Consider the following 57671-nt stretch of genomic DNA (forward strand, 5'->3'; position numbering starts at 1 on the left):
CGGCACGGCTGCCCCCCGTCCGAACGCCCGCCCCGCGTCCAGGCCGGGTTCCGCGTCGGCCGCTACGGCCCCGGCTGCGGCTGCTTCAGCTGCCTGCCCCTGGCGGGCGCCGCCCTCGTGACCGGGTGGGCGGTCGCCGCCCGCCGCGCCGCACGGGGTGCGCGGCGCCGTCGCTGAGCACCGTGCCCCGTGCGCCCCGGGACGCTCCGGCACCGCCCCCGCACCCCCGCCCGGAGCACCCGGGTCAGCGGTGGGGCGCCGTCCGGGCCCCGTACGATGGGCACATGACCGCTACGACTTCCCGCCGCGTCCTGCTCGCCGCCCCGCGAGGCTACTGCGCGGGTGTGGACCGTGCCGTGATCGCCGTCGAGAAGGCCCTGGAGCAGTACGGGGCCCCCGTGTACGTCCGCCACGAGATCGTCCACAACAAGTACGTCGTGCAGACCCTGGAACGGAAGGGCGCGATCTTCGTCGAGCGGACGGAGGAGGTGCCGCCGGGGTCGATCGTGATGTTCTCCGCCCACGGCGTCGCCCCGGTCGTCCACGAGGAGGCCGCCAGGGGCCGGCTCGCCACGATCGACGCGACCTGCCCGCTGGTCACCAAGGTCCACAAGGAGGCCGTGCGGTTCGCCAATGAGGACTACGACATCCTCCTGATCGGCCACGAGGGCCACGAGGAGGTCATCGGCACCTCCGGCGAGGCCCCCGACCACATCACCCTGGTCGACGGCCCCGGCGACGTCGAGAAGGTCGAGGTCCGCGACCCCTCCAAGGTCGTCTGGCTCTCCCAGACCACCCTCTCCGTGGACGAGACCATGGAGACGGTCGACGCGCTCAAGGAGAAGTTCCCGCTGCTGGTCTCGCCGCCGAGCGACGACATCTGCTACGCCACGCAGAACCGCCAGCTCGCCGTGAAGCAGATGGGCGCCGAGGCCGAACTGGTCATCGTCGTCGGCTCGCGCAACTCCTCCAACTCCGTGCGCCTGGTCGAGGTCGCCAAGCTGGCCGGGGCCCGCGCGTCCTACCTGGTGGACTTCGCCGACGAGATCGACGAGGCGTGGCTGGAGGGCGTCTCCACGGTGGGTGTCACCTCCGGCGCCTCCGTGCCCGAGGTGCTCGTCGAACAGGTACTGGAGTGGCTGGCCGCCCGCGGCTTCGAGGACGTGGAGATCGTCAAGGCCGCCGAGGAGTCGATCACCTTCTCGCTGCCCAAGGAGCTCCGCCGGGACCTGCGCGCCGAGGCCGCCGAACTGATGCGGGGCGGCACCTCCGAGGGGTGACCGACCATGCCACGTCGTAGCGTTGGGGCATGAGCGTTTTCGGTGTGGACATCGGCGGATCGGGCATCAAGGGTGCCCCGGTCGACCTCGGGCGTGGTGACCTGGCGGAGGAGCGCTTCAAAGTGCTCACCCCCCACCCCGCGACCCCCGACGCCGTCGCGGCAAGCGTGAAACAGGTCGTCGACCACTTCGGGTGGACGGGCCCCGTCGGGGCCACGTTCCCCGGAGTGGTCACGCACGGCATGACACGCACGGCGGCCAACGTCGACAAGGGCTGGATCGACATGGACGCCGCCGGGCTCCTGTCCCAGAAGGTCGGCTGCGCGGTGACCCTGCTCAATGACGCGGACGCTGCGGGCATGGCCGAGATGGAGTACGGGGCGGGCCGCGGCCGCAAGGGCACGGTCATCGTGCTCACCCTCGGCACCGGCATCGGCAGCGCCGTCTTCATCGACGGCAACCTGCTGCCCAACACGGAGCTGGGCCACCTCGAACTGCACGGCCACGACGCCGAGACGAAGGCCTCCACCAAGGCCAAGGAGGACGAGGGCCTCACCTGGGAGCACTGGGCGAAGCGCCTGCACAAGTACCTCGCCCACGTCGAGATGCTGTTCTCGCCCGAGCTGTTCATCCTCGGCGGCGGCGTCAGCCGCAAGGCCGACAAGTTCCTCCCGCTCCTGACCGGCATCAGGGCCGAGATCGTGCCGGCCGCGCTGCAGAACAACGCGGGCATCGTCGGCGCGGGCATGGCGGCGGCCGCGGTCCGCTCCTGACCGCGGCGGCCGGCGGGACGTGGCCGGGGGACGGCGGGCGCTCAGCGGCGCCGTTCACGCATCACATAGGCCACCTTCCGCGCGGCCGCGATCACCGCGGCGCCGACCGTGCCCCCGTACAGCCAGCCCGTCTGGGTGGCGAGCCCGGTCAGCAGGCCCATCAGATGGCCCGTGAAGCCCCCGCCCTCGCCGTCGGCCGTCACGGCCAGCGCGAGGGTGAAGGCGATGGGCGCGCTGACCGGCGCCGCCGACAGGTCGTACGGCCGTACGAACCCCGCGGCAGCGAGGCAGGCCAGCAGGAAGACGACCCCGAAGAGGGTGCCGGGCTCGCCCGTGATCAGCGAGTCCGCGGCCCCGCCGGCGAGCGCGGTGAGCGTGATGAAGACGAAGGTGCCCAGTCCGGTCAGCCGGGGCTCCGTCCGCCGCAGCCGGGCCGCCCGCAGCAGCAGCGGCCCCCGGGGCAGACCGCCCCGGACGGCCGTCGCGCCCTGCGGGCGGCGCTGCGGGCGTACCGGCCGCGGCAGCGGGGAGGCGGCGGTGGGTGCACCGCTCTTCTTGTGGGGTGTGCGCGCACTGTGTTGCTCCACGCACCCAACGTAGGGGCCGAGGAGGGGGAAAACAGGGGCAGGACACGACTTTTCAGTGCCTCAGGGGGCCGCTCGGGGCGCGGGCCCTCCGGGGGCCGGTGCGTTCCGTAGACTGGTGGATCGGTCCGCCGGTCGCCCCGCCCGGGCGGGGCGGCCCATTTCACCCACATCTCGCTACGGGAAGTCGTCACGTGTCGCTCACGATCGGAATCGTCGGCCTGCCGAATGTCGGCAAGTCGACCCTGTTCAACGCCCTGACCAAGAACGACGTGCTGGCGGCCAACTACCCGTTCGCCACGATCGAGCCCAACGTCGGCGTGGTCGGCGTCCCCGACCCGCGCCTGGACAAGCTCGCCGAGATCTTCGGCTCGCAGCGCAAGCTCCCGGCGACGGTGGACTTCGTGGACATCGCCGGCATCGTCCGCGGCGCCAGCGAGGGTGCGGGCCTGGGCAACAAGTTCCTCGCGAACATCCGCGAGTCCGACGCGATCTGCCAGGTCATCCGGGCCTTCGTCGACCCGGACGTGGTCCACGTCGACGGCAAGGTGTCCCCCAAGGAGGACATCGAGACGATCAACACCGAGCTGATCCTCGCCGACCTGCAGACCATCGAGAAGGTCGTGCCGCGGCTGACCAAGGAGGCCCGCCTCCAGAAGGACAAGGCGCCGGTGCTCGCCGCCGTCCAGGAGGCGCAGCAGATCCTCGAGGAAGGCCGCACCCTGTTCTCCGCCGGCATCACCGCCGGCACGGAGAAGGGCCGGCTGCTGCACGAGCTGCACCTGCTGACCACCAAGCCCTTCCTGTACGTCTTCAACGTCGACGAGGACGAGCTGACCGACGAGGCCTTCAAGACCGAGCAGCGCGCCCTGGTCGCCCCGGCCGAGGCGATCTTCCTCAACGCCAAGATCGAGTCCGAGCTGATCGAGCTCGAGGACGACGAGGCCCTGGAACTGCTGCAGTCCATGGGCCAGGACGAGCCGGGCCTGGCCACCCTCGCCCGGGTCGGCTTCGACACCCTCGGCCTGCAGACGTACCTGACCGCGGGCCCCAAGGAGGCCCGCGCCTGGACGATCAAGAAGGGCGCCACCGCCCCCGAGGCCGCCGGTGTCATCCACACCGACTTCCAGAAGGGCTTCATCAAGGCGGAGATCGTCTCCTTCGGCGACCTGGTCGAGGCCGGCTCCATCCCCGAGGCCCGGGCGAAGGGCAAGGCCCGCATGGAGGGCAAGGACTACGTCATGCAGGACGGCGACGTGGTGGAGTTCCGCTTCAACGTGTGACGGCTGATCCTTCGACAGGTCAGAGGGAAGAAGCCCCAGGTCAGGGGCCAGATCGCAAGGTCTGGCCCCTTCTTGTTTTCTCTGCCTGATTCCGGCCTTTTCTGGGGAGCGTGCTGACTTGGTGCTGACTCTCTGGCGGTGCCCGTACCGTCACTGACCTGGTGTTCTTCCGGTTTCCGTAGGCGGCTACGGAAACGGGAGCCCCAGGGGTGCCAGGGCGTCCCTGCACGGGTCTCTTGCGACCTCTCTTTATGCAAGAACGCGCATAGTCGCGAGACCGCATAGACGGTCGTGCATGACGCCCCTACGGTCGTTGTGGGCGGCTCCGCTGGGGCCGGAGACCAGGGGGTTGCGCATGTCCGAACGTGCCGGGCTGACCCGACTGACAGGCAACGGGAACGGAGAGTGCGGGCAGGGCGACTGCCCGAACGTATACCGCACCGAGAAGGGGACGTTCGTCGTGCAGGGCGACCTGTTCGACGGCTTCGCGCCCCCGCAGGGCGAGGGCCTGGTGGAGATTCCGGAGAGCGTGTTGAGGGAGGCCGTCCGTGCTCTTGGCTGGTGAGGCGTGGCAGGCGCAGTTCCGCGACTTCCGAAAGGAGGCGTGGCGGCTGGAGACACGGCCCGTCTACCGGGTGCCACAGGAAGCCGACGAGCTCGCCCGGTTCCTCGCGGGGGAGCGGTTCCCCGGCCCGTACGAGGACGACTGGACGGCCCTGATCCGCAAGCACAAGGAGACGGGCGGCACGATCGGCCGCGTGCACATCGTGACGCGCCCGCTCTCGGACTACCTCCGCTTCGAGTTCGAGCGGTACTACCGCCATCAGGCACCTGTCGGCGAGGACATCCGCATCCTCGATGTGACGGAGCGCGAGAACCCGCTCGCCGACATCGACGACTTCTGGATGTTCGACCGCTCCACGATCGTCCTCATGAAGTACGAGGCAGACGGCACGCAAACCGAACGTGAGCTGTACAAGGGCGATCCTGCCCCATTCCTCGAATACCAGCGCATCGCCCTCGCGGAGTCGGTCCCGTTCCTGGAGTACGTAGCCGAGTGACGGTCGAGCCCGGGCAGCTGGGGCAGTCTTCCCGAGAACTCGCCGCGATGCTGCGCAACCTGCGGAAACAGGCTGGTCTCTCCGGGAACCGGCTTGCCGCGCGTTGCAACATGTCGCAGTCCAAGGTGAGCCGCATCGAGAACGGGAAGGTGCGCCCGTCCCTGGTGGACGTAGAGCGCATCCTCAGGGCCTTGGAGGCTCCGCCGGTCCTGGTGGCAGAGGTCTCCGCGCTGGCCCGCATCGCAGCCACCGAGTGGCAGGACGCACGCTCGATGCGCCGGAAGGGCCTGGACAAGAAGCAACTGGAGTTGGCCGGACTCGAAGCGGCCTCGACCGACTTCCGGTTCTTCCTGCTCTCGATGCTCACCGCCCTGCTCTCCACTCCGGAGTACATCCGGGCCAGCCTCGCCCACATCCCCGGCGACCACAGCAAGACCGTGGCGAAGAAGCTGGAGCGGCAGGAAGTCCTGTACGACCGTCGGAAGCGGTTCACCTTCCTGGTCACCGAGCAGGCCGCACGCTCCCCGTTCGTCTCCGCCGACGCCATGGCCGTACAGCTCGACCGGCTGGCTTCCCTCGCTCGACTGCCCCACGTGCGCCTCGGCGTTCTGCCCATGGGCACCCGTCTGCCGGGGTGCCCGTTGAACACCTTTACCGTCTACGACGAAGCGCTCGCGACGGTCGAGACGACAACGGGAGTGATGGTCTTCCGCGACCCGAGGGACGTCCGGATGTACCTCGACGAATTCTCCGGCTACGACGACCGCGCGCTGTTCGGGCAAGCAGCGCAAGACAGGCTGGCCGAGTGGGCGGCCGCCTTCCGCCCGTGAGCTTTAGTCCACATCGCGACTGAAGCGTGATTCCACCGCTGCCCCCGGCAAGGATTCCGTGCCACGGAAGAACGCGTGGGAAGGCGGACAGCATGCGCAGAGAGCAGACCACCATGTCCGGGCCGGTTCACCTGCCGTTGCCGACGGTCCGACCGGAACCTGTCTCCGGGTGCCGGGACTGTCTCGACCTCGCGGTGCGGCGAGTCAACGCCGTCTCGACGGGAGACCACTCGAAGGCGTCGGACGTGAACGTGTCCCTGCGGGCGCACCTGCACTCGGTGCACGGAGGTCGGTGATGACGCGGGCTGTGCTGCGGTTCGCGGAGCACCGGATCACCCAGCACCCGGGCACAGACGTGACGTTCGAGGCGGAGTGTCTGACCTACCCGTGCGGATGGTCGGCGCAGCCGTCAACGGACGGTGCGGCCGTGGACGTCGAGTGCATGAGCCACACAGGCCGTACGGGACACGTGAGCTTCCGACGCGTGTGCACGTCGTTCGCGTTGGTGGTGCGGACCGAGTGAGCCATCACGGATCCCCTGTGGTCGAACTGCTGCCCCTATTCCGAGATCCACGGAGATGAAGGTGAACCGGTCGGGTCCAGCCCGTACTGCCACCTTCCGTGGCCCAACAGTGAGCGGATGTGGCCAGCGTCGGCGGCGTGTCCGTAGAGGGCTTCGGCGCCTTCTTGGTCCCAGCCTGCTCCAGCGTCCGTGCCAAGTGGGCATGGGTGGGGCCGCTGTTGGCCTCAGCGGCCTGTCGGAACACAGATTCGGCGCCCTCAAGGTCCCCGGCGTCGAGCCGCTCCCGCCACAGATCCAACAGAGGGGACAGCTTGATCATGCGCGGATCGTAGAGGCGACGGCGAAGAGCAGGAAGAGAGCGGAGGGGGTGGGGTATGACCCCTGAAGTCCCCCCTCCCCGACCGCCTCGTCTTAGCAGCGCAGATTCCGCCACGGTTCCAGACCCGCTCTGGCCCTCAGCCGATGACTTGATAGGGGTTTTGTATCCGCAGGCCAGAGCAGTGTCGGGGCTGTATCCGTCGGCGGCCCGAGTGTATGGGAATGGAGAGTCTGCCCTTCGCTCGACGCTAGGGCTAGGTGCTAGGGTCCCTGGTGGTGATGCATGAGAACGAGGTACGGACCGACGCCGCGCTGGTGCGGCGGCTGCTGGTCCGGCAGTTCCCGCGATGGGCGGACCTGCATATCGAGGCCGTACTCTCGGCGGGCACCAGCAACGCCATCTACCGGGTCGGCAACGAGCTGGTGGTCCGCCTGCCCCGGATCAAGGACGCCGTCGAGCAGGTCGCGTTCGAGCACGACTGGCTGCCACGGCTCGCCCCCGGCCTGCCCACCGCCGTACCCGAACCGATCGCCCAGGGACAGCCGGGAGAGGGATACCCCTTTCCCTGGGCGGTCGGCCGCTGGATCGACGGGGCGCACCCTACGGAAGAGACCCGCGACGAACCCGGATTCGCCGTGGACCTCGGCGAGTTCGTCGCGGCGCTGAACACGGCCGACACCACCGGTGCGCCGAGGGGCTACCGTGGCGGGCCGCTGCATGACTGGGACCCGTTCGTCCGGGAGACGACCGCGAAGGCGGCGGACGTCATCGACTCTGATGCCGTCCTCGCCGCCTGGGAGGAGGCCCTCGCCCAGCCGGAGTGGGAGGGCCCGCCCCGCTGGGCGCACGGCGACCTCATCCCCGGCAACGTCCTGGTCGACGCGGGACGGCTCCGCGCCGTGATCGACTTCGGCACCGCTGGTACGGGCGACCCGGCGTGCGACGCCATGCCGGCGTGGACCCTGCTCTCCGCGCGGACACGGCCGGCCTTCCGTGAGACGGTCGGCTTCGACGACGCGACCTGGGCCCGCGGCCGGGGCTGGGCACTCACCTTCGTGGGCGCCATCGACTACTACCGCGTCACCAACCCCGCCATGGCGGAACTGGGACGCCGCGCCGTCGCGGAGGTCCTCGCGGAGCTGTGAGCCCCGGCCGGCCCGGCCGGTTGCTGATGCTGCTCGGGGTCCCTTTTCGGCGACGTGCGAAGTGCGGAGCTAGGTCGATGAGTCCTGCCGGAGGCGTTCATGGATGCGGAGTCGTCCCCGGCAGCTTCGGGACGGTTGAATGCTCAGGTGGTGGACTGGGCGCAGATGTACGACTGTCACGGGGATGTTGATCGCGTCCCCGAGCTCTTGGCGCGGGTCGAGCGCGAGGACGACGCAGAGGCATGGGACGAGCTGGGTTACCGGCTGGTCCTCGAGCACGACCTGGTGTTCCCCGCGAGTTTCGCCGCACTGCCGCATCTGGTGCGTCTCGCGTCGCGGAGCGCGCGGGCGCGCGGGCTGGCCGGGGCGATCGTGCGGTGCGCCGCAGGGGGCCACGGGTGCGACGATCTGCTGGCGGGCTGCGCCGACGCGATCGCGGAGTTCCGTGAGCTGCTGGATCGGCACCTGCGGTCGCGGCCGGACGACTACTTCGCGACCTTCCGTGACTTGCTCGCGGTCGAAGAGCAGTACCACTGGAGTGCGGCCTTGGGTGACTTCTCGGATGACTTCTACCAGGTCGCCTGCCCTCACTGCGCTGTCGAGGTGACGATCGCCATCGGCGGTTACGGTCGCTACTCAGCGATCCGGGACTGGAACCTGGGCGACGTGGACCGACGGGGACTACGGCCGGCGTCCCCTGAGGGCCTCTCCGGCATCGGTCGATGGATGTATGAGACTGCCGTCGGCGATGGCGAAGCCGTGCTCGCCGACGGTATCGCCCATCTCTTCGGCCATGCAGAATGCCCCCGCTGTGCCAGCGTCTTCAACATTGCGGATGAGTACGCGTCTTCCAATCGTCCCGTTATGTGAGTGGCATGTCGTGAGCGAGCGGCTCTGTTCCTGCAGCAGAGCCGCAGCCCACCCGAGGCGACAGACAGCGATCGTGTCGGGGAACTGAGGCCCGTTCGTTGAAGCGGGTAGCGACCCCGTGGGGAGAGGGCGGGGCTCCCTCTCTATGCGGCGTTGGGCGGAGTGATCAGCTCACGGCGTGCTCCCGGCTGGTTATGCAGGAACAGCCACATGCGGGCCAGCTTCTGCGACTCCTTGGCCGTGTCGGCGACGGGTGAAAACTGACCGCTGATCGGCGGATGAAACGGGACCCGCTTCGCGATCTTCTGATCATCCTGATCTTCATCGAGGGTCAGGAGGAGAGGGTGATCCGCGTGGAGGACTGGGCTGAGATCCGTCGGTTGCACCGGGCCGAGCAGATGCCGATCCGGGCGATCGCCCGGTATCTGGGGATTTCGAAGAACACGGTGAAGCGGGCGCTGGCGACCGACCGGCCGCCGGTCTACCAGCGGCCGTTGAAGGGATCGGCGGTCGACGCGGTCGAGCCGGCCATCCGCGAGCTGCGGCGCAGCGTCTGGCGGTGGGATTCGACTTGAATCCGGCCACTGTGAAGGGGTACCTGCGCGCCGCGCGGCAGCGGGGCTTCCTGACCAAGGTCGAAGGCAAGGCGGGCGGGCAGCTCACGGACAAGGCAGAGCAGACACTCAGGGGGATGAAGCGTGGCGCAGGTACTGAAGAAGTGTGACTGCCGGAACAAGGCCCGCTGCGCGCACCTGTGGACGGTCCGCTACCGGGAGCCCGGCGGGCGGAGTGGGCGCCAGCGGGAGCGCTCGTTCCCCACGAAGAAGGAGGCCGAGAACTTCGGCATCAAGGCGGAGAACGACAAGCGCGAGGGCGTCTACATCGATCACCAGCTAGGCCAGGTCTCGCTCCGCAGGTGGGCCGAGGAGTGGCTGAAGCAGCACCCCGCGAACGAGTCCACCCGGCGTAACTACCAGGGCTTTCTCTCCAACCACCTGATACCCGAGTTGGGCTCCCGGACCTCGCCGGCCTCACCGTCGCTGACGTGAAGAAGCTCCAGGCCGCCATGGCGGCCCGCGGACTGACCGCCGCCACGATCAACGACCGCATGAACATCCTGCGCAGCATGATGATGGCGGCCGTGAAGCAGCGCCGCATACCGGACAACCCCTGCGACGATGTACCGCCACTCAAGGCGGCGGGCGCCGCGCTCGACCCGGATAAGATCCCGACGCTCGCCGAGGTGTATGCCATCGCGGCTGCCATGTCCGACCAGTACCGGCTGACCGTCTGGCTCCAGGCTGGCGCTGGGCTGCGGATCAGCGAAGCGCTGGGTTTTTCGGTGGACTGCCAGCGAGACGGCTTCCTCCGGCTGCGCCGGCAGATCAGCGCCAAGGCGAACCAGGGCGACTGTGTCACCCGCTTCGTCCCGCTCAAGCACCGGACGCCCGAGGAGTTTCGAGACGTCCCCACGCCGCTCTTCCTCGACCAAGAGATCGGCTTGCACCTGAAACGCTGGGGGACTGTGCAGCTCGACGGCCTGGAGGTGCTTTTCGCCCCTCGCGAGCGGGGCAAGGGCAAGATGCCCACGGCCTCGACGTACGGCCATCACTGGGGTAAGGCGCTGAAGGCGGCTGGCGTGCTGACGCCGGACGGGAAGTCGAAGTACACGCCTCACTCCCTGCGGCACTTCTTCGCCTCCACGGCGCTCGCGAACGGCGTGCCGATCCACGAGGTGAGCCGCTGGCTCGGGCACCGCAACATCAAGACGACTGTCGACACCTATGGGCACCTCGTACCGGAGGCGTGGGACCGCTGCCGGGATGTGATGCAGCAGGCGCTGCGCCCCGGGCTTCCCCGCCAGGCGTCGGCGACCGAGCTGGCGGCGTGACGTGCTGACCGGCCGACACGGTGCTGACTTGGTGCTGACCCAGCACCCTCGTGGACGGCAGGAACCCTTGCAAATACTGGGGAGTGTGCGACTTCTTGAACGTTCCGCTTCAACGTCTGACGCTATGTCAATATCTGTGCCCGATCCGCCTGTTGGAGGGTCGGGCACAGCTGTCGCGTCCGCAGTGAGTCCTCGATCCCGCGATGCGGTGACAGCGTTTGGCTGGCGGCCGTGGCGGCGACGCGGTCTCAGACCTTGACGACCTCCACGGAAGGGCCGCACAGGAGTGTCAGATCCTCGGGGTCGGACGTGAGGACGGTGGCCGGCCGGGGTGCGTTGCGGGCGATGACGGCGAAGGCGGCATCGATGGCGTACTCGTGGCCATGGAGGTGATGAGCGCGCAGGAGCGCGGCGGCCTGGTCGGCGATCTCCTTGGTGACGTCTTGAACGTCGACGCGGGAGAGGACCCACTTGATGCGGGCCGGGTGGATGCGCTCGTAGTCGGCCTCAAGCGTGGTCATGGCGCTGGTGGCGACGCGGACGCCCTCCTCCGACGCCGCCTGGACCAGAGCCACGACGGTGCGGTCCTTGCGGTAGAGCCTCGAGAGTCCTTCGCTGTCGAGCAGGAGGGTGCCGGGCATCAGGCGGCGGCCCCGCCGGCCTGCCGGTGGTCGTGGCGCAGCAGCGCCCGGGCGGCCTCGACCTCCTCGCGGGTGAGGGCTTCGTTGTCGGTCTCGAAGTCGACGACGATCTCCCGGAGCTTGTCCATGGCGACCCGCTGTTCGAGTGCCTCGGCGACGTAGGCGGAGAAACCGCCCGGGCCGACGTGGGCGCGTACGGCCTCGGCGAGGTCTTCGGGGAGACTGATGGAGTACTTCCTGCTACCGCTCATGCTGCCGATCCTACCGGTGGTCGTAAGTTTTCGGCGGTGAAAAGCGCCGCAGGTCTTCCGCATCCCCGAGATCGCGAGAGGGTGGTCTCTGGCCTGCGGCAACGCAGGCCGGGAGCCCCCGTCCGATGGGACACCGGCATCTTGCCCGGACTGGACGGGCACCCCGTCCAGGGCCGGGGTGGGTGGTGGGAGGATGCGGGGACTGCGAGAGAGGGGCGGGACGCGTGGGGCGCGGTGAGCGGGACGCGGTCGCGAGGGGAGCGCGACTGTACGAGGCAGCGCAGGCAGTGGCCGGTGACCACGGTAGGGCGGTCGAGGCGGTGCAGGCGGCGCTGAAGCCGATTCACGAGGCTGCAGTCACGCGGGAGCTCGACGCCATCCCCGTCGCCCGGCTGCAGGACGTTACCGAAGGACGCCTGCGGCTGGGGAACGTCGAGAAGAACGGCCTTGGCACGGTGGGCCGTGTTCTCGAAGCGGGCCCGTATCGGTTGCGGCAGATTCCCGGTGTCGGGCGGCGCACTGTCGACCAGATCCTTGCCGCTGCTCGCCGCCTTTCCGAAGCGGTGCACGAGACGGTGGCGGTGCACATGGACGTGGACCGGCCGGAGCCGAGCACCACCGCGCTCGTCATGGCGCTGCACGTACTGGTGGAAGCCGGCCCGGACGCCCGGCGCGCGGTGGACCGAGCAGCGGCCCTGTCGCAACGGCTCGGCCCGTTGCTGGTCGACGCGAGGCCCGCCGCCGGGCGTTTCAGGATGCTGCTGGCCGGCCGGGAGAAGAAGGCACGTGCTCTGGCGTCGGTTGCCGAGATCCGCTCACTGGTGGACGAAGCAGAGCAGGCCGGCCTGCCTGAGCTGCTTGCCCAAGCCTCGGTGGACCTGCTGCGTGGATCTTCGTCCGAGATCGCGGCATGGGCGGACTTCGAACTCCGCTCCGCGGAGTACTACAGCCTGCTCGCCGAGATCTCCGGGCGGCTGCCGGACGCGGCAGCCGCCGAGGGGTTCCTGCCGGAGGAGATCGCCGAGCGGGTACGGACGCAACGGCTCGACGACTCGCACCGGCGGGTCTCCCTTCGCGGTTACCAGGCGTTCGGCGCGGGATTCGTCCTTGCACAGCGCAAGGTGATACTCGGCGACGAGATGGGTCTCGGGAAGACCATCCAAGCGATTGCCGTGCTGGCACACCTGGCCGCCGAGGGGCAGAGCCATTTCATGGTCGTCTGCCCGGCGAGCGTTCTCGTGAACTGGACTCGGGAGATCGAGGCCCGCAGCGCCCTTCGTGTCATGGTGCTGCACGGCCCCGACCGGCACTACGCGTTCGCCGACTGGAAGGGACGGGGCGGGGTGGGGGTGACCACGTTCGACGCACTGCGCGGATTTCCGGCGCCGCGCCGCGGGGAGGTCGGACTGCTCGTCGTCGACGAAGCGCACTCCGTGAAGAACCCGAAGACCAAACGGTCGCAGTCGGTCGCCCTGTGGACGGAGCGTTGTGAGCGCAGCCTCTTCATGACCGGAACCCCGATGGAGAACCGGGTGGTGGAGTTCCGCAACTTGGTCCAGATGCTCAATGGTGGGGTGGCGGACTCCCTCGGCGAGCGGAACGCCTTGGCAGGATCCGTCGCCTTCCGCAAGGCCGTCGCCCCGGTCTACCTGAGGCGCAACCAGGAAGACGTGCTGACGGAACTCCCGAGTCTTCAGCAGACCGATGAGTGGGGGGAGCTGAGCGCGACGGACGAGGAGGCGTACCGTGAGGCCGTGCGCGCAGGCAATTTCATGGCGATGCGCAGGGCCGCGTACATGCGCCCCGAGAAGTCGGCCAAGCTGGAGCGGCTGCGCGAGATCGTCCAGGAGGCCTGCGAGAACGGGCAGAAGACCGTGGTCTTCTCCAATTTCAAGGACGTGCTGGGCGTGGTGAAGGCGGCGCTCGCTGCGGGTCCTACTGCCGGTACCCCTATCCTTGGTCCGCTCACCGGCAGCGTCCCGGCCGGGCGACGGCAGCAGATTGTCGACGACTTCGCCGGGGTTTCGGGACCAGCGGTACTCCTGGCACAGATCCAGGCGGCCGGAGTCGGCCTCAATATGCAGGCTGCCTCCGTCGTCATCATCTGCGAACCGCAGATCAAGCCGACCATCGAACACCAGGCCGCGGCCCGGGCCCACCGCATGGGCCAGATCAGGTCGGTTCACGTGCATCGTCTTCTCGCCGTCGGGGGAGTGGACGAACGCATGGTGAAGATGCTGGAGGAGAAGACCCGCCTGTTCGATGCTTACGCCCGCCGCAGCGCCGTGGCCGAAGCCACCCCGGACGCGGTCGACGTGTCGGACACCGAACTGGCCCGCCGGATTGTCGAGGAGGAGCAGGCGCGTCTCGGTATGACGGACGGGAGGCCCACGGCATACGAGTGAGGGAGTCCTCCGGTCCGCAACCAGTCCGCAGGACACCCGTAAGCGACCGTCGGGAGCCAACGCATGAACGCGTACATGCCAGGCAGTAGTCGGTGGGTGTACGCGGGGCCGCCGCGCCGATCCGCTCCACCGCCTTCGAGCTCGTCCGGCCGATCCTGGCCGGGCTGCTGGAACGCATGACCAAGCTTCAAGCGGCTCGTAGGTCACAGCACGGCGACGGAAACCGCGCACCGGCGAGTGCCGGGGGCGTCACGGGCCACCATGACGGGCATGCGTACACGCCTCAGCACCGGAGTGCTCCTCGCGGCCGTGCTCCTCGCCGTCCCCGCCTGCGGCTCCGGCACCGACGACACCGGCGGCAAGCCCGAAGGCGGCGCCACGCCGTCCGTCGAGGCGTCCGGGTCGAAGGTGCCGGACATCAGCGAGGGCATCCCCGAGGAGCCGACCGGGGCCAGGCGCGCGGCGCTCCTGGCCGCGCTCAAGGCCGTCGACCCGGCCCTGGCCGCCGACGCGGACAAGGCCGTCGCCAACGCCCGTCAGCAGTGCGCCACCATCACCGGCGGCGGCAACGCCGTGGCCGCCGCGCAGTCACGCTTCGGCAGCGCCGACCACCAGGTCACCGAGGCGCGGGCCAAGGCCATCAACGAGGTGCTGGAGCGGACCCTCTGCACGTCCTGACCCGCCCCGTCCCGGCCTATGGGGACGGGGCGGCGGCCACCGGGTTGACGCTGTCGAAGCAGACCAGCCCCCGGGCCTTCGACAGGAAGAAGGAGCCGCTGTAGAGGTCCGCGGTGATCTCGGCGTCGAAGGAGTCGCTCCGCACCCATCGCGCGTCCGCCGGGAGGAGGGCGGCGAGCCGGTCCGGGAACACCGGCAGGCGCGCCGGGCGGAAGTCGCGGTGGGCGGTGAGCCCGGCGACCCCGCCCGCGGCGAGGGCGGCGACGCCGACCACCCGGATGTCCGAGGGACCGGGGACCGACCTCCCGTCGTTCCCGGCGACCAGGTCGTAGCCCAGCCAGTGGGCGTCGCTGAGCGGCCCCAGCAGCGGGAAACGCCGCTCCAGCGGGGCCGTGTCCGTCCGCACCGGGCCCTCGGGCACCTTGGACGGGCCGGCCTGCGGCCGGGTGGACGTGCAGGCGGTCGCCAGCGCAGCGGCTCCCGCGGCCAGTGCTGCCCGCCGTGACATCACGCGCATGTCCCTGCCCCAATGGCCCCCGCCTGTCCCGTGGTTGTCCATCATGGCGCAGATACCGCCGTCCGGTCCCGGCGGGGGTGAGCCGCGGCCGATCCGTCCTCCGGCCGCACCACGGACGCCGGCGCGTCGAGCCGGGGACCAGAGGGCAGCCGCTGACGGCGCGCGGCCCGGCCCGGGATATATTCGCGCGGCCGTTCGCCACCCCATCCGTCCCCCGAGGAGCCGTTCCGTGCAGCCTCCGCCGTATCCGTCGTACCCCCTCCAGCCGGCGCTGCCGCCCGCGCCGCAGCGGGCACCGCTGAACGGGCTCGCCGTCGCCGCGCTGGTGACCGGATTGCTGTGTGTGCTGCCGGTGGTCGGCGTCGTGCTGGGGACGATCGCGCTGATGCAGATCAAGCGGACCGGCGCGCGCGGCAAGGGCATGGCCGTGACCGGGCTGGTGCTGTCCGCCGTCGGCACGCTGCTGTGCGCGCTCGTGCTCGCCGGCGGCGCCGCCGCCTTCGTCGAGGGCTTCAAGGAGGGCGTGAGGGAAGGGGCGCGGGACGACGGCGCCTTCTCGCTGCGCCGGGGCGAGTGCTTCGACACCCCCGGCGGCGACCTGGAGGCCCCGACCGCCGACATGGACACCGTGCCCTGCGCGCGGCGCCACGCCGGAGAGGTCGTCGGGGTCTTCAGGCTGCCCGGGGCCCGGGCCTACCCGGGCGACGCGGAGCTCAAGGACCGCGTGGAGGACCGCTGCCAACGGCTGGCCGACACCTACGCCATGGACAGCTGGGCGGTGCCGGGGGACGTCAAGGTGTACTACTACGCCCCGGACCGGAAGACCTGGAAGCACGGCGACCGCGAGGTGACCTGCGTGTTCGGCAAGGAGAAGGGCACGCTCAAGGGCACGCTGCGGCAGGACGCGAGCACGCTCGACGCGCACCAGGCCGCCTACCTTGAGGCGGCCAACGCCCTCAACGAGGCGATGGCCGAGGGGCCCGAGGAGGAGTACGTCGAGGACGACCTCGAGGGATACCGGAAGTGGGCCGGCGAGGTGACGGTCGCCCTCGCCACCGAGGCCCGTGCGCTCCAGGCCCACGACTGGCCGGCCGGCGCCGAGGAACCGGTCGCCGCGCTCGTGGCGGAGGCCGGCAAGGCGCGCGCGCACTGGGCCAAGGCCGCCGCGGCGAAGGACGCGGACGCCTACTACGAGCACTACGAGGCCGCGGACGCCCACAGCGGCCACCAGGAGGCCGTCAGGGCCCGGGAGGCGCTGGGGCTGGCCACGACGGTCGCGGCGGCGAACCCTTCGGTGTGATCAGCCCGGACTCGTAGGCGTAGACGACCAGTTGGGCACGGTCTCGGGCGCCCAGTTTGGTCATCGCCCGGCTGACGTGGGTCTTGACGGTCAGCGGGCTGATGACCATCCGCCCGGCGACCTCGTCGTTGCTGAGCCCGCGCGCGACGAGCGCGAGCACCTCCCGCTCCCGGTTGGTCAGCGCCTCCAGGCCCGCGGCGTGCGTGGCGTCGGGCGGCCGCGAGACGAACTCGCTGATCAGCCTGCGGGTGATGGCGGGGGAGAGCAGGGCGTCGCCGCGCTCGGCGACATGGATGGCCTGGACGAGGTCGGCGGGTTCGGTGTCCTTCAGCAGGAAGCCGCTGGCGCCGGCGCGCAGCGCGTCGAAGACGTACTCGTCCAGGCCGTAGTTGGTGAGGATGACCACGTGCACCCCGGCAAGCCGCGGATCGGCGGCGATCAGCCGGGTCGCGCCGATCCCGTCGAGCACCGGCATCTGGACGTCGAGGAGCACCACGTCGGGCACGTGCCGCCGGGCGAGTTCGACGGCCTGCTGCCCGTCGCCCGCCTCGGCCACCACCTCGATGCCCTCCTCGGCGTCGAGGAGCGCGCGGAAACCGGCCCGCATCAGCGCCTGGTCGTCGGCGATCAGCACGCGGATCACCGCACCTCCTCCAGCGGCGCCCCGGCCGGCCCGGCGGCCGTCCTGCCGTCGGCCGCCTGCAGGGCGTCCAGGGGGAGTTCGGCCCGTACGGAGAAGCCGCCCTGGGGCCGCGGCCCGGCGCGCAGCCGTCCGCCGAGCGCGGTCACCCGTTCCCGCATCCCGGTCAGCCCGACCCCGGGCACCGGGCCCTCCCCGGGGGACGCCGTGCCGTCGTCGTCGACCTGGACGACCAGCTCCCGGTCGCCGTACTCGATGCGGACGGTGGCCCGGGACTCCGGCCCGGCGTGCCGGGTGACGTTGGTCAGCGCCTCCTGCACGATGCGGTACGCGGCCCGGTCGACCCCGTCGCCCAGCGGCCGTTCCCGCCCGGTGACCGTGACGCTGGTCGGCAGCCCGGCCGTGCGCGAGCGCACCACCAGATCCTCGATCCGGTCCAGGCCGTGGCCGCCGCCGGTGCCGCGCAGCACCTCCAGGGTCGAGCGCAGCTCCCGCATCGCCTCTCCGCTCGCCTCCTGGATCGCCAGCAGCGCGTCGGGCACCTCATCGCCGCGCTTGCGGGCCAGGTGGACGGCGACCCCGGCCTGCAGCTTGATGATCGAGATGCTGTGGGTGAGCGAGTCGTGCAACTCCCGTGCGATACGGAGCCGCTCCTCGCCGGCCCGGCGCAACGCCGCCTCCTCGCGGGTGCGTTCGGCGTCCAGCGCCCGGCGCTCCAGCTGCTCCAGGTAGGCCCGTCGGTGCCTGCCCACCACGGCCATGGCGACCGAGGCCAGGAACCAGCCGAGCAACAGCGCGGTGGACTGCGCCAACGTCGGCGCGGGCTGCCCGGAGGCGAGGTAGCCGGTGAGGAACGCCAGGGCCGACAGCTGCACCGGCAGCCGCTTCCCGCCCGCCCTGACCGCCATGTGGATCGCGACCAGCACCGGGAACGCCGCCGAAGGACCGGGGTGCACCCGCAGCGCGTACGCCAGCATGCAGCCGGTGCACAGCAGCAGCGCCGTCGCCGGCCGGCGACGGCTCCCGGCCACCGCCAGCGCGCCCACCAGGCCCAGTGCCAGGTCGAGGGCGCCGGAGGGGCGCGGCACCCCCGGCAGCAGCAGGACGTCGACGGCCAGGACGGCGCCGATCACCACGTCGAAGGCGACACCCCGCCACCCCCGCAGCCCGGCCCACTCCTGACGCCCGATCAGCGTGCCACCCATGCCCGCACCCTACGCCGCCGCGCCGGGCGGCACCTCCTCCCCGAAGACGGCTCCGCGGCTACTCCCGGCGGAGTAGTCCGGCCCGCGGCCAAGGCCCCGGCAGCAGTGGCGGCCCCCTTCCCCCGGACGACGACCGCAGGGCCCCCGGTCGGCCACGATCGACCCGTCGAGACACCACCGTCCACGAGCCGTCAGCGAGGAGGCCAGGCCATGGCCACGCCCTTCCGTCTCACCACTCCCGCGCCGCCCGGCGAGGCCACCGGCCGGACCGCCGAGGTCTACGCCCAGCTCGCGGGCGACTTCGGCATCGGCCACGCGCCCACCTTCGTCGCGCTGTCGGCCGCCCCCGACCTGCTGGCGGCGACCTGGGCGGTGCTGCGCGAGTCGCTGCTCGCCGGGCGCGTGCCGCGTACCGACAAGGAGCTCGTCGCCCTGGGGGTGTCGGCGGCGAACCGCTGCCCCTTCTGCGTGGACGCGCACACCGTCCTGCTGCACGCCACCGGTGACCACCGCCTCGCCGAGACGGTCGCCCGCGGGGGCACGCCGGGCGACCCCGCCCAGGCCGCCCTGCTCGCCTGGGGCGGGGCGACCGCGACCCCCGGCGCGCCGGCGGCCGCGGCACACCCCTTCGGCCCGCGGGACGCGCCGGAGTTCGTCGGCACCGCGCTCGCTTTCCACTTCGTCAACCGGATGGTGTCCGCCCTGCTGACCGAGGACCTGCTCCCCGGCGGGCTGCAACGGCTGCGCCTGGTACGCAGCGTCGGCGGCCGGGCCCTGGCCCGTACCGTCCGCAGGCCGCTGCCGCCCGGGGCCAGCCTGCCACTGCTGCGCGGCCCGGCGGGGCCCGCGCCCAAGTGGGCCGCGAACGCCCCGGTGGGCACCGCCTTCGCCGCGCTGCGGCGGGCCGCCGCCATGGGCGGACGGCGGCTCGGTGACACGGCCCGGGAGGCGGTCGTGGCCGCCGTCGACGCCTGGGACGGCACGCCCGCGCCACTCGGTGGCGACCCCACCGCCGCGCCACTCGCCGCGGTGCCTTCCGCCGAACGCCCCGGCGCCCGGCTGGCGCTGCTCGCCGCCCTCGCCCCGTACCGGATCACCGAGGCGGACGCGGAGGCCTGGCGGATCGCCGATCCCGACCCGTACGACGCCGATCTGGTGCGGGTGCTGGCCTTCGGCGCCATGACCGCGGTGAGCCGGATCGAGACCTCGCTCCACGAGCCTTCGCCTCGCCCCAGGTTGACAGCCCATTGACAGAGCCACGACGATGCGTGGTGCCGCTGGGGCCGATGAGCCCCGTGTGCACTTCGACCACTCGCCCGGTGACGCCTCGGCCTGCTCACGAACGGGGAGAGCTGCCGTCAGCCGCGCCCGCCGGGCCACGCAACGCCAAGATTGGGTTCTGCATGTCCATATCGCGACGTGTCACCGTCGGACGGCTGCTGGGCGTGAGCGCCGCGGCCGTCGCCCTCACCGCCGTGGGGGCCACCTCCGCCTGGGCCGGCGACTGCCCGGGCGGCAAGGGCTGGGACCGCGGCGGCCACCACGGCTACGAGCCCGGCCAGGGCGGCGGCACCAAGACCTCCACCGACCGCTGCGAGTTCTCGCTCGACGGCACGGCCTGGTACCCGTCGGTCAAGGTCGACGACGTCAACCTCAAGCCGGGCGAGGACGGCAAGGTCCACGTCAAGGTCCGGGTCGCGGACGGCTCCTCGTCCTGCACCGTGTCCCTCGCCTCGTACCGCACCCACGGCGCCACTTTCCAGACCTCCGGCAAGCAGGTGTTCCACGACTGGGACACCGTGAAGATCACCACCGGCACGGGCACCGACACGCTCGACGTCGCCGTGCCGGACGTCACCTGCTTCGCGCAGGTCGACCTGTACTACGGCAACAAGAAGTACGACGGCGTCCTGGACGCCAACGACGGCTACGAGCACGGCGACCTGCCCGAGGGCCCGAACCACGCGGTCATCGGCGACAAGAAGATCGCCTGGTGGAACGGCGGCACGAAGGACTGCACCACGCAGACCGTCCCGAACACCCCCGCCGACTCCACCCCGACCACCCCCGCCGGTGACGAGACCACCCCGGCCGGCGGCGAGGAGACCACCCCCGCCGCGACCGAGACCCCGTCGGCCACCGCCTCGGCGTCGGCCTCGGCGTCGGCTTCGGCGTCCGCCTCGGCCTCCGAGTCCGTCGAGGCCGCGACTTCCGAGTCCCCCAACGGCGGCTCGGGCGACCTCGCCGAGACCGGCAGCGGCAACGTGGGCATGCTCTCGGCCGCCGCGGCCGTGCTGCTGGCCGCCGGTGGCGGTGTGGTCCTCGCGACCCGTCGCCGTCAGGCCGCCCGCCGGCACTGACACCCGCCGAGCGGAGGAGGGGTACGACTGCGTCAGCAGTCGTACCCCTCCGTCATGCCGGGTCCGACAGCCGCCTGACGCGCTTGATGCCCTGCCGTAACACGGCACTCCCCGGCCTTCGCGGGAGGAGTTGCCGAATCGTCCGAGCAGCCCACCACGAGGACGACCCTCCGTCTTGCGACGCACCGCACCTGGGGCCGCCTCCCAGCGGAGCCGGGGGAACCGCCGGGCCCGCCCTTCGGTCGGCCGGAGCTACTTTGACGACAGGGCCTAGCCCCCGCTCCGTACGGATTGGAACAATCCGAACCTGACCGTAGGGACGGATGCGGGGGGCTGCATGACATCTCCGGGGGACACCGCCGTCGGCGAGCGCTATCCGACCGTGGACGAGGTCGCCGCGGCGGCCAGGGCACTGGCGCTGCGCCGGCCCGACGTCTGCCGGCTGCGGACGGTGGGTCTGTCCCGGGCCGGGGAGCCGCTGCTGCTGCTCTCGGTCGGGCACGGGTCGCGCAACGTCCTGGTGGTGGCCGGCCCGCACGCCAACGAGATGGTCGGCGGCGCCACCGTGCTGCTGCTGGCCGGGCGGGTCGCCGCCGACCCCGTGCTGCGCGACGGCGCCGACGCCGCCTGGCACTTCCTGCTCTGCGCGGACCCGGACGGCGCGCGGCTCAACGAGGCCGTTCCCGACGGCCGGTTCACCATGCTCGGCCACTACCGGCACTTCTTCCGGCCGCGCGCCGCCGAGCAGCCCGAGTGGCTGCCGGACGACGGCACGCTGGACGGGGCGCTGCCCGAGACCCGCGCGCTGATCGGGGTCATCGACGAACTGCGACCGGTGCTGCAGTGCTCGTTGCACGGCATCGACGTGGGGGGCACCTTCATCCAGGTGACCCGGGACATCCCGCGGCTCGCGGAGCGGATCGCCAAGTCCGCCGCCGAGTTCGACATCCCCCTGGAGGCGGGTTCCTCCGACGCCTTCCACTGGCCGAGCCCCGGACCGGGGGTGTACGTGCTGCCGCCGCCCGGCGGCCCGCGCGAGGACGCCTCCAACTCCACGTGGACGTACGCCCACCGGTACGGCGGCGTCACCGCGATCGCCGAGGTGCCCATGTGGGCGTGCGACCGCGCCGCCGACACCTCGCCGCATCCGGGCGCCGACGGCGCGCTGCGCACGGCGGGGGAGGCGCTGCGCCGGTCCAGCCTGCTGGTCGGCGGCCTCGTCGGGCAGGTGCGGCCGCACCTGCCCGGGGACGGCGGGCCGTTGCTGCGCGCGGCGCGGGAGATCGTCGCGGTCGGCCCGGCGCTCGCCGCGGACTGGGACCCGGCCCTGCGCACCGCGGCCGCGCCGCCGCTGCCCGCGATGACCCGGGCCCGGGTCAGCAGCGTCGAGATCTACGCGCAGCGACTGCCGCTGCGCGCCGCCGCGATGCTGCTGCGGGTGGTCCGTACCGTGGAACAGGCACCCGCTCCGCTGGTGGCGGTGCGGCAGCTGCTGGAGGGGCTGGTGGCGGACTGGTGCGAGGCGTACGAGACGGCGCACCGGGCCCGCTGGATCCCGGTGCGCCACCAGGCGGAGCAGCACGCCCGGGTGGTGCTCGCGGCCTTCGATCTGCTGCCCGGGTGACACGACACGGGTAAAGCCTTGCGGAAGGCTTGCGGGTGGCAACCCTGAGTTGTCAAGCTGTTGCGCACAGTCAACCCGAGGGAGGGGCACGTGCCTTTCGGTGAGCAGCCCGCGTACCTGCGCGTCGCCGAGGATCTCCGCCGGAAGATCCTCGACGGCAGCCTCCCTCCGCACACCCGCCTGCCCTCGCAGGCCCGCATCCGGGCGGAGTACGGGGTGTCGGACACCGTCGCCCTGGAAGCCCGCAAGGTGCTGATGGCCGAGGGCTTCGTCGAGGGCCGCTCCGGCTCGGGGACGTACGTGCGCGAACGCCCCGACCCGCGGCTGGTCGTGCGCACGGGCTACCGGCCGGGCAGCGGCCAGGCGACGCCGTTCCGGCAGGAGCAGGCCGACGAGGGCTTCAAGGGCACCTGGGAGGCCGGCAGCTTCCAGGACTCGGCGAACGCGCGTATCGCCGAGCGGCTGGGCATCAAGCCCGGCGACCGGGTCATGCGCACGCGCTACCTCTACCGGACGGAGGGCGAGCCGATGATGCTCGCCACCTCCTGGGAGCCGCTGTCGGTGACCGGGCGCTCGCCCGTCCTGCTGCCGGAGGAGGGCCCGTTGGCCGGCCAGGGCGTGGTGGAGCGGATGGCCGCGCTCGAGATCGTGGTCGACAACGTGGCCGAGGACGTCGGCGCGCGGCCGGGCCTGGCGGAGGAGACCGCGGTGCTGGGCGGGGTGCCCGGGCACGTGGTCATCGAGATCCGCAGGACGTACTACGCCTCCGGGCTGCCCGTCGAGACCGCGGACATCGTCATCCCGGCCGACCGCTACCGGGTGTCGTACCGGATGCCCGTGAAGTGACCCCGCCCGCGCGCCGGGGGCCCGCGAGCGCGCTGGTGGGCGGCGTGGTCATGCGGCGCGGGAGGTGCGCGGTCCACGGCGGGCGGCGCCGGGGCGCACGCCGATGCGCGGAGAGCGCGGACAAGCGCCCTTTCTGAGTCAACTCCCAATCGAACATGGCCCGATCGTGTCGAATGCTGCCCGAACGTGTCCGGCGCGTCACGTTCGGGCGTAGGCTCCGGCATATGCGCATCGCCGTTTCCTCGGACATGGACGAGCCGGTCGCGCGGCTGGTCGTCGACGAACTGCGCCGCCGCGGGCACACCGTGAGCACCCACGGTGCCCTGCGCGCCGGCGACCGCAAGGACTGGGCCTGGAGCGCGGAGAGCGCCGCGCGGGACCTCGCGGAGGGCCGCGCCGATCAGGCCGTCGTGTGCTGCTGGACGGGCACGGGGGCCTCCATCGCCGCCAACAAGGTGCCCGGCGTCCGCGCCGCGCTCTGCGTCGACGCGTACTCCGCGGACGGCGCCCGCAAGTGGAACGACGCCAACGCCCTCGCCCTGAGCCTGCGTCTGACCAGTGAGCCCCTGCTCCGGGAGATCCTCGACGCCTGGTTCGCCGGCGCCCCGAGCGGTGAGGACGACGACCGGGCCAACGTGGCGCACCTGGAGGAGATCCGATGAGTGAGCTGGTCTGGGTCGTCATACGCCAGGACGACAACGGCAACCGCTACCGGGTCGGCCGCTACGCCACCCGGCGGGAGGCCGAACGCGTCGCCGACACCCTCGACGCGCGCGGCCACAAGCAGCTCTACCTCGTCGAGCGGATCGACCGGCGCGCGTCCTAGGCGTGTCGTCGCATGAGCGCCGGCCGCCCGGAGGGCGGGCCCCGCGGTGTCTGGTGCGGTGCATCGCAAGGCGGAGAGTCGTCCTCGTAGTGGGCTACTCGGACGATTCGACAACGCAGCCAGGTGCCGTGCCAGGCGCCGCGGGGCAGGCGGGCATGTGACGACACGCCCTGGCCGGTCCGCCACGGATAGGGTGCCGCCCATGACGACGCGTGACGTGACGGTGGTGGTCGGCGCCGCTGTGCTCGACCAGGGCAGGCTGCTCGCGGCGCGGCGCAGCGCGCCGCCGGAGCTGGCGGGGCGGTGGGAACTGCCCGGCGGGAAGCTCGAACCCGGGGAGACGGCGCCGCAGGCGCTGATCCGGGAGCTCCGCGAGGAACTGGGCGTGGAGGCCGAGGCGCTGGAGAGGGTTCCCGGCGAATGGCCGCTGAAGCCCGGCTACGTCCTGCAGGTGTGGACCGCCCGCATCCTGTCCGGGGAGCCCCGGCCCCTGGAGGACCACGACGAGCTGCGCTGGCTCACCCCCGACCGCCTGGGCGAGGTCGACTGGCTCGACCAGGACCGCCCCGCGGCCGCCTGGGCGGCAGCCCGGGCCGCCACCCAGGGCCCCACTTCGGGCTGACCGCCCCGCACCACCCGGGACCACCCCCGCGGCGCACCAGGACGGATATGCGGCGAGGAATATCGGGTATGTGGGGATTGATCCGAAGGTGGTCGGCCGGCTGGAGCCGGTGACCCTGCAATGGTCTGGGGTCCCCACGCGTGAGCGGGAGCGAGGACGGTACAGGGAAGGGCGAGGGACCGGGACACCCCGAGTCCGCGGCCGCGCGCGAGCGCGCCCACGCCGGGCTCCGGCCCGGGCCCACGGGACCGGTACCGGGCGGGCCCACCGCCTCCGGGACGCTGCTGGACACCCTGCGGCTGGCCGTCGTCATGCTCGACACCTCGGGCCGCGTCCTGCTCTGGAGCCCCCTCGCCGAGGAGATGCTCGGCTGGGCGGGGGAGCACATCGTGGGCCGCCGGGTCTCCGCCCTGATCGACCTCGGCGAGGAAGGACGGCCGCGCCAGGCACCGCCCGCCACCCGCCGGACGGCCTCCGTGCCCCGCCCCGGCCCCTCCGAACGCATCCTCGCCGAGCTGCTGCGCACCGGCGGCTGGGACGGCATCCTCTCCGTCCGGCACCGCGACGGCCACCAGGTGCAGGTCGAGGCGCGGGCCTCGCTCCTCGTGGACGGCGACGGCCGGCCCTTCGTCCTGGTGTCGATCGCCGAGACCAGCCGGGTCCGCAGCATGGAGCACGACCTGGCGGCACTCGACTCGCTCTTCGACTCCTCGCCCCTCGGGGTCGCGATCTTCGACACCGAGCTGCGCTACGTCCGCGTCAACGAGGCCCTGACCCGGATGAACGCGGTCCCCGCCGAGGACACCCTCGGCCACCGCGTCGAGGAGATCGTGACCGCCGGGGCCGCCGACGAGCTCACCACCCTCCAGCGGCACGTGCTGGCCACCGGGCGCCCGGTCATCGACGTCGTCGTGCCGGGTCCGTCCGGCGGCTGGCGCTCGGTGTCGTACCACCGGCTGGAGGACCGCGCTGGCCGGGTGCTGGGCATCAGCTGCAGCGTGATGGATGTGACGGAGCGTCAGCAGAGCGCCGAGAAGATCGAGCGCACCCGGCGCAGGCTGGCGCTGCTCAACGACGTCGGCTCGCGCCTGGCGGACCTGCTGGACGTACGGCGGATCGCCGAGCAACTGGCCACGACCGTCGTACCGCGGTTCTGCGACTACAGCGGAGTGATCCTGCACCCGGCCGTGCCGGACGGCGGGGAACTGCCCGGGGCCCCGTACGGGGAGCGCACCGAGATGCGCCAGCTCGGCATCGGCGCGGTCAAGGAGGGCCCCCTGGTCGACAGGATGCTCGGCATCGGCAAGGTGATCCAGGTCGACCGGGCGTCCGTCTTCGGCTCCGTGCTGCACAGCGCGCGGCCCGCCCTGGTGAGCAGCGCGGACGAATTGCGCGACTCCGTCGCCACCTTCCCCGGCGACCCCAAGGTGCAGGCCGCCCTGGACCTCGGCGTCCGCTCGCTGCTGGTCGCCCCGCTGCGGGCCCGCGGCATCGTCCTCGGGCTGCTGGTCGTCAGCCGCGCCGGCGGGCGCGAACCCTTCGACCAGGACGACGTCGACCTCGCCATGGAACTGTGCGACCGCTCCGCCGCCGCCCTGGACAACGCCCGCCTCTACATCCGCGAACGCGAGGGCGCCCTGATGCTGCAGCGCAGCCTGCTGCCGCGCAGCGTGCCCGAGCCGCCCGGCGTCGGCCTCGCCTTCCGCTACGTGCCCGCCAGCACCGGGGCGGCGGCGGGCGGCGACTGGTTCGACGTCATCCCGCTCGCCGGCGGCCGGGTCGCCCTCGTCGTCGGGGACGTCATCGGCCACGGGCTGCGCGCCGCCGCCACGATGGGCCGGCTGCGCACCGCCGTACGGACCCTGGCCGCGTTGGAGATGGCGCCGGAGGAACTGCTGCGCCGTGTCGACGACCTCGGCGACGACCTCGCCGCGGGCACCGCCGAGGGCTGGACGGCGACCTGCGTCTACGCCGTCTACGACCCCTCCACGCTGCGACTGGCCGTGGCCCGCGCCGGGCACCCGCCGCCGGTGCTGGTGGAGCCGGGCGCCCACGGGGGTGGCCGGGCCCGGCTGCTGGAGTCCCCGGCCGGGGTGCCGCTCGGCGTCGGCGGCGTGGACTTCGAGTCGGTCGAACTCGAGGTGCCCGACGGCTCCGTCCTCGTGCTCTACACCGACGGCCTGGTCGAGGCGCGCGGCGAGGACATCGGAGTCGGCATGGACCGGCTGCGGTCGGTGCTCGCCCGCCGTCCGCTGCGCTCCCTGGAGGAGGCCTGCGACGACCTGCTGGCCACCCTCGCCCAGGGCCGTGAACCCGACGACGTGGCCCTGCTCATGGCCCGTCTCGGCGGCCTCCCGGAGGGCAGCACCGTCCACTGGACGTTCAGGGCCGAGCCGAGCGCCGTCCGCCGTGCCCGGCGGCACGTACGGCAGACCCTCGCGGAGTGGGGGCTGCGCGACCTCACCGACGTCACCGTGCTGCTCGTCAGCGAACTCGTCACCAACTCCCTGCGGTACGCGCGCGGTCCGATCGGCGTGCGCATGGTGCGCGGCACCTCGCTGCTCGTCGAGGTCTCCGACCCGCTGCCCGACCCGCCCCGCCGCCGCGCCACGGGCGAGGAGGACGAGGGCGGCCGCGGGCTGCAACTGGTGGCCCACGCTTCCCGGCGCTGGGGCACCCGGCACGGCCCGCTGGGAAAGACCGTCTGGTTCGAGCTTGCCTTCCCCGCCCCGGCGACCGTCGCGGGCGGCCCCCTCGGATGACCGGTCACGCACGGTTCGGCGGGCCGGAGCAGGGTAGTTGAAGTGGGGCGTCAGCGGAATTCATACGCCTCGAGATGATGCTGTGATCGACAAGTGCATGTGCGGAACGGGGGTAATGCTGAATACTCGGCACCAGCCGGTCCGTATGTGTGAGCTGGAGGGGTCGGGCGTGAACGATGAGCCGTCGGGGGTTGTTGGGCCCCGGAACCCTGAGGCCGTGACACAGAGCGCCTGGCAGTCCAGTCCGCCCGGCTCCCTCTACGACTACATCCGGGTGGCCTCGTTCTCCCTCGGCCCGGACGGGCGGATCGAGCAATGGAGCGAGCGCGCCGAGGACTTCTTCGGCGTTCCCGCGTCCGAGGCGCTCGGCCAGGACCCGATCGCCGCCTTCGTCCCCGAGGACCGGCGTACCCGGGCGCACGAGCGGATCGCGGAGATCCTCGACGGCCGCGAGTGGATCGGCACCGTGCCCTACCGCGACAAGGCGGGCCAGGAGGGGCTGGCCGAGGTCTACGTGATGCCCTCGCGCAGCGAGACGGGCCGGCGCGGGGCACTCTGCATCGCCGTGGACGTCCGCGTGCTGCGCCAGATCGAGACCGATATCGCCTCCTCGCAGGCTGTCTTCGGCCAGTCGCCGATGGGCTTCATCCTCTTCGACACCAACCTCAAGCTGCTCCGCGTCAACCAGCGCTTCGCCACCGTCTTCGGACGCAGCCCCGGCGACCACCGCGGCCGCACCCCGCACGACTTCCTCTCCCGCGTCGAGGCCGACCGGCTCACCGCCGCGCTCAAGCAGGTGCTGGACAGCGGCGACCCGGTCCTGGACATGACGATCGTCGGCACCGTCCCTTCGGGGTCCGGCGCCAACAACCGCAGGCGCTGGGCGATCTCGCTGTACCGGCTGCACAGCGGCAGCGGCCGCCCCATCGGTGTCGCCGGTCTCGCCCAGGACGTCACCGGGCGCCAGCGCGCCGAGCGGGAGGCCGCGCACACCCGCCGCAACCTGGCCCTGCTCAACGAGGCCAGCAGGCGGATCGGCAGCTCCCTGGATCTGGAGACCACCGCCCGCGAACTGCTCGACGTCGCCGTTCCGCACTTTTGCGACCTGGCCTCCGTCGACCTCTACCAGGCGCTCCTGGTCGGCGAGGAAGGCCCCGTCGGCACCGCCGACGGGAGCGGCGAGGTCCGGCGGGTCGCCTTCGCCAGCGCTGTCTCCGACGCGCCCGTGGCCCCCCTGGACGGCGGCCACGCCGGCGGCCCGGTCTCGGTGGGCGCGGTCCACCGCTACCCCTTCAACTCGCCCTGGGCGGGGGCCCTGCGCACCGCCCAGACCCAGGTCATGGGCGCCGACGGCGGCGACCCGGAGGTGGAGCTCGGCGAACTCGGCGGGGGCCTGGTGCAGTCCACCCTCGCCGTGCCCGTCGTCGCCCGCGACACCGTCCTGGGGCTGGTCCAGTTCGCCCGCGCCAAGGGCAGCGAACCGTTCTCCGAGCGCGACCGGATGCTCGCCGAGGAACTCGCCGCCCGCGCCGCCGTCTTCATCGACAACGCCCGGCTCTACCGGCGCGAGCACGAACGCGCCCTCATCCTGCAGCGCAGCCTGCTCCCGCCCGGCAACCCCGAGGCCGCCGGACTCGACATCGCCTGCCGCTACCTGCCCGGCAACATGGAGACCGAGGTCGGCGGCGACTGGTTCGACGTCATCGAACTCCCCGGCCACCGCACCGCGCTGGTCGTCGGCGACGTCATGGGCCGCGGACTGCGCGCCGCCGTCGCCATGGGTGAGCTGCGCACCGCCGTACGTACCCTGGCGCTGCTGGACATCGAACCCGCCGACGTGCTCTCCGCCCTCGACGAGGTCGCCCGCGGCCTCGGCGGCAGCGGCGACGGCCGCAGCGGTCGGCGCGGCAAGGAGGCCGACGGCTCGGACCTGTCCGAGGTGTACCTCGCCACCTGCGTCTACGCCGTCTACGACGCCATAACGCGACGGGTCACCATCGCCAACGCCGGCCATCTGCCGCCGGTCCTGGTCGAACCCGGCGAGCAGGCCATGATGCTGGAGGTGCCCACCGGCATGCCGCTGGGCGTCGGCGGCGAGCCCTTCGAGGAGGTCGAGGTCGACCTGCCGGACGGCGCGCTCCTCGCCCTCTACACCGACGGCCTCGTCGAGTCCCGCAACCACCCCCTCGACGAGGGCCTGCGCGCCTTCCGCGCCGCGCTCGACGAACCCCAGCGCCCGCTGGAGGACGTCTGCGACCACATACTCGCCCGGCTCGACACCGCCCACGGCGAGGACGACATCGCCCTGCTCATGGCCCGCGTCCACGGCCTGCCCGACGACTCCGTCGGCGACTGGACGCTGGAGCCCAACCCCCGCTCCGTGGCCCGCGCCCGCGAGTTGGCCCGCGACTGCCTGCTCGCCTGGGACCTGGCCGCGCTGGTCGACACCACCGAACTGCTCGTCAGCGAACTGGTCACCAACGCCCTGCGGCACGGCCAGGGCGACATCCGGCTGCGCCTGCTGCGCGACCGCACCCTGGTCTGCGAGGTCTGGGACGACGCGCTCGTCCAGCCGCGCCGCCGGCGTGCCCGCGCCACCGACGAGGGCGGCCGCGGACTGCAACTGGTCTCCCTGCTCAGCAGCCGCTGGGGCTCCCGCCGCACCCACCGCGGCAAGACCGTCTGGTTCGAGCTGGACCTGCCCTCGGACGGCGGCGGCAGCACGGGCGAGGACACGATAGAGGCGCTGCTCAGCCTCTTTTGAGCAGCGCCTCCACCGCGGGAGCGGACCGGGCGGTTCAGGTCCTGCGCCGGATCCTGTTGCCGAGCCAGACCAGCGGGTCGTACTTGCGGTCCACCGCGCGCTCCTTGAGCGGGATGAGCGCATTGTCGGTGATCTTGATGTGCTCGGGGCAGACCTCGGTGCAGCACTTGGTGATGTTGCAGTACCCGAGCCCGTGCTCGTCCTGGGCCGACCGCTTGCGGTCCAGGCCCTGCTCCTGCGCCGCGTCCAGCGGGTGCATGTCCAGCTCCGCCACCCGCATCAGGAAGCGCGGACCGGCGAACACCTTCTTGTTCTCCTCGTGGTCACGGACCACGTGGCAGATGTCCTGGCACAGGAAGCACTCGATGCACTTGCGGAACTCCTGCGAGCGCTCCACGTCCTCCTGGAGCATCCGGTACTCGCCCGGCGCCACGCCCTCGGGCGGGACGAAGGAGGGCACCTCCCGCGCCTTCTCGTAGTTGAAGGACACGTCGGTCACCAGGTCCCGCACCACGGGGAAGGTCCGCATCGGCGTGACGGTGATGGTCTCGTCCCGGTCGAACACCGACATGCGGGTCATGCACATCAGCCGCGGTCTGCCGTTGACCTCCGCGCTGCACGAGCCGCACTTGCCGGCCTTGCAGTTCCACCGTACCGCCAGGTCGCCCGCCTGGGTGGCCTGCAGCCGGTGGATGATGTCGAGGACCACCTCGCCGTCGTTGACCTCGACCCGGTAGTCCTGCAGCCCGCCGCCGTCCGCGTCGCCGCGCCAGACCCTGAAGTGCGCCGTGTACGTGCTCACCGGTCCAGCTCCTCGTCCGTCAGGTACTTCAGCAGCTCGTCGTTCTCGAACAGCGCGAGCAGATCGGGCCGGATCGGGTCCATCTCGCGCCGCCTGACCGACACCTCGCCGAACGCGTCCGCCGGGTCGGCCAGTGCACAGACCAGGTTGAGCTTGCGCCAGCGGCGATCCATCTCCGGGTAGTCGTCCCGGGTGTGACCGCCCCGGGACTCGGTGCGCTCCAGCGCCGCCCGGGCCACGCACTCGCTCACCAGCAGCATGTTCCGCAGGTCGATGGCGAGGTGCCAGCCCGGGTTGAACTGCCGGTGCCCCTCGACGCCGGCCCGCCGGGCCCGCACCCGCAGGGCCTCCAGCCGGATCAGCGCCTCCTCCATCTCGCTCTGCCGGCGGATGATGCCGACCAGGTCGTTCATCGTCTGCTGCAGCTCCTGGTGGAGCGTGTACGGATTCTCCGGGACCCCGTCCGGCACGGCTCCGGCCTCCGCGCTGAACGGCCGCAGCGCCTCCGCCGCGGCGGTGTCGACCTGCCACTCCGCGACGGCCGGCCGCGTGCCGCCGAGCCCGGCCGCGTACTCGGCCGCGTGCAGGCCCGCCCGGCGCCCGAAGACCAGCAGGTCGGAGAGCGAGTTGCCGCCCAGCCGGTTGGAGCCGTGCATGCCGCCGGCCACCTCGCCCGCCGCGAACAGCCCGGGCACCCCGGTCGCCGCCGCCGTGTCCGGGTCGACGTCCACGCCGCCCATCACGTAGTGGCAGGTGGGGCCGACCTCCATGGCCTCGGCGGTGATGTCGACGTCCGCCAGTTCCTTGAACTGGTGGTGCATCGAGGGCAGTTTGCGCCGGATGACCTCGGCGGGCAACCGGGTCGAGACGTCCAGGAACACCCCGTCGTGCGGGGAACCACGACCGGCCTTGACCTCGGAGTTGATCGCCCGGGCCACCTCGTCGCGGGGGAGCAGCTCCGGCGGCCGGCGGTTGTTGTCCGGGTCCTCGTACCAGCGGTCGCCCTCGTCCTCGCTCTGCGCGTACTTCTCCTTGAAGACGTCCGGGACGTAGTCGAACATGAACCGCTTGCCCTCGGAGTTGCGCAGCACCCCGCCGTCGCCGCGGACCGACTCGGTGACGAGGATGCCCTTCACCGACGGCGGCCAGACCATCCCCGTCGGGTGGAACTGCACGAACTCCATGTTGATCAGCGGTGCCCCGGCCAGCAGCGCCAGGGCGTGCCCGTCGCCGGTGTACTCCCAGGAGTTCGACGTCACCTTGAAGGACTTGCCGATGCCGCCGGTCGCCAGCACCACGGCGGGCGCCTCGATGACGAAGAAGCGCCCCGACTCGCGGACGTAGCCGAAGACGCCGGAGACCCTCCCCCCGGGACTCCGGCCGGGGGGTACCCCCATCTCGCTCCGCTCGTCCTCCTTGAGCACCCGGGTGACCGTGCACTCCTGGAAGACCTTCAGCCGGGCCTCGTAGTCCCCGTACTCGCGGTGGTCCTCCTGCTGCAGCGAGACGATCTTCTGCTGCAGGGTGCGGATCAGCTCCAGGCCCGTGCGGTCGCCGACGTGCGCCAGGCGCGGGTACTCGTGGCCGCCGAAGTTGCGCTGGGAGATCCTCCCGTCCTTCGTGCGGTCGAAGAGCGCGCCCCAGGTCTCCAGCTCCCACACCCGGTCCGGCGCCTCCCGGGCGTGCAGTTCCGCCATCCGCCACTGGTTGAGGAACTTCCCGCCGCGCATGGTGTCGCGGAAGTGGACCTGCCAGTTGTCGTGCGGATTGACGTTGGCCATGCTCGCGGCGATGCCGCCCTCGGCCATCACCGTGTGGGCCTTACCGAAGAGCGACTTGCAGATCACGGCGGTACGCATGCCCTGCTCGCGCGCCTCGATGGCGGCGCGCAGCCCCGCCCCGCCCGCGCCGACCACGACGACGTCGTACGCGTGCCGTTCGACTTGTGCCATCAGAAGAACCTCGGATCGTCGAACGCCCCACTGGCGACCAGGTAGACATAGAGATCGGCGAGCGCCACGCTCGCCAGCGACAGCCAGGCCAGCAGCATGTGGCGGGAGTTGAGCTTCCCCACCCAGGTCCACATGCGGTACCGCACCGGGTGCTTGGAGAAGTGCCGCAGGCGGCCGCCGACGATGTGCCGGCAGGAGTGGCACGAGACGGTGTACGCCCAGATCAGGGCGATGTTCACCAGCAGCACCAGGGTGCCCAGGCCCATGTGGCCCCACGCCCCGTGCTCGTCCCGGAAGGCGAGCACGACGTCGTAGGTCAGGATCGCGGCGACCGGGATGGCGAAGTAGAAGAAGTACCGGTGGATGTTCTGCAGGATCAGCGGGAACCGCGTCTCACCGGTGTACTTCTCGTGCGGCTCGGCGACCGCGCAGGCGGGCGGCGAGGCCCAGAAGCCGCGGTAGTACGCCTTCCGGTAGTAGTAGCAGGTGAGGCGGAAGCCCAGCGGGAAGATCAGCACCAGCAGGGCAGGGGACAGCCCCCACCAGTCGCCGAAGAGTGGCCAGCGGGCGCCGAGCGGCATGTCCACGCAAGTGGAGCCCAGGCAGGGCGAGTAGAACGGCGAGACGTACGGCTCGGCGTAGTAGTGCGCGTTCGCGAAGGCCCGCCACGTCGAGTAGACGACGAAGGCGCTCAGCCCGAGCGCGGTCAGCAGGGGCTGCAGCCACCAGCGGTCGGTGCGCAGATGCCGTGCCGGAATGGCCGCGCGCCCGGCGGAAAGGACGCCGTGGCGCGCGGGTGGAGCGGGCGGAGTCGGTGGAGCGGGGGGTTGTGTGTCGGTGGCCAAGGACTACTCCCTAGGGCGCTCGGCGGTCCGGCGCCCCCAGCCCTTCGTCTTCCGCGCCGGACCAGAGACTGGGGTCGTACGGCGTATCCGGGATCGTCACCATCTCCTGGCGCGGCTTCTGACCGGCCGGGGTGGTGGTGCCGACGCTGTCGCGCAGCAGCGCGAGATCGTCGCTGAGGTGCTTGGTGTCGGCACGCACGCGTCTCATGTCCAGGCTGTCGCCGACGTGCTGCTCCAGCTTGGACACGGCCCGGCCCAGTTCATCGAGCCGGCGTTGTACCGATGCAAGTTCGTCCTGCAGGGACATGGCTGTCCTCACCTCCGCCACGTTGCGGGTGCACGACGCTAGCGCCAAGCGAGTGTCGCGCGTCACAGTCGCGCTTGGGAAGAGATCTGCAGGGATTCTCCCACCTATGGGTGGCGCGCGCCCGGTGCGAACGCGCCGTGGCGCGCGATTCCCCCTAAGGCCGCGCACCCGTGCGGGGGTGGCGACCGGCGCACCGGGGCGGGGGTCGCGGGGGCGTTGCGCCGGGTGGGTGGGAGGAGGGGGCGCGCGACGTGTCGAAGGCGTCCGGGGCCGCGGAATGGCTTTCAGTAGGTGCGATAAGCGGCAAATAGACCGTCCCGTGATCACGGCCCCCTCGCGGAGGTACGCACGCATGGCCCGCAGCGCCACCTTGATCCGCTCCGCGACCGCCGTGGCACTGGCCGCCGCGGTCGCCGCCTCCGCCGGGTGCTCCGCCGGCAAGGACGACCCCCTCGCAGGGACCGACCTCGCCTCGGCGCCCCGGGACGGGGTACGCGACGGGGGCACCCTGCGCTGGGCCGTGGACGCGGCCCCCGGCACCCTGAACGCGTTCCAGGCCGGGGCGAACGAGGCCACCGCCCTGGTCGCCGGGGCCGTGCTGCCGGCTGCCTTCCGGCTGGACGGCAAGGGCCGCCCGCAGATGGACACCGATCTGCTGCGGTCGGCGAAGGTGGTGCGGAGCGAGCCGCAGCAGGTCGTGTCGTACCGGCTCAACCCGAAGGCGGTCTGGAGCGACGGCCGCCCGATCGGCGCCGCCGACTTCGCCGCCCAGTGGAAGGCGCTGCGCGGCACCGACGACGCGTACTGGACCGCGCGCAACGCCGGGTACGACCGGATCTCCTCCGTCACGGCCGGCAAGGGCGCGCACGAGGTGAAGGTCACCTTCGGCAAGCGGTACGCGGACTGGCAGTCGCTGTTCACCCCTCTCTACCCCAAGGGCGTCACCGGCACATCCAAGGCCTTCAACGAGGGGGCGCGCCGGACCCTGCCGGTGGCCGGCGGGCCCTTCGCGCTGGGCAGCGTGAGCGGGAAGTCCGTCACGCTGGTCCGCAACACCAAGTGGTGGGGCGACCGCGCCAAGCTGTCCCAGCTGGTCCTCGCCGCCACGCCCGCCCACCAGAGGGCCGCCGACCTGGCCTCCGGCAAGCTGGACGTGGCGGAGGTCGACCGCGACGTGACCGGCAAGCACGTGGCCGTCTACCGGACGCGCGCCGCCTCCTACACCCAGCTCGCCCTCAACGGTTCCACCGGGCCGCTCGCCGACGAGCAGGTGCGGCACGCCGTGGCCCGCGCGGTGGACCGCCGGGCCATCGCCAAGTCGGTGCTGGGACCGCTCGGCCTGCCCGACGAACCGCTCGGCAACCATCTGCTGCTGCTCACCCAGGCCGGGTACGCCGACCACAGCTCCGCCCTGGGCACGTCCGACACGAAGGCCGCCCGCGCCCTCCTGGCCGACGCGGGCTGGCAGCGCACCGCCCTGGATCCCGGGGCCGGGACAGGCGCCCGCCCCGGTGCCGGGGCGGCGGAGCGCAACCAGGCGGCGCCCGTGCACAAGGTCGAGGTCAGCGTCGTCGAACCGGCCAAGACGGTGCTGCGCAAGAACGGCAAGGCGCTGACGCTGCGCTTCGTGCTGCCCAAGTCCTCGACGACCCTGAACGCGGTCGGCGACCGCATCGCCACCATGCTCTCCGGCATCGGCGTGCGCACCGAGCTGCAGCGGGTCGCCGACGACAGCTTCTTCCGCGACCACATCGCGGCCGGAGACTTCGACCTCACCCTCTACGGCTGGCCCGGCACCGCCTTCCCGGCGACCGACACCCGCCCCATCTTCGCCAAGCCCGAGCCCGCGCCGGACGGCTCGCTGGTGGTCGCGCAGAACTATCCCCGGGTGGGCACCGACCTCATCGACCAGCTCTTCGACCAGGCCGCCGGCGAACTCGACCCGGTCAAGGCCCGCGACTTCGCCGCCCGCGCCGACGCCCGCATCTGGGCGGCCGCCGGGTCCATCCCCCTCTACCAGCGCCCCGAGCTGGTCGCGCTGCGCAAGGACGTCCTCAACGCGGGCGCCTTCGGCTTCGCGACGCCGCGCTTCCAGGACATCGGCTTCAGGAAGTGACCTCTTCTTCCGGGTGAGCGACTGCTCGGCCTCCTCCAGAGGGCCACCCCCGGCAACGCTCGCCGAGGCGCGAAGGGGCCGCGAGGTCACCCCTGAGATCGAGGAGGAGTACGCGGCGGCCCGGCTGCCGCACGAGCTCGGGCCGCAGTGCGTCACCGTCGCCTTGAGCTGTCCATGCCCGGTCGGATCTCCGCCGCCGGGCACGGCTGGCCCAGTCCGCCGTGGCCCGCTCCGAGGCGGGAGGCACCGAACCGGCGCTGCCCGTGCTCGAGCGCCTGGCGCAGGCGCTCGGCCTCGGCCCACGGGCGGAACCGGTCCCGCACACGGCCACCGCGTGAGCCCGTGACGACAGCGGCGATCATGCCCGGGCGGTCTCCGCCGCCCGAGCCCCGTACCATGGAGTGAGGCCGTGGCTCGACTCGCCCGGCGGCAGGTGTGCCGACGAGGGTATGCCGCCACACCCACCAACCCGGGAGAAGCGCCGCAGTATGCCCACGCGCAACGACATTCGTAATGTCGCCATCGTCGCCCACGTCGACCACGGGAAGACGACACTGGTCGACGCCATGCTCAAGCAGGCGGGAGCCTTCGCAGCGCACCAGCACGTGGACGACCGCGTGATGGACTCCAACGACCTGGAGCGCGAGAAGGGCATCACCATTCTCGCCAAGAACACCGCGGTGAAGTACCACCCCAAGGACGGTGGCGAGCCGATCACGATCAACATCATCGACACCCCCGGCCACGCCGACTTCGGTGGTGAGGTCGAGCGCGGTCTGTCGATGGTCGACGCGGTCGTGCTGCTCGTGGACGCCTCCGAGGGCCCGCTGCCGCAGACCCGCTTCGTGCTGCGCAAGGCGCTGGCCGCGAAGCTGCCGGTCATCCTCTGCATCAACAAGACCGACCGCCCGGACTCCCGGATCGACGAGGTCGTCAACGAGGCGTACGACCTGTTCCTGGACCTGGACGCGACCGAGGAGCAGATCGAGTTCCCGATCGTCTACGCCTGCGCGCGTGACGGTGTGGCCTCTCTCACCAAGCCGGAGGACGGCACCGTCCCGGCCGACAGCGACAGCCTGGAGCCCTTCTTCTCCACCCTGCTGGAGCACGTCCCGGCCCCGTCCTACGACGAGAGCGCCCCGCTGCAGGCGCACGTCACCAACCTGGACGCCGACAACTTCCTGGGCCGTATCGCGCTGCTCCGCGTCGAGCAGGGCGAGCTCAAGAAGGGCCAGACGGTCGCGTGGATGAAGCGCGACGGCTCGATCCAGAACGTCCGCATCACCGAGCTGATGATGACCGAGGCGCTCACCCGCAAGCCCGCCGAGAAGGCCGGCCCCGGCGACATCTGCGCCGTCGCGGGCATCCCCGAGATCACCATCGGCGAGACGCTGGCCGACCCGGAGAACCCGGTCGCGCTCCCGCTGATCACGGTGGACGAGCCGGCGATCTCCATGACGATCGGCACCAACACCTCCCCGCTGGTCGGCCGCGGCCCCGGCGGCAAGGGCGCCGACAAGTCGGCGGTCAAGGACCGCAAGGTCACCGCTCGTCTGGTCAAGGACCGGCTGGACCGCGAGCTGATCGGCAACGTCAGTCTCCGTGTGCTGCCGACCGAGCGCCCCGACGCCTGGGAGGTGCAGGGGCGCGGTGAGCTGGCGCTGGCCATCCTGGTCGAGACGATGCGCCGGGAGGGCTTCGAGCTGACCGTCGGCAAGCCGCAGGTGGTCACCCGCGAGATCGACGGCAAGGTCCACGAGCCGGTGGAGCGGATCACCATCGACGTGCCCGAGGAGCACATGGGCGCGGTGACGCAGCTCATGGGCACCCGCAAGGGCCGGATGGACAACATGTCGAACCACGGCTCCGGCTGGGTCCGCATGGAGTTCATCGTGCCGTCCCGCGGTCTGATCGGCTTCCGGACCGAGTTCCTGACCAACACCCGCGGCACGGGCATCGCCCACTCCATCCACGAGGGCCACGAGCCCTGGTTCGGCACGCTGGTGACCCGCAACAACGGCTCCCTGGTCGCCGACCGTGCCGGTGCCGTCACGGCCTTCGCGATGACCAACCTGCAGGAGCGCGGCGTGCTCTTCGTGGAGCCGGGCACCGAGGTGTACGAGGGCATGATCGTCGGCGAGAACTCCCGCGCCGACGACATGGACGTCAACATCACCAAGGAGAAGAAGCTCACGAACATGCGGTCCTCGACCGCGGACGTGGCCGAGTCCATCGTGCCGCCGCGCAAGCTCTCCCTGGAGCAGTCCCTGGAGTTCTGCCGCGACGACGAGTGCGTCGAGGTGACCCCGGAGACCGTCCGCATCCGCAAGGTCGTCCTGGACCAGAAGGAGCGCGGCCGCGCCGCGTCCCGCGCCAAGCGCTGAGGCCCCGCGGTCCGCGCCGGCGGCGCGGACGGGTTCCTCGGCGGTGTGCGACACCGGCCCGGCCGTCCCCGGTCACACGGGGGCGGCCGGGCCGCTTCGCAGCCGGTTCCGGACGGCCGTGGCGTAGCTACGACATCGCCGGACATCCACGTCGATCCCGTGCGAGCGGAGCGCAGTCTCCCGTGAGGCCGGTCACATCACGGGGCCTTTGCGGGGCCTGATGTGACCGAACTCACCGCGGCGGCGCCCACTGTGCGCGGTTCGGCCCCTGGAGTGGCGATGTGTCGCGGTTGCGCCAGTGGCGTGGGCGCGACACCTCGTTCCCTGTCGGCCCGTCAGGCACGTACATTCGCGAGGAATCTACGCGCTTTGAGGGCAACCGGATTTCAGTCCGGCGACGTCCGGATACCGGACGGCGTTCACCGGTACTTGTGTTACAAGTCCGTTTCGTCGGTGTCTGTCTACAATCCAAATGTCCGAATTGCGGGATTGTTTTGGGCCGGTTGTGACCAAAACGAGATCGTAAGTGTGTGGTTCGTAGGCCCAACGTGACCGATAGTTGGAGCCGTTGAGCTCGGGTCAATGGGTCCAAGCGCTTATGGGGAGCGCCGACTCACGAGCACAGGTGACCGGTATCACTGTCAGGGGTGTCAGTGAGGCCGGCCCTTTCACGTAAGAACAGTGACTCCTGAGGAGGCAAACCCATGCGCGGTGCCAAGAGCGCCACTTGGGTCGCAGGCGCGATCATCGTTGCCATGGCTGCTACCGCTTGCGGTGGCGGCGGTGGTGACAAGGGCAGCAAGAACGACGCTGGCGGCGTCAACCCCAACGGCAAGTTCTCCGTCGAGGTCGGCGAGCCGCAGAACCCCCTGCAGCCTGCCAACACCATGGAGTCCAACGGCAGCATCGTCGTCCGCTCGCTGTTCGCGCAGCTCGTGGACTACGACCCCAAGGGCAACATCGTCATGGTGAACGCCAAGTCGGTGGACACCAAGGACAACAAGACCTTCACGGTCACCCTGAAGGACGGCTGGACCTTCCACGACGGCACTCCGGTGACCGCCGAGTCCTACGTCAAGGCGTGGAACTGGGCCGCCAACATCAACAACGCCCAGACCAACGCGTCGTGGTTCGCCGACATCAAGGGCTTCGCCGACGTCCACCCGGACAAGGAGGGTGCGAAGCCGAAGGCCGACACCATGTCCGGCCTGAAGGTCGTCGACGACAAGACCTTCACCATCGAGCTCACCACCCCGATCCCGTACTTCGTGTACAAGCTCGGCTACGAGGTGTTCTCGCCGCTGCCGGAGTCCTTCTACAAGGACCCGAAGGCCGCCGGTGAGAACCCGGTCGGCAACGGCCCGTACCAGTTCGTCAAGTGGGACCACAAGAAGCAGATCGAGGTCAAGCGCTTCGACGGCTACAAGGGCCCGGACAAGGCGAAGAACGGCGGTGTGATCTTCAAGAACTACACCGGCCTCGAGGCTGCGTACGAGGACCTGAAGTCCGGCAACGTCGACGTCCTGCGTCAGATCGGCCCGAAGGACCTCCCGGTCTACCGTGACGACCTCGGCGACCGCGCCGTGGACCAGGCGTACTCCGCCATCCAGTCCATCGTCCCGGCCTTCTACTCCAAGCAGTGGAAGAACGTCGACCCCAAGGTCATCCAGGGTCTGTCGATGGCGATCGACCGCGACACCATCACCAAGACCGTTCTCCAGGGCACCCGTGAGCCCGCCACCGGCTTCGTCGCCAAGGGCGTGCTCGGCTACCAGGACAACGTGGGCGGCGACGTCTTCAAGTACGACCCCGCGAAGGCCAAGGAGCTCATCAAGGCCGGCGGCGGCGTCCCCGGCAACAAGATCTCCATCCAGTACAACGCCGACGGCGGCCACAAGGAGTGGGTGGAGGCCGTCTGCAACAGCATCACCAACGCGACCGGCGTCAAGTGCTCCGGCGACTCCAAGGCCGACTTCCAGAGCGACCTGGACGCCCGCGACGCCCAGGAGGTCAAGTCGATCTACCGCAGTGGCTGGGTGCTCGACTACCCCGTGAACGCCAACTTCATCCGCGACCTGTACGCCACCACCTCGGCGGGCAACCAGTCCGGCTTCTCCAACAAGGAGCTGGACGCGATGATCAAGAAGGCCGACACCGCGGCCACGCTCGACGAGTCGGTCAAGGAGTACCAGGCGGTCGAGAAGAAGATGGTCGAGCTCATGCCCGCCATCCCGCTCTGGTACTACAAGGTCAACGCCGGCTACTCGGAGAACGTCTCGAACGTCCAGTACGCCCAGAACGGTGACCCGATCCTCACCGGCGTCGAGGTCAAGAAGTAACCATCGCGTAGTGAGCACGCCGGTGCGGGGCTGACGGAGACGTCAGACGCGCGGGGTGCAGGCAACGGCTGGGGGGCCCTTCTCCCGTCTTCCCGAAGGGGAGGACGGGGGAAGGGCCCGTCTCTGCTGCCACAGCGACTGACATGGAGGCACGATGGGGCGTTACGTCGCGCGGCGACTGCTCCAGATGATCCCGGTTTTCATCGGGACGACTCTGCTGATCTTTCTCATGGTCTATGCCCTCCCCGGCGACCCCGTACGGGCGCTCGGCGGTGACAAGGGCATCGATCCGGCGACCGTGGCGCGGATCCGTCACGAGCTCGGTCTCGACCAGCCGATCCTGAAGCAGTACTGGGATTACATGACGGGCATCATCCTGCACTTCGACTTCGGCAATCAGATTGCCAGCGGTCGGCCGGTGCGGGACGTGCTCGGCGACGCGTTCCCGGTGACGTTCCGGCTCGCGGGGCTCTCCTTCGTGATCGAGCTGGTCGTGGGCATCGCCCTCGGTGTCTGGGCCGGCATGCGGGCGGGCAAGCTCGCCGACTCGCTGGTGCTGATCTTCACCCTGCTGCTGATCTCGGTCCCGGTCTTCGTCCTCGGCTTCATCTTCAAGCTGGTCTTCGCCTTCCAGCTCGGATGGATGACGCCGAACGTCCAGGACGACACGAACTACAGCCAGTTGCTGATGCCGGCCATCGTGCTGGCCAGCCTCTCGCTGGCCTACGTGGCGCGCCTCACCCGTACCTCCATAGCCGAGAACCTGCGCGCCGACTACATGCGGACCGCCGTCGCCAAGGGCCTGCCCCGGCGCCGGGTGGTCGGTGTGCACCTGATGCGCAACTCGATGATCCCGGTGGTCACCTTCCTCGGCACGGACATCGGCGCCCTGATGGGCGGTGCGGTCGTCACCGAGGGTCTGTTCAACATCCACGGTGTCGGCGGCACGATCTACGAGTCCATCCTGCGCCGCGAGGGGACCACGCTGGTCGGCCTCGTCACCGTCCTCGTGCTGGTCTTCCTCTTCACCAGCCTGATCGTCGACCTGCTCTACGCGGTCCTGGACCCGAGGATCCGTTATGCCTGACGTCACCAAGACCGCCGTCGAGAACGCGGACCCGGCGGCCACCACGGCCGCGGACGCCGCTGCCGTCACCGGGGCCGTGTCCCAGGCGGAGAAGGCGCGCAGCCTGTGGGGCGACGCCTGGCGGGACCTGCGCCGCAACCCCTACTTCGTGGTCTCCGGCATCCTGATCCTGCTCCTCCTGATCATCGCGATCTTCCCGGGCCTGTTCACCAGCGCCTCGCCGACCTACGCCGACCTGCGGAACCACTACCTGGGCAAGCCCGAGTACGGGAAGGTGTTCTCGGCGGAGTGGCTCGGTTACGACGGGCAGGGCCGCAGCGTCTACGCCCGAGTGATCTACGGGACCCGGGCCTCGATCACGGTCGGCATCAGCGTGACCGTCCTGGTCACCGTGCTGGGCGGCCTGGTCGGCATGATCGCCGGCTACTTTGGCGGCTGGGTCGACACGATCCTCTCCCGGATCACCGACATCTTCTTCGCGGTCCCCTTCCTGCTCGGCACGCTGGTCGTCCTGAACTCCTTCACCAACCGCACCGTCTGGGTGGTCTCCGGCGCCCTGGCCTTCCTCGGCTGGACGCAGATCGCCCGTGTCATGCGCGGTTCGGTGATCACGATCAAGCAGGCCGACTACGTGCACGCTGCCCAGGCCCTGGGCGCGAGCACCACCCGGATCCTGATGAAGCACATCCTTCCGAACGCCGTCGCCCCGGTGATCGTGGTCGCCACCATCGCGCTCGGCGGCTACATCTCGGCCGAGGCGACCCTGTCCTACCTCGGCCTCGGTCTGCCCACGTCCGTGGTCTCCTGGGGCCAGGACATCTCCGGCGGTGCCCAGCAGATCCGTACGGCGCAGCACATCATGCTGTACCCGTCGATCATGCTGAGCATCACGGTCCTGGCGTTCATCATGCTCGGCGATGCGGTCCGCAACGCCCTCGACCCCAAGCTGCGCTGAGGGAGGCGTACGTGACCATCATCGACAAGAACGCGGACGTGCCCGCGCCCCGTACCGGGGACGCCGCCGCTCCGCTGCTGGAAGTGCGCGACCTGCACGTGGAGTTCCACACCCGGGACGGCGTCGCCAAGGCCGTCAACGGTGTGAACTACACGGTGTCGGCCGGTGAGACGCTGGCAGTGCTGGGCGAGTCCGGCTCCGGCAAGTCCGTCACCGCGCAGGCGATCATGGGCATCCTCGACATGCCGCCGGGGAGGATCCCGCAGGGCGAGATCCTCTTCCAGGGCCGCGACATGCTCAAGATGTCGGGCGAGGAGCGCCGGAAGATCCGCGGCCGCAAGATCGCGATGATCTTCCAGGACGCGCTGTCCTCGCTGAACCCGGTGCTCACCGTCGGCTACCAGCTGGGCGAGATGTTCCGGGTCCACCAGGGCCTGTCCAAGAAGGAAGCCAAGGCCAAGGCCATCGAGATGATGGACCGGGTCCGCATCCCGGCGGCGAAGGAGCGGGTCAACGACTACCCGCACCAGTTCTCCGGCGGTATGCGCCAGCGCATCATGATCGCGATGGCGCTCGCCCTGGAGCCCGAGCTGATCATCGCCGACGAGCCGACCACCGCGCTCGACGTGACGGTGCAGGCGCAGGTCATGGACCTGCTCGCGGACCTGCAGCGCGAGTACAACATGGGCCTGATCCTCATCACCCACGACCTCGGCGTGGTCGCCGACGTCGCGGACAAGATCGCCGTGATGTACGCGGGCCGGATCGTGGAGACCGCGCCCGTGCACGAGATCTACAAGCGCCCGGCGCACCCGTACACCAAGGGCCTGCTGGAGTCGATCCCGCGCCTGGACCAGAAGGGCCAGGAGCTCTACGCGATCAAGGGCCTGCCCCCGAACCTGCTGCGCATCCCCACCGGCTGCGCCTTCAACCCGCGCTGCGAGATGGCGCAGGACATCTGCCGCACCGAGGTCCCCGCGCTGCACCGGGTGACCGAGCAGGACGGCAGCGAGCTGCCGGGCCGCGGCAGCGCGTGCCACTTCTGGAAGGAGACGATCCATGGCTGACGTCACCAAGAACGACGAGGCCGTCTCCGACGAGGTGGCGGCGGTGGAGGCCGCGATCGCCAAGCCGGTCGAGCGCGGCGAGCCGATCCTCCAGGTGCGCAACCTGGTCAAGCACTTCCCGCTGACCCAGGGCATCCTCTTCAAGAAGCAGATCGGCGCCGTCAAGGCGGTCGACGGGGTCTCCTTCGACCTGTACCAGGGCGAGACCCTGGGCATCGTGGGCGAGTCCGGCTGCGGCAAGTCGACCGTCGCCAAGCTGCTGATGAACCTGGAGCGGGCCACCGCCGGCGAGGTCTTCTACAAGGGGCAGGACATCACCAAGCTGTCCCGCCGCGCCCTGAAGGCCGTGCGCCGGAACATCCAGATGGTGTTCCAGGACCCGTACACCTCGCTGAACCCGCGGATGACGGTCGGCGACATCATCGGCGAGACCTACGACATCCACCCCGAGGTGGCCCCGAAGGGCGACCGGCGCCGCAAGGTGCAGGAGCTGCTGGACGTCGTCGGCCTGAACCCGGAGTACATCAACCGGTACCCGCACCAGTTCTCCGGCGGCCAGCGGCAGCGCATCGGCATCGCCCGCGGCCTGGCGCTCAACCCGGAGATCATCATCTGCGACGAGCCGGTCTCGGCGCTGGACGTCTCCGTGCAGGCGCAGGTGATCAACCTGATGGAGAAGCTGCAGGACGAGTTCAACCTCTCCTACATCTTCATCGCGCACGACCTGTCGATCGTCCGCCACATCTCGGACCGCGTCGGCGTGATGTACCTGGGCAAGATGGCCGAGATCGGTACCGACACCGAGATCTACGACCACCCGACCCACCCGTACACCCAGGCCCTGCTGTCGGCGGTGCCGGTGCCGGACCCGGAGGCGCGCGAGCACCGCGAGCGCATCATCCTGACCGGTGACGTCCCGTCGCCGGCCAACCCGCCGTCGGGCTGCCGTTTCCGCACCCGCTGCTGGAAGGCCCAGGACCGGTGCGCCACCGAGGAGCCGCTGCTGGCCATCCCGCAGCGCTTCCAGGGTGACGACACCCCGGCCGCGCACGAGTCGGCGTGCCACTTCGCCGAGGAGAAGGACGTCGTCCACGCGGTGCACTGAGCACCAGCCGTACCGCCCACGAGGGGCGCCCGCGCGAACACCGCGCGGGCGCCCCTCGGCGTTCAGGGGCCGTGCAGGGCTGTTCACGGCCGTACGGGACGGTCGTCCGGCCCGGCGAGCGCGAGCGCGGTGAGGAAGGCCCGCTGGTGCGGGTCGGCCCAGTCGCCGCTCTCGGTGGCGTCCAGGAGCGTCCAGACGCCCCACTCGACCTGCATGTAGCGCACGGCCGCCGGCCACGCGGCCACCTCGGCCGCGGTCAGCGTGCAGTGGCGGCGGTAGGCGCCGTGGAAGACGGCCCATTCGCGGGGCGTGAACGGCCGTGGCGGGGCGCCCGGCGACTCGGTGTGGAAGAGCAGCAGCGCCAGTGCGAGGTCGAGCAGCCGGGGCGCGTACTCGGCGTTCTCGGGGTCGACCAGGACCGGTCCGCCGCCGGAGTAGACCAGGTTGTTCGCCTTGAAGTCCATCGACGCGACGACATGGGGCAGGCCCCCGTCGCGCAGCTCGGGCATCAGCCGCGTCATCAGCGACCGCGACCACCGCTCCAGCCGGGCCGTGGCGGCCTGCCGGACCGCCGGAGCGTACTGCTCCAGGGCGGGGCGCAGCGCGTCGAGGTCGGCCTCCAGGTCCGCCGGTTCGTGGTCCGGCCAGGTGAAGGCGGGGACGCCGGCGGGGCCTTCGGCGCTGTGCGCGTGCAGCCGTCCCAGCAGGTCGCCCGCCGCCTCGATGTCGGCCTCCGCGCCGGAGTAGGGGCGGCCCTCCACCCAGGGGTAGGCCACCCAGGCCTCCTCGCCGATCGTGGCCGGGTTCGCGGCGGGCCCGTCGAGCGGGGTCACCACCGGTACGCCGCGGGCCGCCAGGGCGCGCGTCCAGCCGGCGACGGCCGCCGCCGCGGGCTCCGGCGAGGCGGCCCTCTTCAGCACCGCTTCCGTACCGTCCACTCGGCACCGGAAGACCGGTGAGTGCGGGTGCAGCGAGCGGGCGGGACGATCGGCCCGCGCCACCCCGAAATGGGCGAAGACATCGGCGTAGGGCAGGGAGCTCGCGAGCGGCATGGCGGGGATCCTGTCCTTCGCGGGGGCGGGCCGCGGGCCGGTGGGTGCGGGGCGGTCAACTGTGCCACAGCGAGGGTCACTTGGTCCACGCAATAGGAAGGCGTCCGCCCCGTCACCGGGCGGTGACGGGGCGGACGCGGTGCCGGGAGCCGGCGCGGCCTACTTCAGGAAGCCGATGTTCTCGTAGCGCAGGTCCTGGAACCCGTAGGCCCCGATGTTGGCCAGGTTCTTCTTCACCGCGTAGATGTCGGGACGCTGGTACAGCGGGAGCAGGTTGGCCTGCTGCCAGATCAGCAGGTCCGCGGCGTTGGCGTCGTCGATCGCCTGGGCCGGGTCGGTGTCGGCGGCGGCCTTGTTCATGGCCGCGTCCAGCTCGTCGCTGCCGACGCCGGTGTAGTTCTGCTGGATGTTGTCACCCACGGGCTTGGCGTAGATCGACTTGGTCGACGACACCGGGAAGGACGTGCCGAGCCAGGAGAAGGCCGTCAGGTCGAAGCTGCCGGTGTTGACGTACTTGTCGAAGAACTCCTGCAGCGGCACCGACTTGATGTTCATCTTGATGCCGACCGCCTTGAGCATCGGCTGCATCAGCTTGCCCTCGTTGGCGGAGGTGCTGACGTTCGCCGGGATGACGAAGTCGAGCTCCAGGGTCTTGCCGCCCTTGGTGCGGAACTCGCCGTCCTGCTTCCAGCCGGCCTCGTCCAGCAGGCTCTTGGCCTTGGCCTGGTCGAAGGTGCCGATGCCGGTGGAGTTGTCCTTGTAGCCCTTCTGGTTGGTGACGAAGAAGTGGTTGTTCAGCGGCTTGGCGTCCCAGTCCAGGCCCTGCAGGTCGGACTCGGCGATGGCCTGCCGGTTCAGGGCGGACATGATGGCCTGGCGGACCTTGACCTCCTTCAGCGGGCCGCGGGCACCGTTGAAGGTGACGTGGCGGTAGTTGGGGCCGGCCGCCTTGCGGAGGTCGGCGCCCTTGACCTCCTTGGCCTGCTTGTAGGCGGCCGAGTCGGGTCCGACGTTGAAGAAGTCGACCTCGCCGTTGGCGAAGGCGCCGGCGGTGGCGTCCGAGTCCAGGGCGCGGTAGATGATCTTGTCCAGGATGGCCTTGTTGCCCCACCAGCTGTCGTCGCGCACGACGGTCAGGGTCTTGGTGGTCTTGTCGATGCCCTGGAACTTGAAGGCGCCCGCGGTGACCGGGAACTTGCCCAGGTAGCCGGTGTTGAAGCCGTCCGGGGTGCCGATGACCTTGGCCGGGTAGAGCGGGCTGAACAGGCTCTTCCAGTCACCGAAGGGGCTGGAGAAGGTGACCACGGCCTCCTGGTCGTTGGCGCCCTTGGCGACGCCGCTGATCAGCTCGTAGCCCGTGCTGGAGGAGATCTTGTACTTGGCGTCCTTGCCGTTCAGCGCCTTCCAGCTGGCCTCGAAGTCCTTCCAGGACAGCGGGGTGCCGTCGGACCACTTGGCCTTGGGGTTGATCTTGTACGTGACGACCTGCTTGCCGGAGCTGTCGGCGACCTCCGCCGAGGTCAGGTAGTCCGGGTTCGGGGTGACCGTGCCGGTGGCGTCCGACATCATGATGATCGGCATCACGGCGCGCTCGACGTCGTAGCCGTCGGCCAGGGTGCCGTCGATCTGGTTGTAGTTGAAGTTCTCCGCGATCTCGCCCAGCGGCCAGTTCAGGGTGCCACCCTGCTTGAGCTGGTCGCGGTCGGTGGCCTTGATGTTGTTGACGCTGGACTTGGGCACCGAGTTCTTCTTGGACGCGGCGTCGCTCTTCCCGTCCCCGCCGCCGCATGCGGTCAGGGTCAGCGCGCTCGCCGTGGCCAGCGCCACCACGGCGACGGACATACGTGTTCTGTTCAACGGACTCTCTCTCCTCTTGCGGGGTGGGAAATCACACGACGGTGACGGCGGCGGCGAAGTGGCAGGCCGCGGTGTGGTCGCCCGCCAGTCCGGTCGGTGCCGGGTCCTCCTCGCGGCACCGGCCGCGGTCGGACTCGTCGAGGGAGGCGAACTTCGGGCAGCGGTTGCGGAACCGGCAGCCGGTCGGCACGTCCGCGGGGCTGGGAAGGTCGCCGGTGAGCAGGATGCGCCTGCGTTCGCGCTCCTTGCGGGGATCGGGCAGCGGCACCGCGGAGAGCAGCGCCTGGGTGTACGGGTGGGAGGGCGCCTCGAAGACCGCCTCGGCGGAGCCGAGTTCGACGATCCGGCCGAGGTACATCACCGCGATCCGGTCGGCGATGTGCCGTACGACCGACAGGTCGTGCGCCACGAAGAGGTAGCTCAGGTTCATGCGCGCCTTGAGCTCGTCCAGCAGGTTGAGCACACCGGCCTGGATGGAGACGTCCAGGGCCGACACCGGCTCGTCCAGGACGACGAGCTTCGGCTCCAGCGCCAGCGCCCTGGCGATGCTGATGCGCTGGCGCTGCCCGCCGGAGAACTCCGCGGGGAAGCGGTCCACGTGGTCCGGGTCGAGCCCGACCTGGCCCAGCAGCTCCGGCACCCGGGCGGCGATGCGGTCCCGGGACCAGCCGTGGGTCTTGAGGGGCTCGGCGAGGATGTCGCCGACCGGCATCCGCGGGTCGAGCGCGGCCATCGGGTCCTGGAAGACCACCTGCAGGTCGCGGCGGAGCGCCTTGCGCTCGGCGCCCTTCAGCCCCCGGATGTCCTTGCCGAAGACGGTGACCGTGCCGGACTGCCCCGAGGGCAGGTCGAGGATCTCCAGCAGCGTGGTGGTCTTGCCGCAGCCCGACTCGCCCACCAGGCCGAGGGTCTCGCCCTCGCGGATGTCGAAGCTGATGCCGTCGACCGCGCGCACCTCGCCCACCTTGCGCTTGATGACCGCGCCCTGGAGCAGCGGGAAGTGCTTGACCAGCCCGTCGACCTCCAGCACCGGGGCACGGTCCGCGCGCGGCACGGAGTCGGCCGGGACCTCGGGCAGCGCCGGCACCGGATAGATGGTCGCGGGGTCGAGGGCGCCGCCCGCCACCAGCTCGTGGCTGCGGTGGCAGGCCGTGGGGTGGTTGCCCCCCTCGCGCAACGTCAGCTCGGGCTCGACGCGTCGGCACACGTCGGTGACGATGGGGCAGCGGGCCGCGAAGGGGCAGCCGGTCGGCAGATCCACCATCGAGGGCGGGTTGCCGTCGATCGGGGTCAGCGCGTGGCGCCCGCCGTCGTCGAGCCGGGGGATCGAGCCGAGCAGGCCGATGGTGTACGGCATGCGCGGGGAGTAGTAGACGTCGTCCACGGTCCCGGTCTCCACCGGGCGGCCCGCGTACATCACCTGGACCCGGTCGGCGAAGCCGGCCACCACGCCCAGGTCGTGGGTGATCATGACGATGGCGGCGCCGGTGACCTCCTGGGCCTTCTTCAGCACGTCCAGGATCTGCGCCTGGATGGTCACGTCCAAGGCGGTCGTCGGCTCGTCGGCGATGATCACCTCGGGGTCGTTGGCGATCGCCATGGCGATCATCGCGCGCTGGCGCATGCCGCCGGAGAACTCGTGCGGGAAGGCGTCGGCGCGCCGCGCCGGGTCCGGGATGCCGACCAGGTCCAGCAGCTCGATCGCGCGCTTGCGGGCCGCGTCCTTGTCGAGGTCCTGGTGGATCCGCAGCGCCTCGACGATCTGGTCGCCGACGGAGTAGACCGGGGTCAGCGCGGACAGCGGGTCCTGGAAGACCATCGCGATGTCCTTGCCGCGGATCTCCGTCATGTCCCGGTCGTCCAGCTCCAGCAGCTCACGGCCGTGCAGCTTGATCGAGCCCTTGATGTCGGCGGTCTCCGGGAGCAGTCCGAGGACGGCGAGGGAGGAGACGGACTTGCCGGAGCCGGACTCGCCGACGATGCCGAGGACCTCGCCGGGACGCACGGAGAAGGACACGCCGCGCACGGCCCTGACCGGCCCGGCCTCGCTCGGGAAGGAGACGTGGAGGTCGGTGACCTCAAGGGCGGGGGGCGTCTCGCTCACGACGTGCGTCCTTCCTTGGTGGTGCTCTTGGAGGTGCGGGGGGCGCGGGCCTTGGCGCCGCTGGAGTTGGGGTCGAGTGCGTCGCGCAGGCCGTCGCCGATGAAGGCGATGGACAGGCAGATCAGCACCAGGCAGCCGGCCGGGAAGTAGAACAGCCACGGGAAGGACGGGGCCGCCGGGGTGCCGGTGGCGATGACCGTGCCCAGCGAGACGTCGGGGGACTGCACACCGAAGCCGAAGTAGGACAGGCTGGTCTCGCCGATGATCGCCGCGCCGACCTGGATCGTCCCGTCGATGATCAGCATCGAGGCCATCGACGGCAGGATGTGCCGGAAGATGATGACCGGCGCGGGCACGCCCATGTACTTGGCGGCCTTGACGAATTCACGGTCCTTCAGGGTGAGCGTCATGCTGCGGACCACTCGGCCGGTGATCATCCAGCTGAACCCCGCCAGCAGCACCACGAACACCAGCCAGGTGGTGCCCTGGAACAGGGGCGACAGCACCGCGATGATCAGGAAGCTGGGCATCACCAGCAGTAGGTCGACCACCCACATCAGAGAGCGGTCCGTCCAGCCGCCGAAGTAGCCCGCGCAGGCGCCGACCGCGGCGGCGACGAAGGTGCAGATGAGACCGGTCAGGATGCCGATCACCAGTGACTTCTGCATACCGCGGGCGGTGAGCGCGAAGAGGTCGGAGCCCGTCTGGTCGGTGCCGAACCAGTGGCTCGCCGACGGTGGCTTCTGGAAGGCGGTGAAGTCGAGCTCGGTGTAGTCCCACTTGTAGAACAGCGGCGAGACATAGGCCATCAGGAAGAGCAGGACCAGCATGACCAGCCCGAACAGGGCCATGCGGTTGCGGGAAAAGCGGACGGCGGTGAGCCGGAGCCGGCTGCTCGCGCGGCGCTTGGCGGGCTGGTCGGCCAATGCGGTGGGCGCCTGCGCGGGAGGCTGTACGGAGGGGGTCTGGACGGCCATGGGTGGACGCTCCTGGAACGCGGGATCGGGGCGGCGGAAGGGTGCGGTGGGTCTCAGCGCACCCGTACGCGGGGATCGAGCGCCGCGTAGAGCACATCGGACAGCAGGCCGGCGATCAGGACCACGAACGCCGTGAACATGCCGACGGCGGCGACCGCGTTGACGTCGTTCGTGCTGATGGAGTTGACCAGCCACTCGCCCATGCCGTGCCAGCCGAAGATCTTCTCGGTGAAGGTCGCGCCGGTGAAGAGCAGGACGACGTTGTAGACCAGCAGCGGGACCACCGGGAGGACCGCGGTGCGCAGGCCGTGCTTCATCAGCGCCGCCCGCCGCGACAGGCCCTTGGCCCGGGCGGTGCGCAGGAAGTCGCTGCCGAGGACGTCCAGCATGGTGCTGCGCTGGTAGCGGCTGTACAGGGCGATCTGGATGACGATCAGGGTCAGGCTGGGCAGCAGCAGGTGCTGCAGCCGGCTGGCGAGGATCTCCCCCGTCCCGGTCAGGCCGGGATCGTACTCACCCGTGTACTCGATGACCTTGTGTCCCACGGCGTCGTTGATGTCGATCGCCCAGAGTTTGAAGGTCACCGCGATCACGAACACCGGCATGGCCAGGACGAAGAAGGAGGCCAGTGTGGTGACCCGGTCCGATGTCCGGTACTGCCTGATGGCCCCCCAGGCACCCATCAGGACACCGCCGATGGAGCCCAGGATGGTGGCGATCAGCAGCAGGCGGGTGCTCACCCCGACGCGGCGGCCGAACTCATCGTTGACCTCGCCGCCGGTGACGGTCCGTCCGAGGTCCCCGTGCGCCACGCCGTTCGCCCAGTGGGCGAAGCGGACCACGACCGGGGTGTCGGGGTTGAGATTGTAGTCGTTCAGGGTGGCCGTCACCGAGGAGGCCGCCACCGGGGGGTTCCGGCCGGCGAAATTGGCGCGCGGGTTCAGGCTGATCGCCGCCAGGAAGTACGTGAGGGAGGCCGCGATGAGAACCAGCGCCACGTGGTTGATCAGTCGGCGCAGCAGGTAACGGCCCACGGCTCACACTCTCAGTCGGTTCGTTTCGAACGAATAACAAGATTGAACTTTGTTCACCGGCCGCTTCTGACATACTGGTGTAGCACGGCCGAAACATTTGCCCCGGCCGTCTGCGCAGGTCGTGCGTATTCCGGCCGGGCTTGCAGGGTTGATGGGACTTTCGCAACCGAATTGTGGCCGCGTCAACGAGCACCGGTTCGTCGTGATGGATCCTTTATTTTTTTGGTCGAAATTTAACCTGACTATCGGGATGACCCTCATTGACGGACCGGCACATAGGGAAAACCCTCTGTCCCCCTCGGGGCGGCCCCGGGCCGGTGAGCCGCTGTGCAATATGTCAGGGTTTGCGATGTCATGGTGAGCCTCGTGTCCTTCATGGCGTAGAGCTCCCCGAGGAGGCATCCGATGCGACGGAGCGCGGCGAGGTGGGCCGTCGGCACGGCCGCGGCCGCCCTGGTGGCGACGGGCTGCGGGGGTGGGGACGGGGGCGGCGCGAGCGACGGCTCCGGCGTGTTCAGCGCCTCGTGGACCGACCCGCGCAATCCGCTGGAGCCCGCCAACACCAATGAGGTGCAAGGCGGCAAGGTGCTCGACATGATCTTCCGCGGCCTGAAGAAGTACAACCCGCGGACGGCCGCCGCCGAGAACGTCATCGCCGACTCGATCACGACCACCGACCAGCGGACCTTCAAGATCAAGATCAAGGACGGCTGGACCTTCGGCAACGGCGAGAAGGTCACCTCCGATTCGTTCATCGACGCCTGGAACTACGGGGCGCTCGTGACGAACAAGCAGATCAACGCGTCCTTCTTCCGGTACGTCGAGGGCTACGACAAGGTCCACCCGGAGTCCGGGAAACCGGCCGCCCGGAAGCTGTCCGGCCTGACCAGGCAGGACGACCTGAACTTCACCGTCACGCTCAACCAGAAGTTCTCCACCTGGCCCGACACCCTCGGCTACGCCGCCTTCATGCCGCTGCCGCGGGCCTTCTTCACCGACCACGCCGCCTGGGTGAGGAAGCCCGTCGGCAACGGCCCGTACCGCGTGGAGTCCTACACCAAGGGCCAGGGCATGCAGTTGCGGGCGTGGGACGGCTACAAGGGCGCCGACGCGGCCGTCAACGACGGCGTGGACCTCAAGGTCTACACGGACAACAACACCGCCTACACCGACCTGCAGGCCGGCAACCTCGACCTCGTCGACGACGTCCCCGCCGCCCAGTTGCAGAACGTGAGGAGCGACCTGGGCGGCCGCTACCTCAACACCCCGGCCGGCATCATCCAGACCCTCGCGTTCCCGCTCTACGACAAGGCCTGGTCGGGCAAGAACTCCGAGAAGCTCCGCCAGGGCATCTCCATGGCGATCAACCGCGACCAGATCACCCGGCAGATCTTCCACGGCACCCGCATCCCGGCGCGGGACTGGACCTCACCCGTGCTGGGCGCGGACGGCGGCTTCGACGACACCCTGTGCGGCCGGGTCTGCACCTACGACCCCGCCCGGGCGAGGCAGTTGGTCAAGGAGGGCGGCGGGCTGCCCGGCGGCACCATGAGGATCACGTACAACGCCGACAGCGGCTCCCACAAGGACTGGGTCGACGCCGTCTGCAACAGCATCAACAACGCCCTGGGCAAGGACGACGCCTGCGTCGGCGATCCCGTCGGCACCTTCGCCGACTTCCGCAACCAGATCGTGGGCCGGCGGATGAACAACCCGTTCCGGGCCGGCTGGCAGATGGACTACCCGCTGATCCAGAACTTCCTGCAGCCGCTGTACTACACCGACGCCTCCTCCAACGACGCGCACTTCAGCGATGCCCGCTTCGACCGGCTCGTCGACCGGGCGAACGCCGAGAGCGACCCCGCCAAGGCCGTGCGGACCTTCAAGGAGGCCGAGCGGATCCTGCCGCAGCAGGTCCCGGCGATCGCCCTGTGGTACCAGAACGGCAGCGCGGGCTGGTCGCAGCGGCTTTCCGGCGTCACGCTGAACCCCTTCAGCGTCCCCGTCTACGACCAGATCAAGGTCAGCTGACGCCCATGGGACGGTACGTCGTCCGCCGTCTGCTGCAGATGATCCCGGTCTTCGCCGGCACCACCGCGCTGATCTTCGTGCTGGTGTACGCGCTCGGCGACCCGGTCCAGGCCCGTTGCGGGGAGCGCGCCTGCGACCCCGCCACGGCCGCGCAGATCCGTCACGACCTGTATCTCGACCACCCGCTGTGGCAGCAGTACCTGCGCTACATGGGGCAGATCTTCCGGGGCGACTTCGGGATCGCATGGAACGGACAGCCGGTCACCGAGCTGCTGGCCTCCGCCCTGCCGGTCACGTTGCGGCTGACGATCCTGGCCGTCCTCCTCGAGATCGTCATCGGCATCACCCTCGGCGTCCTGACCGGCCTGCGCCGCGGCCGCCCCGCGGACACCGCGACGCTGCTCGGCACCCTCGTCGTCATCTCCGTGCCGACCTTCGTCACCGGCTATGTGCTGCAGTACCTGCTCGGCGTCAAGTGGAACGTCATCTCGCCCTCGGTCTCCTCGCAGGCACGGTTCGACGAACTGATCGTGCCGGCGTTCGTGCTGGCCCTGACCTCGCTCGCCTACGTCACCCGGCTCAGCCGCGCCTCCGTCGTGGAGAACGTCCGCGCCGACTACGTCAGGACCGCCGTCGCCAAGGGGCTGCCGCGCCGCCGGGTGATCACCCGTCATCTGCTGCGCAACTCCCTCATCCCGGTGGTCACCTTCATCGGCACCGACATCGGGGCACTGATGGGAGGGGCCGTCGTCACCGAGCGCATCTTCAACATCCACGGCGTGGGCTACCAGCTCTACCAGGGCATCCTGCGGCTGGACTCGGCGACCGTGGTGGGCTTCGTGACCATCCTGGTCATCGTCTTCCTCCTCGCGAACCTGCTGGTCGACCTGCTCTACGCCGTCCTCGACCCGAGGATCCGCTATGCCTGAGCCGCGCAACCACCCCGACGAGGCCGTGGAGCCGGCCGGCGGGACGGGAGCCTCGATGGGGCTGGGCCAGGACGAGGCACGCACCCTGGAGCGGGCGCCGGCCTCCGGCGGGGCACCGTCCCCGTCGGGGCCCGGGCCGGAACGGCCGCGCAGCCTGTGGTCGGACGCCTGGCGTGACCTGCGGCGCAACCCGGTCTTCGTGATCGCCGCGCTGATCATCGTCTTCCTCGTCGTCATCTCCCTCTGGCCGCAGCTCATCGCCCCCGGCAACCCGCTCAGCTGCAACCTGGACAACTCCCAGAAGGGCTCGTCGCCCGGCCATCCCTTCGGCTTCGACACCCAGGGGTGCGACGTCTACACCCGCGTCGTCCACGGGGCGCGCGCCTCGGTCACCGTGGGCATCTGCGCCACCGTCGGAGCGGCCCTGCTCGGCGCGCTGCTCGGCGGCCTCGCCGGCTACCACGGCGGCTGGGCCGACGCGGTGCTCTCACGGGTGAGCGACATCTTCTTCGGCATCCCGATCGTCCTCGGCGGCCTGGTCTTCCTGTCCGTCGTCGCCAGCACCACCGTCTGGCCGGTGGTGGGCTTCATCGTGCTGCTCGGCTGGCCGCAGATCGGCCGCATCGCCCGCGGCTCGGTGATCACCGCCAAGCAGAACGACTACGTCCAGGCCGCCCGCGCCCTCGGCGCCGGCAACTCCCGTGTGCTGCTGCGGCACATCGCGCCCAACGCCGTCGCGCCCGTCATCGTCGTGGCGACCATCGCGCTCGGCACGTACATCTCCCTGGAGGCCACCCTGTCCTACCTCGGCGTCGGGCTGAAACCGCCCACGGTCTCCTGGGGCATCGACATCTCCCAGGCCTCCACGCAGATCCGCAACGCCCCGCATATGCTGCTCTGGCCGGCCGGGGCGCTGAGCGTGACGGTGCTGGCCTTCATCATGCTCGGTGACGCGGTGCGCGACGCCCTCGACCCCAGGCTGCGCTGATGGACGCGGGAGCGACGGCCACCGCGGCCCAGGACGAGCCGCTGCTCGAGGTACGCGACCTGCACGTGGAGTTCCGCACCCGCGACGGCGTCGCCCGGGCCGTCAACGGGGTCTCCTACGCGGTGCGCCCCCGCCAGACGCTCGCGGTGCTGGGCGAGTCCGGCTCCGGCAAGTCGGTGACCGCGCAGGCCGTCATGGGCATCCTCGACTCGCCGCCCGGGTTCGTCACCCGCGGCGAGATCCTCTTCCACGGTGAGGACCTGCTCACCATGGGCGCCGAGGAGCGCCGCAAGGTGCGCGGCGCCAGGATGGCGATGATCTTCCAGGACGCGCTGTCCGCCCTCAACCCGGTGCTGACCGTGGGCGAGCAGCTCGGCGAGATGTTCCGGGTCCACCGGGGGATGTCCCGCAAGGACGCCCGGGCCAGGGCGGTGGAACTGATGGACCGGGTGCGGATCCCGGCGGCGCGCGATCGCGTCGGGCAGTACCCGCACCAGTTCTCCGGAGGCATGCGCCAGCGCATCATGATCGCGATGGCGCTCGCCCTGGAGCCCGAACTGATCATCGCCGACGAGCCGACCACCGCCCTCGACGTCACCGTGCAGGCACAGGTCATGGAGCTCCTGGCCGAGCTGCAGCGCGAGTACGGCATGGGCCTGATCCTCATCACCCACGACCTCGGCGTGGTCGCCGACGTCGCCGACCACATCGCGGTGATGTACGCCGGGCGCATCGTCGAGACCGCGCCCGTCCACGACATCTACCGCAGGCCGGCGCACCCGTACACCAAGGGCCTGCTGGAGTCGATCCCGCGCCTGGACCAGAAGGGCCAGGAGCTCTACGCGATCAAGGGCCTGCCCCCGAACCTGCTGCGCATCCCGTCCGGCTGCGCCTTCCATCCGCGCTGCCCGCTGGCCCGGGAGGTGTGCGCCACCGACGAGCCGGAGCTCTACCGGATCAGCGCCCGGCGGGGCAGCGCCTGCCACTTCTGGAGGGAGTGCCTCGGTGAGCGGCGGCGGTGAGCCCGTGCTCCAGGTGCGCGGGCTGTACAAGCACTACCCCCTCACCCAGGGGATCCTCTTCAAGCGGCAGACCGGCGCGGTGAAGGCGGTCGACGGTGTGGACCTGGACCTGTACCGGGGCGAGACGCTCGGGGTCGTCGGCGAGTCCGGGTGCGGCAAGTCCACCGTGGCCCGGCTCCTGGTCCACCTGGAACGGGCCACCAAGGGGCAGATCCTCTACAAGGGCGAGGACATCACCAAGCTGTCGGGCCGGGCCCTGAAGGCAGTGCGCCGGAACATCCAGATGGTGTTCCAGGACCCGTACACCTCGCTCAACCCGCGGATGACGGTCGGCGACATCGTCGGCGAGCCGTACGCGATCCACCCCGAGGCCGCGCCCAAGGGCGACCGGCGCCGCAGGGTGCGCGAACTGCTGGACGTCGTCGGCCTGAACCCGGAGCACGTCAACCGCTATCCGCACCAGTTCTCCGGCGGCCAGCGGCAGCGCATCGGCATCGCCCGCGGCCTGGCGCTGCGGCCCGAGGTCATCGTCGCCGACGAGCCGGTCTCGGCGCTGGACGTCTCGGTGCAGGCGCAGGTCGTCAACCTGATGGAGCGGCTGCAGGACGAGTTCGACCTCTCCTACGTCTTCATCGCGCACGACCTGTCGATCGTCCGCCACATCTCGGACCGGGTGGCGGTGATGTACCTGGGGCGGATCGTCGAGACCGGCGACGAC

The 57671-nt window shown here is 70.7% G+C and carries 51 protein-coding genes and 1 pseudogene (1 of these 52 running past the window's edge); 37 read left to right on the top strand and 15 right to left on the bottom strand.

Annotation, left to right across the window (positions count from 1 at the left end; genetic code table 11):
* The first annotated feature begins 284 nt into the window (after positions 1 to 284).
* Both AC3EUJ_RS07725 and ppgK read left to right on the top strand, forming a co-directional pair.
* The gene (locus AC3EUJ_RS07725) at positions 285 to 1280 is read left to right on the top strand and encodes a 4-hydroxy-3-methylbut-2-enyl diphosphate reductase (protein WP_431960259.1); all 996 of its coding nucleotides are present in this window, start codon (positions 285 to 287) and stop codon (positions 1278 to 1280) included.
* A gap of 29 nt (positions 1281 to 1309) precedes the next feature.
* The gene (ppgK, locus tag AC3EUJ_RS07730; RefSeq protein ID WP_431960260.1) at positions 1310 to 2053 is read left to right on the top strand and encodes a polyphosphate--glucose phosphotransferase; all 744 of its coding nucleotides are present in this window, start codon (positions 1310 to 1312) and stop codon (positions 2051 to 2053) included.
* A gap of 41 nt (positions 2054 to 2094) precedes the next feature.
* On the opposite strand, the gene AC3EUJ_RS07735 is transcribed toward ppgK, so the two are convergent.
* Positions 2095 to 2640, bottom strand: a complete 546-nt coding sequence (locus AC3EUJ_RS07735; protein ID WP_431960261.1) for a DUF6542 domain-containing protein — start codon at positions 2638 to 2640, stop codon at positions 2095 to 2097.
* Between the two features lie 191 nt (positions 2641 to 2831).
* On the opposite strand from AC3EUJ_RS07735, the gene ychF reads away from it, so the two are divergent.
* From ychF to AC3EUJ_RS07790, 11 genes and pseudogenes are all read left to right on the top strand, one after another.
* Entirely contained in the window at positions 2832 to 3920 is a 1089-nt protein-coding gene (ychF, locus tag AC3EUJ_RS07740; protein WP_431960263.1) for a redox-regulated ATPase YchF, read from the top strand.
* Positions 3921 to 4275: 355 nt separating this feature from the next.
* The gene (locus AC3EUJ_RS07745; protein WP_079108494.1) at positions 4276 to 4485 is read left to right on the top strand and encodes a hypothetical protein; all 210 of its coding nucleotides are present in this window, start codon (positions 4276 to 4278) and stop codon (positions 4483 to 4485) included.
* On the top strand, positions 4469 to 4981 hold the full coding sequence (locus AC3EUJ_RS07750) for a DUF6879 family protein (RefSeq protein WP_426549301.1): 513 nt from the start codon (positions 4469 to 4471) through the stop codon (positions 4979 to 4981). Before AC3EUJ_RS07745 ends, AC3EUJ_RS07750 begins: the two co-directional genes overlap by 17 nt.
* Entirely contained in the window at positions 4978 to 5811 is an 834-nt protein-coding gene (locus tag AC3EUJ_RS07755; RefSeq protein ID WP_431960264.1) for a helix-turn-helix domain-containing protein, read from the top strand. Before AC3EUJ_RS07750 ends, AC3EUJ_RS07755 begins: the two co-directional genes overlap by 4 nt.
* 295 nt (positions 5812 to 6106) lie before the next feature.
* On the top strand, positions 6107 to 6334 hold the full coding sequence (locus tag AC3EUJ_RS07760) for a DUF7848 domain-containing protein (protein ID WP_488180950.1): 228 nt from the start codon (positions 6107 to 6109) through the stop codon (positions 6332 to 6334).
* Positions 6335 to 6928: 594 nt separating this feature from the next.
* Positions 6929 to 7798, top strand: a complete 870-nt coding sequence (locus tag AC3EUJ_RS07765; protein WP_431960265.1) for an aminoglycoside phosphotransferase family protein — start codon at positions 6929 to 6931, stop codon at positions 7796 to 7798.
* Between the two features lie 150 nt (positions 7799 to 7948).
* Positions 7949 to 8668, top strand: coding sequence for a hypothetical protein (locus AC3EUJ_RS07770; RefSeq protein WP_431960266.1), 720 nt, complete (start codon positions 7949 to 7951; stop codon positions 8666 to 8668).
* Between the two features lie 344 nt (positions 8669 to 9012).
* Positions 9013 to 9210: pseudogene (locus tag AC3EUJ_RS07775) on the top strand (helix-turn-helix domain-containing protein); the annotation flags it as partial.
* 17 nt (positions 9211 to 9227) lie between these two features.
* Positions 9228 to 9392 carry a hypothetical protein gene (locus AC3EUJ_RS07780; RefSeq protein WP_431960267.1) on the top strand — a complete coding sequence of 55 codons (165 nt, stop codon included), beginning with the start codon at positions 9228 to 9230 and terminating at the stop codon, positions 9390 to 9392.
* Positions 9367 to 9717, top strand: coding sequence for a hypothetical protein (locus AC3EUJ_RS07785; RefSeq protein ID WP_431960268.1), 351 nt, complete (start codon positions 9367 to 9369; stop codon positions 9715 to 9717). The genes AC3EUJ_RS07780 and AC3EUJ_RS07785 overlap by 26 nt, the downstream gene beginning before the upstream one ends.
* The gene (locus tag AC3EUJ_RS07790) at positions 9714 to 10559 is read left to right on the top strand and encodes a tyrosine-type recombinase/integrase (RefSeq protein ID WP_431960269.1); all 846 of its coding nucleotides are present in this window, start codon (positions 9714 to 9716) and stop codon (positions 10557 to 10559) included. Before AC3EUJ_RS07785 ends, AC3EUJ_RS07790 begins: the two co-directional genes overlap by 4 nt.
* A 248-nt stretch (positions 10560 to 10807) precedes the next feature.
* Here AC3EUJ_RS07790 and AC3EUJ_RS07795 read toward each other — a convergent pair whose 3' ends face one another.
* Together AC3EUJ_RS07795 and AC3EUJ_RS07800 are read right to left on the bottom strand one after the other, a co-directional pair.
* Entirely contained in the window at positions 10808 to 11200 is a 393-nt protein-coding gene (locus tag AC3EUJ_RS07795) for a DNA-binding protein (protein ID WP_431960270.1), read from the bottom strand.
* Complete coding sequence (locus tag AC3EUJ_RS07800) at positions 11200 to 11451, bottom strand: hypothetical protein (RefSeq protein ID WP_156692568.1); 252 nt, start codon at positions 11449 to 11451, stop codon at positions 11200 to 11202. Before AC3EUJ_RS07800 ends, AC3EUJ_RS07795 begins: the two co-directional genes overlap by 1 nt.
* A gap of 224 nt (positions 11452 to 11675) precedes the next feature.
* Here AC3EUJ_RS07800 and AC3EUJ_RS07805 point away from each other — a divergent pair, with 224 nt between their 5' ends.
* Both AC3EUJ_RS07805 and AC3EUJ_RS07810 read left to right on the top strand, forming a co-directional pair.
* Positions 11676 to 13856 carry a DEAD/DEAH box helicase gene (locus AC3EUJ_RS07805; RefSeq protein ID WP_431960271.1) on the top strand — a complete coding sequence of 727 codons (2181 nt, stop codon included), beginning with the start codon at positions 11676 to 11678 and terminating at the stop codon, positions 13854 to 13856.
* Positions 13857 to 14126: 270 nt separating this feature from the next.
* Entirely contained in the window at positions 14127 to 14534 is a 408-nt protein-coding gene (locus tag AC3EUJ_RS07810) for a hypothetical protein (protein ID WP_431960272.1), read from the top strand.
* Positions 14535 to 14550: 16 nt separating this feature from the next.
* On the opposite strand, the gene AC3EUJ_RS07815 is transcribed toward AC3EUJ_RS07810, so the two are convergent.
* Positions 14551 to 15042: a hypothetical protein gene (locus AC3EUJ_RS07815; RefSeq protein WP_431960273.1), complete on the bottom strand. Its 492-nt coding sequence runs from the start codon at positions 15040 to 15042 to the stop codon at positions 14551 to 14553.
* 238 nt (positions 15043 to 15280) lie between these two features.
* Here AC3EUJ_RS07815 and AC3EUJ_RS07820 point away from each other — a divergent pair, with 238 nt between their 5' ends.
* Positions 15281 to 16351: a DUF4190 domain-containing protein gene (locus tag AC3EUJ_RS07820; protein ID WP_431960274.1), complete on the top strand. Its 1071-nt coding sequence runs from the start codon at positions 15281 to 15283 to the stop codon at positions 16349 to 16351.
* Here the strand turns inward: AC3EUJ_RS07820 and AC3EUJ_RS07825 are convergent.
* Entirely contained in the window at positions 16290 to 16994 is a 705-nt protein-coding gene (locus AC3EUJ_RS07825; protein ID WP_431960275.1) for a response regulator, read from the bottom strand. The two genes, AC3EUJ_RS07820 and AC3EUJ_RS07825, sit on opposite strands and share 62 nt — an antisense overlap.
* Entirely contained in the window at positions 16991 to 18196 is a 1206-nt protein-coding gene (locus AC3EUJ_RS07830; protein ID WP_431960276.1) for a sensor histidine kinase, read from the bottom strand. Before AC3EUJ_RS07830 ends, AC3EUJ_RS07825 begins: the two co-directional genes overlap by 4 nt.
* A gap of 210 nt (positions 18197 to 18406) precedes the next feature.
* Here AC3EUJ_RS07830 and AC3EUJ_RS07835 point away from each other — a divergent pair, with 210 nt between their 5' ends.
* The 9 genes from AC3EUJ_RS07835 to AC3EUJ_RS07875 all read left to right on the top strand — a co-directional run bounded on the left by AC3EUJ_RS07835 (position 18407) and on the right by AC3EUJ_RS07875 (position 30000).
* Positions 18407 to 19447, top strand: a complete 1041-nt coding sequence (locus AC3EUJ_RS07835; protein WP_431960277.1) for a carboxymuconolactone decarboxylase family protein — start codon at positions 18407 to 18409, stop codon at positions 19445 to 19447.
* A 152-nt stretch (positions 19448 to 19599) separates the two neighbouring features.
* The gene (locus AC3EUJ_RS07840) at positions 19600 to 20556 is read left to right on the top strand and encodes a hypothetical protein (RefSeq protein ID WP_431960278.1); all 957 of its coding nucleotides are present in this window, start codon (positions 19600 to 19602) and stop codon (positions 20554 to 20556) included.
* Positions 20557 to 20893: 337 nt separating this feature from the next.
* Entirely contained in the window at positions 20894 to 22180 is a 1287-nt protein-coding gene (locus tag AC3EUJ_RS07845; protein WP_431960279.1) for a M14 family zinc carboxypeptidase, read from the top strand.
* 90 nt (positions 22181 to 22270) lie between these two features.
* Positions 22271 to 23026 (top strand): GntR family transcriptional regulator, encoded by a 756-nt coding sequence (locus AC3EUJ_RS07850; RefSeq protein WP_431960280.1) that lies wholly within the window; start codon positions 22271 to 22273, stop codon positions 23024 to 23026.
* A 224-nt stretch (positions 23027 to 23250) separates the two neighbouring features.
* A complete protein-coding gene (locus tag AC3EUJ_RS07855; RefSeq protein WP_431960281.1) occupies positions 23251 to 23688 on the top strand; it encodes an RpiB/LacA/LacB family sugar-phosphate isomerase in 438 nt (145 codons plus the stop codon).
* Positions 23685 to 23852, top strand: coding sequence for an SPOR domain-containing protein (locus tag AC3EUJ_RS07860; RefSeq protein ID WP_431960282.1), 168 nt, complete (start codon positions 23685 to 23687; stop codon positions 23850 to 23852). The genes AC3EUJ_RS07855 and AC3EUJ_RS07860 overlap by 4 nt, the downstream gene beginning before the upstream one ends.
* Positions 23853 to 24054: 202 nt before the next feature.
* Entirely contained in the window at positions 24055 to 24474 is a 420-nt protein-coding gene (locus tag AC3EUJ_RS07865; RefSeq protein ID WP_431960283.1) for a (deoxy)nucleoside triphosphate pyrophosphohydrolase, read from the top strand.
* Between the two features lie 140 nt (positions 24475 to 24614).
* Positions 24615 to 27236 carry a SpoIIE family protein phosphatase gene (locus AC3EUJ_RS07870; RefSeq protein ID WP_431960284.1) on the top strand — a complete coding sequence of 874 codons (2622 nt, stop codon included), beginning with the start codon at positions 24615 to 24617 and terminating at the stop codon, positions 27234 to 27236.
* Positions 27237 to 27381: 145 nt separating this feature from the next.
* Positions 27382 to 30000, top strand: a complete 2619-nt coding sequence (locus AC3EUJ_RS07875; protein ID WP_431960285.1) for a SpoIIE family protein phosphatase — start codon at positions 27382 to 27384, stop codon at positions 29998 to 30000.
* Between the two features lie 34 nt (positions 30001 to 30034).
* Here AC3EUJ_RS07875 and AC3EUJ_RS07880 read toward each other — a convergent pair whose 3' ends face one another.
* From AC3EUJ_RS07880 to AC3EUJ_RS07895, 4 genes are read right to left on the bottom strand one after another with little or no spacing between them, the layout of a single operon-like run.
* Positions 30035 to 30802 (bottom strand): succinate dehydrogenase/fumarate reductase iron-sulfur subunit, encoded by a 768-nt coding sequence (locus tag AC3EUJ_RS07880; RefSeq protein ID WP_431960286.1) that lies wholly within the window; start codon positions 30800 to 30802, stop codon positions 30035 to 30037.
* On the bottom strand, positions 30799 to 32754 hold the full coding sequence (locus AC3EUJ_RS07885) for a fumarate reductase/succinate dehydrogenase flavoprotein subunit (protein WP_431960287.1): 1956 nt from the start codon (positions 32752 to 32754) through the stop codon (positions 30799 to 30801). The genes AC3EUJ_RS07880 and AC3EUJ_RS07885 overlap by 4 nt, the downstream gene beginning before the upstream one ends.
* Complete coding sequence (locus AC3EUJ_RS07890; protein WP_431960288.1) at positions 32754 to 33599, bottom strand: hypothetical protein; 846 nt, start codon at positions 33597 to 33599, stop codon at positions 32754 to 32756. The genes AC3EUJ_RS07885 and AC3EUJ_RS07890 overlap by 1 nt, the downstream gene beginning before the upstream one ends.
* 10 nt (positions 33600 to 33609) lie before the next feature.
* Positions 33610 to 33906 (bottom strand): hypothetical protein, encoded by a 297-nt coding sequence (locus AC3EUJ_RS07895; protein ID WP_431960289.1) that lies wholly within the window; start codon positions 33904 to 33906, stop codon positions 33610 to 33612.
* A 352-nt stretch (positions 33907 to 34258) separates the two neighbouring features.
* On the opposite strand from AC3EUJ_RS07895, the gene AC3EUJ_RS07900 reads away from it, so the two are divergent.
* The 7 genes from AC3EUJ_RS07900 to AC3EUJ_RS07930 all read left to right on the top strand — a co-directional run bounded on the left by AC3EUJ_RS07900 (position 34259) and on the right by AC3EUJ_RS07930 (position 44959).
* The gene (locus AC3EUJ_RS07900; protein ID WP_431960290.1) at positions 34259 to 36022 is read left to right on the top strand and encodes an ABC transporter family substrate-binding protein; all 1764 of its coding nucleotides are present in this window, start codon (positions 34259 to 34261) and stop codon (positions 36020 to 36022) included.
* 488 nt (positions 36023 to 36510) lie between these two features.
* Positions 36511 to 38406: a translational GTPase TypA gene (gene typA / locus AC3EUJ_RS07905; protein WP_431960291.1), complete on the top strand. Its 1896-nt coding sequence runs from the start codon at positions 36511 to 36513 to the stop codon at positions 38404 to 38406.
* Positions 38407 to 39110: 704 nt separating this feature from the next.
* Positions 39111 to 40745, top strand: coding sequence for a peptide ABC transporter substrate-binding protein (locus AC3EUJ_RS07910; protein WP_431960292.1), 1635 nt, complete (start codon positions 39111 to 39113; stop codon positions 40743 to 40745).
* Positions 40746 to 40899: 154 nt separating this feature from the next.
* Entirely contained in the window at positions 40900 to 41832 is a 933-nt protein-coding gene (locus tag AC3EUJ_RS07915; protein ID WP_431960293.1) for an ABC transporter permease, read from the top strand.
* Positions 41825 to 42787, top strand: a complete 963-nt coding sequence (locus tag AC3EUJ_RS07920; RefSeq protein WP_431960294.1) for an ABC transporter permease — start codon at positions 41825 to 41827, stop codon at positions 42785 to 42787. Before AC3EUJ_RS07915 ends, AC3EUJ_RS07920 begins: the two co-directional genes overlap by 8 nt.
* Before the next feature lie 11 nt (positions 42788 to 42798).
* Positions 42799 to 43854 carry an ABC transporter ATP-binding protein gene (locus AC3EUJ_RS07925; RefSeq protein WP_431960296.1) on the top strand — a complete coding sequence of 352 codons (1056 nt, stop codon included), beginning with the start codon at positions 42799 to 42801 and terminating at the stop codon, positions 43852 to 43854.
* Positions 43847 to 44959 (top strand): ABC transporter ATP-binding protein, encoded by a 1113-nt coding sequence (locus AC3EUJ_RS07930; protein WP_431960297.1) that lies wholly within the window; start codon positions 43847 to 43849, stop codon positions 44957 to 44959. Before AC3EUJ_RS07925 ends, AC3EUJ_RS07930 begins: the two co-directional genes overlap by 8 nt.
* Positions 44960 to 45042: 83 nt before the next feature.
* Here AC3EUJ_RS07930 and AC3EUJ_RS07935 read toward each other — a convergent pair whose 3' ends face one another.
* From AC3EUJ_RS07935 to AC3EUJ_RS07955, 5 genes are all read right to left on the bottom strand, one after another.
* A complete protein-coding gene (locus AC3EUJ_RS07935) occupies positions 45043 to 46011 on the bottom strand; it encodes a phosphotransferase (RefSeq protein WP_431960298.1) in 969 nt (322 codons plus the stop codon).
* A gap of 159 nt (positions 46012 to 46170) precedes the next feature.
* A complete protein-coding gene (locus AC3EUJ_RS07940; RefSeq protein ID WP_431960300.1) occupies positions 46171 to 47868 on the bottom strand; it encodes an ABC transporter family substrate-binding protein in 1698 nt (565 codons plus the stop codon).
* A 31-nt stretch (positions 47869 to 47899) separates the two neighbouring features.
* On the bottom strand, positions 47900 to 49972 hold the full coding sequence (locus AC3EUJ_RS07945; protein ID WP_431960301.1) for an ABC transporter ATP-binding protein: 2073 nt from the start codon (positions 49970 to 49972) through the stop codon (positions 47900 to 47902).
* The gene (locus AC3EUJ_RS07950; protein WP_431960302.1) at positions 49969 to 50949 is read right to left on the bottom strand and encodes an ABC transporter permease; all 981 of its coding nucleotides are present in this window, start codon (positions 50947 to 50949) and stop codon (positions 49969 to 49971) included. The genes AC3EUJ_RS07945 and AC3EUJ_RS07950 overlap by 4 nt, the downstream gene beginning before the upstream one ends.
* Before the next feature lie 53 nt (positions 50950 to 51002).
* Positions 51003 to 51983, bottom strand: coding sequence for an ABC transporter permease (locus tag AC3EUJ_RS07955; RefSeq protein ID WP_431960303.1), 981 nt, complete (start codon positions 51981 to 51983; stop codon positions 51003 to 51005).
* 405 nt (positions 51984 to 52388) lie between these two features.
* On the opposite strand from AC3EUJ_RS07955, the gene AC3EUJ_RS07960 reads away from it, so the two are divergent.
* The 5 genes in view from AC3EUJ_RS07960 to AC3EUJ_RS07980 are tightly spaced (at most 5 nt apart) and all read left to right on the top strand, a layout consistent with a single transcriptional unit that may run on beyond the window.
* On the top strand, positions 52389 to 54014 hold the full coding sequence (locus tag AC3EUJ_RS07960; protein WP_431960304.1) for a peptide ABC transporter substrate-binding protein: 1626 nt from the start codon (positions 52389 to 52391) through the stop codon (positions 54012 to 54014).
* Between the two features lie 5 nt (positions 54015 to 54019).
* The gene (locus tag AC3EUJ_RS07965) at positions 54020 to 54943 is read left to right on the top strand and encodes an ABC transporter permease (RefSeq protein ID WP_431960305.1); all 924 of its coding nucleotides are present in this window, start codon (positions 54020 to 54022) and stop codon (positions 54941 to 54943) included.
* On the top strand, positions 54936 to 55931 hold the full coding sequence (locus tag AC3EUJ_RS07970; RefSeq protein ID WP_431960306.1) for an ABC transporter permease: 996 nt from the start codon (positions 54936 to 54938) through the stop codon (positions 55929 to 55931). Before AC3EUJ_RS07965 ends, AC3EUJ_RS07970 begins: the two co-directional genes overlap by 8 nt.
* A complete protein-coding gene (locus AC3EUJ_RS07975; RefSeq protein ID WP_431960308.1) occupies positions 55931 to 56953 on the top strand; it encodes an ABC transporter ATP-binding protein in 1023 nt (340 codons plus the stop codon). The genes AC3EUJ_RS07970 and AC3EUJ_RS07975 overlap by 1 nt, the downstream gene beginning before the upstream one ends.
* Positions 56937 to 57671 carry the 5' portion of an ABC transporter ATP-binding protein gene (locus AC3EUJ_RS07980; protein ID WP_431960309.1) on the top strand. Its footprint extends 315 nt past the window's final position, so 735 of the gene's 1050 nt are visible here — the first part of the coding sequence; it begins with the start codon at positions 56937 to 56939; its stop codon lies off the right edge, out of view. Before AC3EUJ_RS07975 ends, AC3EUJ_RS07980 begins: the two co-directional genes overlap by 17 nt.

It is taken from the genome of Actinacidiphila sp. bgisy160 (assembly GCF_057707815.1).

Coding starts and splice junctions, on each gene's coding strand:
- AC3EUJ_RS07725 (WP_431960259.1), top strand. CDS start 285: ATGACCGCTACGACTTCCCGCCGCGTCCTGCTCGCCGCCCCGCGAGGC.
- ppgK (WP_431960260.1), top strand. CDS start 1,310: ATGAGCGTTTTCGGTGTGGACATCGGCGGATCGGGCATCAAGGGTGCC.
- AC3EUJ_RS07745 (WP_079108494.1), top strand. CDS start 4,276: ATGTCCGAACGTGCCGGGCTGACCCGACTGACAGGCAACGGGAACGGA.
- AC3EUJ_RS07760 (WP_488180950.1), top strand. CDS start 6,107: ATGACGCGGGCTGTGCTGCGGTTCGCGGAGCACCGGATCACCCAGCAC.
- AC3EUJ_RS07795 (WP_431960270.1), bottom strand. CDS start 11,200: ATGCCCGGCACCCTCCTGCTCGACAGCGAAGGACTCTCGAGGCTCTAC.
- AC3EUJ_RS07800 (WP_156692568.1), bottom strand. CDS start 11,451: ATGAGCGGTAGCAGGAAGTACTCCATCAGTCTCCCCGAAGACCTCGCC.
- AC3EUJ_RS07810 (WP_431960272.1), top strand. CDS start 14,127: ATGCGTACACGCCTCAGCACCGGAGTGCTCCTCGCGGCCGTGCTCCTC.
- AC3EUJ_RS07815 (WP_431960273.1), bottom strand. CDS start 15,042: ATGTCACGGCGGGCAGCACTGGCCGCGGGAGCCGCTGCGCTGGCGACC.
- AC3EUJ_RS07830 (WP_431960276.1), bottom strand. CDS start 18,196: ATGGGTGGCACGCTGATCGGGCGTCAGGAGTGGGCCGGGCTGCGGGGG.
- AC3EUJ_RS07835 (WP_431960277.1), top strand. CDS start 18,407: ATGGCCACGCCCTTCCGTCTCACCACTCCCGCGCCGCCCGGCGAGGCC.
- AC3EUJ_RS07840 (WP_431960278.1), top strand. CDS start 19,600: ATGTCCATATCGCGACGTGTCACCGTCGGACGGCTGCTGGGCGTGAGC.
- AC3EUJ_RS07845 (WP_431960279.1), top strand. CDS start 20,894: ATGACATCTCCGGGGGACACCGCCGTCGGCGAGCGCTATCCGACCGTG.
- AC3EUJ_RS07855 (WP_431960281.1), top strand. CDS start 23,251: ATGCGCATCGCCGTTTCCTCGGACATGGACGAGCCGGTCGCGCGGCTG.
- AC3EUJ_RS07860 (WP_431960282.1), top strand. CDS start 23,685: ATGAGTGAGCTGGTCTGGGTCGTCATACGCCAGGACGACAACGGCAAC.
- AC3EUJ_RS07865 (WP_431960283.1), top strand. CDS start 24,055: ATGACGACGCGTGACGTGACGGTGGTGGTCGGCGCCGCTGTGCTCGAC.
- AC3EUJ_RS07875 (WP_431960285.1), top strand. CDS start 27,382: ATGTGTGAGCTGGAGGGGTCGGGCGTGAACGATGAGCCGTCGGGGGTT.
- AC3EUJ_RS07885 (WP_431960287.1), bottom strand. CDS start 32,754: ATGGCACAAGTCGAACGGCACGCGTACGACGTCGTCGTGGTCGGCGCG.
- AC3EUJ_RS07895 (WP_431960289.1), bottom strand. CDS start 33,906: ATGTCCCTGCAGGACGAACTTGCATCGGTACAACGCCGGCTCGATGAA.
- AC3EUJ_RS07900 (WP_431960290.1), top strand. CDS start 34,259: ATGGCCCGCAGCGCCACCTTGATCCGCTCCGCGACCGCCGTGGCACTG.
- typA (WP_431960291.1), top strand. CDS start 36,511: ATGCCCACGCGCAACGACATTCGTAATGTCGCCATCGTCGCCCACGTC.
- AC3EUJ_RS07910 (WP_431960292.1), top strand. CDS start 39,111: ATGCGCGGTGCCAAGAGCGCCACTTGGGTCGCAGGCGCGATCATCGTT.
- AC3EUJ_RS07915 (WP_431960293.1), top strand. CDS start 40,900: ATGGGGCGTTACGTCGCGCGGCGACTGCTCCAGATGATCCCGGTTTTC.
- AC3EUJ_RS07920 (WP_431960294.1), top strand. CDS start 41,825: ATGCCTGACGTCACCAAGACCGCCGTCGAGAACGCGGACCCGGCGGCC.
- AC3EUJ_RS07930 (WP_431960297.1), top strand. CDS start 43,847: ATGGCTGACGTCACCAAGAACGACGAGGCCGTCTCCGACGAGGTGGCG.
- AC3EUJ_RS07935 (WP_431960298.1), bottom strand. CDS start 46,011: ATGCCGCTCGCGAGCTCCCTGCCCTACGCCGATGTCTTCGCCCATTTC.
- AC3EUJ_RS07950 (WP_431960302.1), bottom strand. CDS start 50,949: ATGGCCGTCCAGACCCCCTCCGTACAGCCTCCCGCGCAGGCGCCCACC.
- AC3EUJ_RS07960 (WP_431960304.1), top strand. CDS start 52,389: ATGCGACGGAGCGCGGCGAGGTGGGCCGTCGGCACGGCCGCGGCCGCC.
- AC3EUJ_RS07965 (WP_431960305.1), top strand. CDS start 54,020: ATGGGACGGTACGTCGTCCGCCGTCTGCTGCAGATGATCCCGGTCTTC.
- AC3EUJ_RS07970 (WP_431960306.1), top strand. CDS start 54,936: ATGCCTGAGCCGCGCAACCACCCCGACGAGGCCGTGGAGCCGGCCGGC.
- AC3EUJ_RS07975 (WP_431960308.1), top strand. CDS start 55,931: ATGGACGCGGGAGCGACGGCCACCGCGGCCCAGGACGAGCCGCTGCTC.